This is a genomic window from Pseudomonas sp. Pseusp97, from assembly GCF_047304025.1.
GTDB lineage: Bacteria > Pseudomonadota > Gammaproteobacteria > Pseudomonadales > Pseudomonadaceae > Pseudomonas.
This window is the reverse complement of the sequence record NZ_JBGLYK010000014.1, coordinates 1-55,728: the sequence shown is the minus strand read 5'-3', so window position 1 is coordinate 55,728 and position 55,728 is coordinate 1. Positions and strand designations below refer to the sequence as shown.

The 55,728-nt window shown below is 65.3% G+C and carries 48 protein-coding genes; 32 read left to right on the top strand and 16 right to left on the bottom strand.

What is annotated here, in order from left to right:
- Positions 1-82: 82 nt before the first annotated feature.
- From ACCC94_RS05095 to ACCC94_RS05065, 7 genes are all read right to left on the bottom strand, one after another.
- On the bottom strand, positions 83-832 hold the full coding sequence (locus ACCC94_RS05095) for a sulfite exporter TauE/SafE family protein (RefSeq protein ID WP_413348304.1): 750 nt from the start codon (positions 830-832) through the stop codon (positions 83-85).
- Between the two features lie 246 nt (positions 833-1,078).
- Positions 1,079-2,068: a sulfate/molybdate ABC transporter ATP-binding protein gene (locus ACCC94_RS05090; RefSeq protein WP_413348303.1), complete on the bottom strand. Its 990-nt coding sequence runs from the start codon at positions 2,066-2,068 to the stop codon at positions 1,079-1,081.
- A 14-nt stretch (positions 2,069-2,082) separates the two neighbouring features.
- A complete protein-coding gene (cysW, locus tag ACCC94_RS05085) occupies positions 2,083-2,955 on the bottom strand; it encodes a sulfate ABC transporter permease subunit CysW (protein ID WP_413348302.1) in 873 nt (290 codons plus the stop codon).
- 10 nt (positions 2,956-2,965) lie between these two features.
- The gene (gene cysT / locus ACCC94_RS05080) at positions 2,966-3,784 is read right to left on the bottom strand and encodes a sulfate ABC transporter permease subunit CysT (protein ID WP_017520777.1); all 819 of its coding nucleotides are present in this window, start codon (positions 3,782-3,784) and stop codon (positions 2,966-2,968) included.
- A 123-nt stretch (positions 3,785-3,907) separates the two neighbouring features.
- A complete protein-coding gene (locus ACCC94_RS05075) occupies positions 3,908-4,906 on the bottom strand; it encodes a sulfate ABC transporter substrate-binding protein (RefSeq protein ID WP_413348301.1) in 999 nt (332 codons plus the stop codon).
- 157 nt (positions 4,907-5,063) lie between these two features.
- On the bottom strand, positions 5,064-5,246 hold the full coding sequence (gene oscA, locus ACCC94_RS05070) for a sulfur starvation response protein OscA (RefSeq protein ID WP_017520779.1): 183 nt from the start codon (positions 5,244-5,246) through the stop codon (positions 5,064-5,066).
- Positions 5,247-5,386: 140 nt separating this feature from the next.
- Positions 5,387-7,660, bottom strand: a complete 2,274-nt coding sequence (locus ACCC94_RS05065; protein WP_413348300.1) for a putative bifunctional diguanylate cyclase/phosphodiesterase — start codon at positions 7,658-7,660, stop codon at positions 5,387-5,389.
- 179 nt (positions 7,661-7,839) lie between these two features.
- On the opposite strand from ACCC94_RS05065, the gene desA reads away from it, so the two are divergent.
- The 19 genes from desA (at position 7,840) to ACCC94_RS04970 (ending at position 31,666) form a co-directional block, all read left to right on the top strand.
- Positions 7,840-9,021, top strand: a complete 1,182-nt coding sequence (gene desA / locus ACCC94_RS05060) for a delta-9 fatty acid desaturase DesA (RefSeq protein ID WP_413348299.1) — start codon at positions 7,840-7,842, stop codon at positions 9,019-9,021.
- A 137-nt stretch (positions 9,022-9,158) separates the two neighbouring features.
- Positions 9,159-10,127 (top strand): GGDEF domain-containing protein, encoded by a 969-nt coding sequence (locus ACCC94_RS05055; RefSeq protein ID WP_413348298.1) that lies wholly within the window; start codon positions 9,159-9,161, stop codon positions 10,125-10,127.
- Positions 10,128-10,700: 573 nt separating this feature from the next.
- The gene (locus ACCC94_RS05050; RefSeq protein WP_413348297.1) at positions 10,701-11,180 is read left to right on the top strand and encodes a hypothetical protein; all 480 of its coding nucleotides are present in this window, start codon (positions 10,701-10,703) and stop codon (positions 11,178-11,180) included.
- Positions 11,180-12,589, top strand: coding sequence for a hypothetical protein (locus ACCC94_RS05045; RefSeq protein WP_413348296.1), 1,410 nt, complete (start codon positions 11,180-11,182; stop codon positions 12,587-12,589). The genes ACCC94_RS05050 and ACCC94_RS05045 overlap by 1 nt, the downstream gene beginning before the upstream one ends.
- A 62-nt stretch (positions 12,590-12,651) precedes the next feature.
- Entirely contained in the window at positions 12,652-13,746 is a 1,095-nt protein-coding gene (locus ACCC94_RS05040; RefSeq protein WP_413348295.1) for a DegT/DnrJ/EryC1/StrS family aminotransferase, read from the top strand.
- A 10-nt stretch (positions 13,747-13,756) separates the two neighbouring features.
- A complete protein-coding gene (locus tag ACCC94_RS05035) occupies positions 13,757-15,277 on the top strand; it encodes a lipopolysaccharide biosynthesis protein (RefSeq protein ID WP_413348294.1) in 1,521 nt (506 codons plus the stop codon).
- A 2-nt stretch (positions 15,278-15,279) separates the two neighbouring features.
- Positions 15,280-16,209, top strand: a complete 930-nt coding sequence (locus tag ACCC94_RS05030) for a glycosyltransferase family 2 protein (protein WP_413348293.1) — start codon at positions 15,280-15,282, stop codon at positions 16,207-16,209.
- A gap of 31 nt (positions 16,210-16,240) precedes the next feature.
- The gene (locus ACCC94_RS05025) at positions 16,241-18,454 is read left to right on the top strand and encodes a polysaccharide biosynthesis tyrosine autokinase (RefSeq protein ID WP_413348292.1); all 2,214 of its coding nucleotides are present in this window, start codon (positions 16,241-16,243) and stop codon (positions 18,452-18,454) included.
- A gap of 27 nt (positions 18,455-18,481) precedes the next feature.
- Positions 18,482-19,231, top strand: coding sequence for a WbqC family protein (locus ACCC94_RS05020; RefSeq protein WP_413348291.1), 750 nt, complete (start codon positions 18,482-18,484; stop codon positions 19,229-19,231).
- Entirely contained in the window at positions 19,228-19,749 is a 522-nt protein-coding gene (gene rfaH, locus ACCC94_RS05015) for a transcription/translation regulatory transformer protein RfaH (RefSeq protein WP_413348290.1), read from the top strand. Before ACCC94_RS05020 ends, rfaH begins: the two co-directional genes overlap by 4 nt.
- A gap of 44 nt (positions 19,750-19,793) precedes the next feature.
- Positions 19,794-20,792: a glycosyltransferase gene (locus ACCC94_RS05010; RefSeq protein ID WP_413348289.1), complete on the top strand. Its 999-nt coding sequence runs from the start codon at positions 19,794-19,796 to the stop codon at positions 20,790-20,792.
- The gene (locus tag ACCC94_RS05005) at positions 20,789-22,021 is read left to right on the top strand and encodes a glycosyltransferase family 4 protein (RefSeq protein WP_413348288.1); all 1,233 of its coding nucleotides are present in this window, start codon (positions 20,789-20,791) and stop codon (positions 22,019-22,021) included. Before ACCC94_RS05010 ends, ACCC94_RS05005 begins: the two co-directional genes overlap by 4 nt.
- Positions 21,990-24,605, top strand: a complete 2,616-nt coding sequence (locus ACCC94_RS05000) for a GH39 family glycosyl hydrolase (RefSeq protein ID WP_413348287.1) — start codon at positions 21,990-21,992, stop codon at positions 24,603-24,605. Before ACCC94_RS05005 ends, ACCC94_RS05000 begins: the two co-directional genes overlap by 32 nt.
- Positions 24,606-24,625: 20 nt before the next feature.
- Positions 24,626-25,744, top strand: coding sequence for a glycosyltransferase family 4 protein (locus ACCC94_RS04995; protein WP_413348286.1), 1,119 nt, complete (start codon positions 24,626-24,628; stop codon positions 25,742-25,744).
- Entirely contained in the window at positions 25,741-26,616 is an 876-nt protein-coding gene (gene rfbA / locus ACCC94_RS04990) for a glucose-1-phosphate thymidylyltransferase RfbA (protein WP_413348285.1), read from the top strand. The genes ACCC94_RS04995 and rfbA overlap by 4 nt, the downstream gene beginning before the upstream one ends.
- A 102-nt stretch (positions 26,617-26,718) precedes the next feature.
- Positions 26,719-28,119 (top strand): undecaprenyl-phosphate glucose phosphotransferase, encoded by a 1,401-nt coding sequence (locus tag ACCC94_RS04985; protein ID WP_413348284.1) that lies wholly within the window; start codon positions 26,719-26,721, stop codon positions 28,117-28,119.
- A gap of 31 nt (positions 28,120-28,150) precedes the next feature.
- Positions 28,151-29,272 (top strand): polysaccharide biosynthesis/export family protein, encoded by a 1,122-nt coding sequence (locus ACCC94_RS04980; RefSeq protein ID WP_413348283.1) that lies wholly within the window; start codon positions 28,151-28,153, stop codon positions 29,270-29,272.
- 834 nt (positions 29,273-30,106) lie between these two features.
- The gene (locus tag ACCC94_RS04975) at positions 30,107-31,465 is read left to right on the top strand and encodes an OprD family porin (RefSeq protein WP_413348282.1); all 1,359 of its coding nucleotides are present in this window, start codon (positions 30,107-30,109) and stop codon (positions 31,463-31,465) included.
- A 54-nt stretch (positions 31,466-31,519) separates the two neighbouring features.
- Complete coding sequence (locus tag ACCC94_RS04970; protein WP_413348281.1) at positions 31,520-31,666, top strand: hypothetical protein; 147 nt, start codon at positions 31,520-31,522, stop codon at positions 31,664-31,666.
- 7 nt (positions 31,667-31,673) lie between these two features.
- Here the strand turns inward: ACCC94_RS04970 and aguA are convergent, their stop codons facing one another.
- The 4 genes from aguA to ACCC94_RS04950 form a co-directional block, all read right to left on the bottom strand.
- Positions 31,674-32,783: an agmatine deiminase gene (gene aguA / locus ACCC94_RS04965; protein ID WP_413348306.1), complete on the bottom strand. Its 1,110-nt coding sequence runs from the start codon at positions 32,781-32,783 to the stop codon at positions 31,674-31,676.
- Positions 32,784-33,053: 270 nt separating this feature from the next.
- Positions 33,054-33,695, bottom strand: a complete 642-nt coding sequence (locus ACCC94_RS04960; protein WP_413348280.1) for a TetR/AcrR family transcriptional regulator — start codon at positions 33,693-33,695, stop codon at positions 33,054-33,056.
- A 55-nt stretch (positions 33,696-33,750) separates the two neighbouring features.
- Positions 33,751-34,812: a polyamine ABC transporter substrate-binding protein gene (locus ACCC94_RS04955; protein ID WP_413348279.1), complete on the bottom strand. Its 1,062-nt coding sequence runs from the start codon at positions 34,810-34,812 to the stop codon at positions 33,751-33,753.
- A gap of 245 nt (positions 34,813-35,057) precedes the next feature.
- Positions 35,058-36,437, bottom strand: a complete 1,380-nt coding sequence (locus tag ACCC94_RS04950) for a glutamine synthetase family protein (protein WP_413348278.1) — start codon at positions 36,435-36,437, stop codon at positions 35,058-35,060.
- Positions 36,438-36,715: 278 nt separating this feature from the next.
- Between ACCC94_RS04950 and ACCC94_RS04945 the strand changes: the two genes are divergently transcribed.
- From ACCC94_RS04945 to ACCC94_RS04910, 8 genes are all read left to right on the top strand, one after another.
- Entirely contained in the window at positions 36,716-37,465 is a 750-nt protein-coding gene (locus tag ACCC94_RS04945; RefSeq protein ID WP_413348277.1) for a gamma-glutamyl-gamma-aminobutyrate hydrolase family protein, read from the top strand.
- 40 nt (positions 37,466-37,505) lie between these two features.
- Positions 37,506-38,864, top strand: coding sequence for a glutamine synthetase family protein (locus ACCC94_RS04940; protein ID WP_259757994.1), 1,359 nt, complete (start codon positions 37,506-37,508; stop codon positions 38,862-38,864).
- 61 nt (positions 38,865-38,925) lie between these two features.
- A complete protein-coding gene (locus tag ACCC94_RS04935) occupies positions 38,926-40,293 on the top strand; it encodes an aspartate aminotransferase family protein (RefSeq protein ID WP_413348276.1) in 1,368 nt (455 codons plus the stop codon).
- A 117-nt stretch (positions 40,294-40,410) separates the two neighbouring features.
- The gene (locus ACCC94_RS04930) at positions 40,411-41,511 is read left to right on the top strand and encodes a polyamine ABC transporter substrate-binding protein (RefSeq protein WP_413348275.1); all 1,101 of its coding nucleotides are present in this window, start codon (positions 40,411-40,413) and stop codon (positions 41,509-41,511) included.
- Positions 41,512-41,764: 253 nt separating this feature from the next.
- Positions 41,765-42,835 carry a polyamine ABC transporter substrate-binding protein gene (locus ACCC94_RS04925; RefSeq protein WP_413348305.1) on the top strand — a complete coding sequence of 357 codons (1,071 nt, stop codon included), beginning with the start codon at positions 41,765-41,767 and terminating at the stop codon, positions 42,833-42,835.
- A gap of 149 nt (positions 42,836-42,984) precedes the next feature.
- Positions 42,985-44,139: an ABC transporter ATP-binding protein gene (locus ACCC94_RS04920; RefSeq protein WP_413348274.1), complete on the top strand. Its 1,155-nt coding sequence runs from the start codon at positions 42,985-42,987 to the stop codon at positions 44,137-44,139.
- Between the two features lie 26 nt (positions 44,140-44,165).
- Positions 44,166-45,047 (top strand): ABC transporter permease subunit, encoded by an 882-nt coding sequence (locus tag ACCC94_RS04915; RefSeq protein ID WP_085988864.1) that lies wholly within the window; start codon positions 44,166-44,168, stop codon positions 45,045-45,047.
- Positions 45,044-45,916 (top strand): ABC transporter permease subunit, encoded by an 873-nt coding sequence (locus tag ACCC94_RS04910; RefSeq protein WP_081515243.1) that lies wholly within the window; start codon positions 45,044-45,046, stop codon positions 45,914-45,916. Before ACCC94_RS04915 ends, ACCC94_RS04910 begins: the two co-directional genes overlap by 4 nt.
- Before the next feature lie 423 nt (positions 45,917-46,339).
- On the opposite strand, the gene ACCC94_RS04905 is transcribed toward ACCC94_RS04910, so the two are convergent.
- Positions 46,340-48,727, bottom strand: a complete 2,388-nt coding sequence (locus tag ACCC94_RS04905) for a penicillin acylase family protein (protein ID WP_413348273.1) — start codon at positions 48,725-48,727, stop codon at positions 46,340-46,342.
- 107 nt (positions 48,728-48,834) lie between these two features.
- Here ACCC94_RS04905 and ACCC94_RS04900 point away from each other — a divergent pair, with 107 nt between their 5' ends.
- Complete coding sequence (locus ACCC94_RS04900; RefSeq protein WP_413348272.1) at positions 48,835-49,884, top strand: AraC family transcriptional regulator ligand-binding domain-containing protein; 1,050 nt, start codon at positions 48,835-48,837, stop codon at positions 49,882-49,884.
- 3 nt (positions 49,885-49,887) lie between these two features.
- Here the strand turns inward: ACCC94_RS04900 and ACCC94_RS04895 are convergent, their stop codons facing one another.
- Together ACCC94_RS04895 and ACCC94_RS04890 are read right to left on the bottom strand one after the other, a co-directional pair.
- Positions 49,888-50,400: a transcriptional regulator gene (locus tag ACCC94_RS04895; RefSeq protein WP_413348271.1), complete on the bottom strand. Its 513-nt coding sequence runs from the start codon at positions 50,398-50,400 to the stop codon at positions 49,888-49,890.
- A gap of 88 nt (positions 50,401-50,488) precedes the next feature.
- Positions 50,489-51,064 carry a DUF6436 domain-containing protein gene (locus ACCC94_RS04890; protein WP_413348270.1) on the bottom strand — a complete coding sequence of 192 codons (576 nt, stop codon included), beginning with the start codon at positions 51,062-51,064 and terminating at the stop codon, positions 50,489-50,491.
- 123 nt (positions 51,065-51,187) lie between these two features.
- Between ACCC94_RS04890 and ACCC94_RS04885 the strand changes: the two genes are divergently transcribed.
- A complete protein-coding gene (locus ACCC94_RS04885; RefSeq protein WP_413348269.1) occupies positions 51,188-52,126 on the top strand; it encodes an alpha/beta hydrolase in 939 nt (312 codons plus the stop codon).
- Positions 52,127-52,279: 153 nt separating this feature from the next.
- Here the strand turns inward: ACCC94_RS04885 and ACCC94_RS04880 are convergent, their stop codons facing one another.
- On the bottom strand, positions 52,280-53,020 hold the full coding sequence (locus tag ACCC94_RS04880; protein ID WP_413348268.1) for a hypothetical protein: 741 nt from the start codon (positions 53,018-53,020) through the stop codon (positions 52,280-52,282).
- A gap of 127 nt (positions 53,021-53,147) precedes the next feature.
- Here ACCC94_RS04880 and ACCC94_RS04875 point away from each other — a divergent pair, with 127 nt between their 5' ends.
- On the top strand, positions 53,148-53,759 hold the full coding sequence (locus tag ACCC94_RS04875; RefSeq protein ID WP_413348267.1) for a 2OG-Fe(II) oxygenase: 612 nt from the start codon (positions 53,148-53,150) through the stop codon (positions 53,757-53,759).
- Between the two features lie 4 nt (positions 53,760-53,763).
- On the opposite strand, the gene ACCC94_RS04870 is transcribed toward ACCC94_RS04875, so the two are convergent.
- A complete protein-coding gene (locus ACCC94_RS04870; RefSeq protein ID WP_413348266.1) occupies positions 53,764-54,312 on the bottom strand; it encodes a DUF6160 family protein in 549 nt (182 codons plus the stop codon).
- A 255-nt stretch (positions 54,313-54,567) separates the two neighbouring features.
- Here ACCC94_RS04870 and ACCC94_RS04865 point away from each other — a divergent pair, with 255 nt between their 5' ends.
- Positions 54,568-55,062 carry a DUF523 domain-containing protein gene (locus tag ACCC94_RS04865; protein WP_045215561.1) on the top strand — a complete coding sequence of 165 codons (495 nt, stop codon included), beginning with the start codon at positions 54,568-54,570 and terminating at the stop codon, positions 55,060-55,062.
- 142 nt (positions 55,063-55,204) lie between these two features.
- Complete coding sequence (locus ACCC94_RS04860) at positions 55,205-55,636, top strand: DUF4399 domain-containing protein (RefSeq protein ID WP_413348265.1); 432 nt, start codon at positions 55,205-55,207, stop codon at positions 55,634-55,636.
- Positions 55,637-55,728 lie beyond the last annotated feature (92 nt).

Sequence of the window (55,728 nt, the reverse complement as noted above, 5' to 3'; positions counted from 1 at the left end):
GAGCTTGCTCGCGAACCAGTCTTCGCTGCGGAGTCCGGGTTCGCGAGCAAGCTCGCTCCTACGAAAAGCCCATCAGGGCGGGTCAGAGACCGCGGATCGCCAGGTCCGCGCCGAGCAATAGCAAGCCACCGAAGAAGCAGCGGCGGAACGCCAGCGGGCTGATCCGCGAGCGCAGCCAGGTGCCCAGGTACATGCCTGCCAACGCGGGCAGCAGGGCCAGCAGCGACAGGCCGAGCACATCCGCCTGCAACAGCGAGCCGTGCTGGCTGAGGGTGACTGCCAGGGCCAGCGTCGAGACGGTGAACGACAAGCCCAGCGCCTGCACCAGGTCATCCTTTTCCAGGCCCAGGGCCTGCAGGAAAGGCACGGCGGGAATCACGAAGACGCCGGTGACGGCGGTGACGCCTCCGGTGATCACGCCGATCAGCGGCGACAGCCAGCGCTCATGCCGGGGCGCCACGCTGAAGCGCTGGTTCGACAGCCCCAGCAGTGCATAGAGCATCAGGGCGACGCCCAGCAGCGGCGTGGCCGCCGGCCAGTTCCGTCCCGCCAGCAGCCAGCCTACCAGCAGGGTCCCGACAACAATGCCGACAAGCATCCCCCACAGGCGCTTGAGCAGCCCGAGGAAGCGCGGGCCGGCAGCGAGTTGCCAGACATTGGTGACGGTGGAGGGCACGACGAGAATGGCAGCCGCCTGCATCGGTGGCATCACCAGCCCGAGCAGCCCGACGGCCACCGTGGGCAGGCCGAGCCCCACCACGCCCTTCACCAGGCCGGCGAGGAGGAAGGTGAGGACGATGAGTTCGAGGTGCTGGGGGAGGGCGTCGAACATGGCCGGGGCCTTGTTGAAAAGCAAGGCTGGCAGGATACGAGGGTTTGGGAGTCAGGGGAAAGCGCGGTCCCTCTCCCCAGCCCTCTCCCTGAAGGGAGAGGGAGCCGTACGGCATGCTCGTCAGGCGCCGAGTCAGCCGGAGACGCTGGGGGACCGCTTGGCACGAATATCCCCTCTCCCTTCAGGGAGAGGGTTAGGGAGAGGGCAATCCCCCGCGCAGGAGCAGAGTGCCGTGGCGGCGCCCGATCAGATATTCGCCACCGGCTGGTAGGCCTTCGGCTTGAAGTACAGCGTCTCGCCGCGGGCGAGGCCGGTCAGGCTGTCGTGGTCCTTCACCACTTCGGCCTCGATCAGCTCGTCCTGGCCGTCGACCTTGAGGGTCACCCGGGTGATCGCGCCCAGCGGACGGATATCGCGGACCTCGGCGGCGCGGTGCTCGGCGACTTCCGAACGCGACAGCGACACCTCGTGCGGACGGAACAGCACGTGCTCGTCGCCGCCCAGGTGCAGGCGGTTGGAGTCGCCGAGGAAGTGGTAGACGAAGTCGCTGGCCGGGTTCTCGTAGACCTCGCCGGGGGAGCCGATCTGCTCGATCACGCCCTTGTTCATCACCACGATGCGGTCCGCGACCTCCATCGCTTCTTCCTGGTCGTGGGTGACGAATACGGAGGTCAGGTTGATCTCCTCGTGCAGGCGCGCCAGCCAGCGGCGCAGCTCCTTGCGCACCTTGGCGTCGAGGGCGCCGAAGGGTTCGTCGAGCAGCAGGATCTTCGGCTCCACCGCCAGTGCGCGGGCCAGGGCGATACGCTGGCGCTGGCCGCCGGAGAGTTGCTCCGGATAACGGTCGGACAGCCAGTCCAGCTGCACCATGTTCAGCAGCTCGTGGACCTTCTCGGCGATGCGCGCTTCGCTCGGGCGCTCCTTCTTCGGCTTCATGCGCAGGCCGAAGGCGACGTTGTCGAACACCGTCATGTGGCGGAACAGCGCGTAGTGCTGGAACACGAAGCCGACGTTGCGATCGCGCACGTCGTGCTGCGAGACATCCTCGCCGTGGAACACGATGTTGCCGGCGTCCGGGGTTTCCAGGCCGGCGATGATGCGCAGCAGGGTGGTCTTGCCGCAGCCGGACGGGCCGAGCAGGGCAACCAGTTCGCCGCTGTGGATGTCGAGGTTGATGTCGTTCAGCGCCTTGAAGGCGTTGAAGTTCTTGCTGACGTTACGGATCTCGATGCTCATGGCGTGGCTCTCACTTATTCATCGTCAGCTTTGACTTTGGCGCGGGTCAGGCGGGACTCGCTCCACTGCTTGAGCAGCAGGATGACCAGGGCCATCAGCAGCAGCAGGGTGGCGACGCTGAAAGCGGCGACGTGGTTGTATTCGTTGTAGAGGATTTCGACGTGCAGCGGCAGGGTGTTGGTGACGCCGCGGATGTGCCCGGAAACCACCGACACCGCGCCGAACTCGCCCATGGCCCGCGCGGTGCACAGCACCACGCCGTAGATCAGGCCCCATTTGATGTTCGGCAGGGTCACGTGCCAGAACATCTGCCAGCCATTGGCGCCGAGCAGGCGCGCGGCCTCTTCCTCCTGCGTGCCCTGTTCCTGCATCAGCGGGATCAGTTCGCGGGCGACGAAGGGGAAGGTGACGAAGATGGTTGCCAGGACGATGCCGGGCACGGCGAACACGATCTGGATGTCGCGGTCCGACAGCCACTGGCCGAAGTAGCCCTGGGCGCCGAACAGCAGCACGTAGATCAGGCCGGCGATCACCGGGGAGACCGAGAACGGCAGGTCGATCAGGGTGACCAGGATGCTCTTGCCGGGGAACTCGAACTTGGTCACGCACCAGGCGGCGGCGACGCCGAATACCAGGTTCAGCGGCACCGAGATGCCCACGGCGATCAGCGTCAGTTTCAGCGCGGCGAGCGCGTCGGGTTCCAGGATGGCCTCGAAGAAGGTGCCGAAGCCCTGCTTCAGCGCCTCGCTCAGCACCACGAACAGCGGCAGCAGCAGGAACACGGCGAAGGCCAGCCAGGCCAGCGCGATCAGGGCGCGGCGGCCCCACACATTACCCCGGCGAGCAGCATTGGCAGCGGCCGCGGCGGAAAGGCTTGCGGTACTCATGGCGCGCTCCTCAAGGCGTTTCGATGCGGCGTTGCAGCAGGTTGATCAGCAGCAGCAGGACGAAGGCGACGACCAGCATCAGCACGCCGATGGCGGTGGCGCCGGTGTAGTCGTACTGGTCCAGCTTGACCATGATCAGCAGCGGCAGGATCTCGGTCTTCATCGGCATGTTGCCGGCGATGAAGATCACCGAGCCGTACTCGCCGACGCCGCGGGCGAAGGCCAGGGCGAAGCCGGTCAGCCAGGCCGGCAGCAGCGCCGGCAGGAGCACGTGGCGGAACACCTGCAACGGCTTGGCGCCCAGGCAGGCGGCGGCTTCTTCCACTTCACGCGGGATGTCCGCCAGCACCGGCTGTACCGTGCGCACCACGAAGGGCAGGACCACGAAGGTCAGTGCCAGGGTGATGCCCAGCGGGGTATAGGCGATCTTCAGGCCGATTTCGGTGGCGAAGCGGCCGACCAGACCGTTGGGCGCGTACAGCGCGGTGAGCGCGATACCGGCCACGGCGGTTGGGAGGGCGAAGGGCAGGTCGATCATCGCGTCGATGATCTTGCGTCCCGGGAAGCGGTAGCGCACCAGCACCCAGGCCAGCAGGGTGCCGATCACGCCGTTGATCAGGGCGGCGATCAGCGCGGTGCCGAAGCTCAGCTTGAGCGCGGCGATGACGCGCGGCGCGGTGATGATGGTCCAGAACTGATCCCAGGAGAGCTGGGTCGTCTTGAGGAACATGGCCCCCAGCGGAATCAGCACCAACAGGCTGAGATACACCAGGGTGTAGCCCAGAGTCAGCCCGAAGCCGGGTATGACCGGGGAGATGCGTCGCGACATTGTCTGTCCTTTCTCATGAACGCGTTGAGCCCCCGCCATGGGGCGGGGGTTTTCGTTCCGCGTGGGCTGTGCACCGGCCCGCGCGGATCGTTTCGCCCGGCGCAGGGCCGGGCGGGTGGCACATCACTGCGCCTGGTAGATCTTGTCGAAGATGCCGCCGTCGTTGAAGAACTTGGGCTGCGCGACTTTCCAGCCGCCGAAGTCCTTGTCGATGGTCACCAGGTTGAGTTTCGGGAACTGGTTGGCGAACTCGGCAGCGACCTTGGCGTTACGCGGGCGGTAGAAGTTCTGCGCGGCGATGCGCTGGCCTTCTTCGCTGTACAGGTACTTCAGGTATTCCTCGGCGACCTTGCGGGTGCCTTTCTTGTCGACGGTCTTGTCGACCACGGCCACCGGCGGCTCGGCCAGGATGGACACGGACGGAACGACGATCTCGAAGTTCTCGCCGCCCTGCTCCTTCTTGGCCAGGAAGGCTTCGTTTTCCCAGGCCAGCAGCACGTCGCCGATGTTGTTGTTGACGAAGGTGATGGTCGAACCGCGGGCGCCAGTGTCCAGAACCGGGACGTGCTTGTACAGGTCCTGCACGTAGGCTTGCGCCTTCTCGTCGCTACCGTACTGCTTCTTCGCCCAGGCCCAGGCGGCGAGGAAGTTCCAGCGGGCGCCGCCGGAGGTCTTCGGGTTCGGGGTGATGACTTCCACGCCCTGCTTGGTCAGGTCGCCCCAGTCCTTGATGCCCTTGGGGTTGCCCTTGCGCACCAGGAACACGATGGTCGAGGTATAGGGAGTGCTGTTGTCGGGCAGGCGGGCCTGCCAGTCGGCGGGCAGCAGCTTGCCCAGCTTGTTCAGTTCGTCGATGTCGCCGGCCAGGGCCAGGGTCACCACGTCGGCCTTCAGGCCGTCGATCACGGCGCGGGCCTGCTTGCCCGAGCCACCGTGGGATTGCTGCACGGTCAGGTCGTCGCCGCCCTGGGCCTTCCAGTGCTTGATGAAGGCGGCGTTGTAGGCCTGGTACAGCTCGCGGGTCGGATCGTAGGAAACGTTCAGCAGTTGGGTGGCGGCGGAAACCGGGCCGGCAATCAATGCGCTGGCCAGTGCGGCCAGGGCGAAACGGCGGATGGACATGTGCAGCTCCTGAAAAAATGCAGTTCTTTATGTTTGTTGGGCAGGGTCTTTCGGGGGAGGGGCGTTGTCAGCCACGCATTCGTGGCTGACAGCTGCAATACCGGTGGGGCAGTTCGGTCATGGCGACGCTCCGGGTGTCCAGTCGGTCCGCACGGGCTCAGGCAGGTTTGCCGGGGCTCTGTTGCAGGCGGAATTTTTCCTTGCGCTCGATCTGCACGACCTGGCCGTTGTGCACGGTGATCTCGACGGCGCCGAAACGCAGGCCACGCAGGGCGCTCTGCACTTCGCGCAGGATGTTGGCTTCGTCCTGGCCGTCCAGGCTACGGAGGGTTGCGCTCATGGGTATCTGCTCCTAATGGGTTGACCACCGGCCGATTCACCAACGGCGCGTGCGGTGTGAGCGCATCTTAGGCAGGAGCTGGATATTCTTAAAAATACTGTTTAAGAATTTTTATATATCCGAAAGTTTTTAGAGCGATTTCAAGCGGTGCCGCGCGGCAATTGTGCCAGCAGAACCTCGGCCGGCTGCGGTGCGCCATACCAGTATCCCTGGCCGAAATTGCACGCGTGGGTGAGGAGGAAGGCCGCCTGGTCGGGCCGTTCGATGCCCTCGGCGACCACCTGCAGGCCCATGCTCTGGCCCAGCGCGATCACCGCACAGGCGATGGCGGCGTCGTCGGATTCATCCGGCAGGCCGGCGACGAAGCCCTGGTCGATCTTCAGCTTGTGCACCGGCATGCGCTTGAGGCGCATCAGCGAGGAATAGCCGGTACCGAAATCGTCGATAGCCAGCTGCACGCCCAGCAGGCGCAGCTGGCAGAGCAGTTCCAGGGCCTGGTCGAAGTTCTCCATCACCGCGCTTTCGGTGACTTCCAGCTCCAGGTGGTGGGGTTCCAGGCCGCTCTGTTCCAGGGCCAGGGCCACGCGCTCCTCCAGGCCGCCGCGGCCGAACAGCCGGCTGGAGACGTTGACCGCGATGAAGTCCAGGCCGATGCCGGCATCCAGCCACTGGCGCATCTGCCGGCAGGCCTGCTCCAGCACCCAGGCGTCGATGGCGGTGATCAGGCCGCTTTCCTCGGCCACCGGGATGAACTTGGCGGGTGCGATCAGCCCCTGTCGCGGATGCTGCCAGCGCACCAGCGATTCGACGCCGACCATGCGCCCGCTCGCCAGGTCGTGCACCGGTTGGAAGTACAGGCGCAGCTCGTCGTGGTCCAGCGCGTGGCGCAGCGCCGATTCCACCTGCACGTGGGAGCGTGCGCGGGCGGTCAGCTCGGGGGTATAGAAGGCATAGAGGTTGCGCCCGCTGGCCTTGGCCTGGAACAGCGCGGCGTCGGCGTGCTGCATCAGGTGGTCGACGTTGCGCGCATCCTCGGGGAACAGGCTGACCCCCAGGCTTACCGACATGTAGATGAGCTGTTCGTTGACCTCGAAGGGCGCCTTCATGGCTTCCAGCAGGCGCTGGGCGAGGCTGCTGGCGTGGTGCGGTTGATGGCTTTCGAGGATCACGGCGAACTCGTCGCCGCCCAGTCGCGCCAGGGAGCAGCGTTCGTCCAGGCAGCCCTCCAGGCGTTCGGCCACGGCGCGGATCAGCAGGTCGCCGATGGTGTGCCCGAGACTGTCGTTGATGTGCTTGAAGTGGTCGAGGTCGATGCTCAGCAATGCGCCGCCGCCCTGTTCGCGCTCGGCGCGGGCCAGCGCCTGCTCGATGCGCTCGCGCAGCAGCAGGCGGTTGGGCAGGCCGGTGAGCGGGTCGTGGTGGGCGAGGAAGTCCAGTTCATGCTGCGAGCGCTTGACGCTGCTGAGGTCGGAGAACACCGCGACGTAGTGGGTCAGTTCGCCTTCGTCGTTGCGCACGGCGCGGATGTGCTGCCACTGCGGATACACCTCGCCGCTCTTGCGGCGGTTCCAGATCTCGCCGCTCCACACGCCGTTCTCGTGCAGGGCGGTCCACATGTGCTGGTAGAACGCGGCATCCTGGCGGCCGGATTTGAGCAGCGAGGGCTGCCCGCCCAGCACGTCTTCGGCGCTGTAGCCGGTGATGCGCGAGAAGGAGGGGTTGGTGTGCACTATCACCCCACGCGCATCGGTCACCAGCAGGCCTTCCTGGGTGGCCTCGAACACCGCGGCCGCCTGGCGCAGGTGGTCTTCGTTGCTGCGCTGGTGGGTGATGTCGCGGTTCACCCCGGTCAGGCGCAACGGTTGGCCGTCTTCGGCGCGGGTCAGTCGGCCGCTGCTGCGCACCCAGCGGTAGCTGCCGTCGCTGTGGCGAATGCGATAGACGCATTCCAGGCGCGTGCGCAGGCCCTGGATGCAGTCCTGGTGGAGGGCGAGTACGCGCTCGCGGTCTTCCGGGTGCAGGCGGGTTTCCCACAGCAGCAGGTCATCGCTCAGGTGCTCCACCGGCAGGCCGATCAGGTTGGCGTAGCCGGGGGAATAATGGACGCGCTGGGTTTCCAGGTCCCAGTCCCAGATGCCGTCCTCGACCACCGCGAAGGCACGGCTCAGGCGCTGCTCCTTGTCGGCCAGCGCGGCGAGGACGGCATGCTGCTGGCGCAGGTGCCGCCACAGCAGGAAGAACAGCAGGAGGAAGGTGACGGCGAGGAAACCGTACTGCTGCAGCACCCTGGCCCGCGCCAGCGAGGCGGGGTCGTGCAGGACATTTTGTAACCATTGGTCACCCAGCCAGATCCAGAGAGTGGCGGCGACCAGGTAGACAAGACTGATGCGCAGGGCGCTGAGGCGTGGATTCATGCGGTGGTGAATTGTATTTATTGGCTGCGCTGTATAAAAAATGGCCAGGTGGCCCCGTTCGTATCTAAAAGACCGGATGGTAATCCGGACCCGCATGGTGATAATGCGGCAGTCCTTTCCCGGTAAAGCACGCCCAGCCGGGCGTAGTCCCACATCCCTTCCGAGGTACAGTATCGCCTATGTGGTACAACGGTTTCCTTGACCTGTCGCCCTGGCAATTGGTGGCGGTCACCCTGGTCCTGACCCATATCACCATCGTCAGCGTCACCGTCTATCTGCACCGCTACTCGGCGCACCGGGCACTCGACCTGCATCCCGCGCTGCAGCATTTCTTCCGCTTCTGGCTGTGGATGACCACCGCCATGAACACCCGCGAGTGGACCGCCATCCACCGCAAGCACCACGCCAAGTGCGAGACCGCCGAAGACCCGCACAGCCCGGTGTTCAAGGGCCTGGGCACCGTACTGCGCACCGGCGCCGAGCTGTATCGCAAGGAGGCGGAGAACCCCGACACCCTGCGCATCTATGGCAAGAACTGCCCGGAAGACTGGATCGAGCGCAACGTCTATTCGCGCTACCCAATCGGCGGCATCGTGCTGATGGCGATCATCGACCTCGCCCTGTTCGGCGTGCTCGGCATGACCGTCTGGGCCGTGCAGATGATGTGGATTCCCGTGTGGGCCGCCGGCGTCATCAACGGCCTGGGCCATGCGGTCGGCTACCGCAACTTCGAGTGCCGCGATGCCGCCACCAATCTCGTGCCCTGGGGCATCCTGATCGGCGGTGAGGAGCTGCACAACAACCACCACACCTACCCGAACTCGGCGAAGCTGTCGGTGAAGAAGTGGGAATTCGACCTGGGCTGGGCCTGGATCAAGCTGTTCAGTTTCCTGCGTCTGGCCAAGGTCGCCCGCGTCGCGCCCATTGCGCACCGCGTGGAGGGCAAGGGCAGCCTGGACATGGATACCGCCATGGCCATCCTCAACAACCGTTTCCAGATCATGGCGCAGTACCGCAAGCTGGTGATCGGCCCGCTGGTGAAGCAGGAGCTGGCCAAGGCCGACGAGTCGGTGCGCCACCTGTTCCGCCGCGCCAAGCGTCTGCTCTCGCGTGAAACCAGCCTGCTGGAAGAACGCCACCACGCGCGCATCCAGGACCTGCTCGCACAGAGCCAGTCGCTGCAGGTGATCTATGAAAAGCGCCTGGCCCTGCAGCAGATCTGGGTAAAAACCAGCGCCAACGGCCACGACATGCTCGCCGCGATCAAGCAGTGGGTGCACGAGGCGGAAGCCAGCGGCATCCAGTCGCTGCGCGAGTTTGCCGAGCAGCTGAAGACCTACTCCCTGCGTCCGGCCGTCTGAATGACGGAAACGTCCTAGGACGTTGAGAGATGCGTCTCAGAAAAGCCCGCCGTTCGGCGGGCTTTTCGTTTAATTTGCAGCAGGCAGGCGTAGTTTGCGGTCATAGCCCCGGTCAATGAGCGGGAGGACGCTGATACATGGATGAGAATAAATTGCCGGCCGATCAGGAAGAGGCCTTGCTGGCGCTGCTGCACAGTCGCGCCGAAGTGACGCGCCTGAAGGAGCGCGAACAGCTTTTCAGCGCGCTGCTGGCCAGCGTGAACTCGGTGCTCTGGGCCTTCGACTGGCAGTCCCAGCGCATGGTCTACGTCAGCCCCGCGTACGAGCGCATCTTCGGCCGCTCCGCCGCGCTGCTGCTGGCGGACTACAACGAGTGGCGCAACTGCATCTATCCCGATGACCTGGATTACGCCCAGAGCACCCTGCAGGAAGTGCTCGAGCGCGGCGCCATCGAGCAGCGCGAATACCGCATCCTGCGGGCCGACGGCGAAGTGCGCTGGCTCAGCGACAAGTGTTTCGTCAGCCAGCACAGCGACGCCGGCCTGCCACTGATGATCGTCGGCATCGCCGAAGACATCACCGACAAGAAGCACCTGGAAACCGAGCTGCATCGCCTGGCCACCACCGACGTGCTAACCCAGAGCAGCAACCGGCGCTACTTCTTCGACAGCGCCGAGCAGGCCTTCCGCGACTGCAAGGCGACTTCCACGCCGTTGGCCTTCCTGCTGCTGGATGTGGACGATTTCAAGAAGATCAACGACCTCTACGGCCACCAGGTCGGCGACGTGGTCCTACAGCGCATCGCCCAGAGCGGAGCCGGCGCCCTGCGGCGTGGCGATCTGTTCGGCCGGATCGGCGGCGAGGAGTTCGCCGTGCTGCTGCCCGGCTGCGACGAGAACATGGCGCGGCAGATCGGCGAGCGCCTGCAGCGGGAAGTGCAGCGCCTGCGCTTCAACGAGGCCGAGCATTTCTTCAGCGTCACCATCAGCCAGGGGCTGACGCTGCTGCAGCCGGACGACCAGAATCTTTCCGCGCTCTACAGCCGGGCCGACGCGGCGCTGTACCAGGCGAAACGCACCGGCAAGGACCGCATTGTTCAGGGATGAAACACCCGGTCGTGCGTCAGCGGCGTCATTAATACTTTCTGATTAATACCTTCAGCACAGATGTGCGGCCGTGTGTTTCTGCTGTCAAAAGGCTTGTGTCGGGTTTATGACGCGTTAAAAATCAATGACTTAAAACAAGCGTTTTGCCTTCTGTCGGAATCCTGACGTAGGATCGCTTCCTACATTGACATGCCTTTGTCCCCCCCACTATTACTATCCACATAGCAATATCGTGTGGTGTCTGGATGAGACACCTCAGGGAGCAGTCGCACGAGCAGTGTGTCATGGAAGATTCTGCCACCTCTTCTTCCTGTCACTTCCTATCGCTGCCTGACAACTTCCGTCAGCACCTCGCTGCGGGAGCGCGATGGATTTTTGCTTTTTGTTTTTCCAGATTTTCGGAACCTGGCCGAAGGGCGGTAGCTTTGCCCGGAAATAAGTAGCGGCCACTCCAGGGACGAACAGTTGATTGTCGTTAATTGAATCGGGTCATTCGAACTCGGGCGGTAGCCTTGTCTTCGAAATTTACCAAAGGCCCGGTACAGAGCATCTCCTGGACTGGAGTGAGTGACGATGGCTGCTGAATTGATGGAAAACGGCGGAACTTCGCGTGCCGCCCGAACAAGCATGAAGAACAGCGCTCGCCGGCCGGAAAGTGTTTCGCCGGTGAAACTGTTTAAGAGTGACGCCGATTCCCGAGGCGCTAATAAAAAGCTTAGTCGAGTTGCCGTTGTTAGTTCGAAAGTTTGTTATGCCGGTGTTTCAAGTTATAGCCCGGTGTGTAACAAAACTGAACTTTTCAGCGAATCCAGCGCGTGCCAGACGCTATTCGTTTCATCGCTGAAACAGCAACTTCCGGCCACTGCCGAAGTTTATCTGCAGGCGTTCGCCATCTCTTCCGAACTGACTCCCGCGACCTTCCCGAAGAAGGCCCGTGCGAGGGCGGCTGCGCCGCGAGTGACGGAATCCCGGCGCGAACGCCGCCACCCTGCCGGCCGACAGCGCCGGCATCACCCGAGCCGCGCGCCTCGCCGCGCTGGGAGTCAAGGCTGATGGCCGAGCAATCGCTTCGTTCGAACTATGCCTGTGTGGTCGGCGGCGCCGGCCCCGCGGGCATGGGCTTCCTGTTCAACGCCTACAAGACCGGCGCGCTGGCGGACCTCGCGCGCGATGGCCTGCTGGTCGTGGACGCTGCACTGGCGGTCGGCCGTGGCCGGCTGGGGGATTACCACATCACCGCCAACTCGGTGGGCGATGTGTTCCTCGATTGCCTGCGCGATCCGGCGTTGCTGCCGATCTTCGCGCCGCTGGCGCATTCCCCGGCATTCCGTGCCTTGCAGAACGACCCTCATGGTGCGCCGATGCTCACGCAGGTGGGCGAGCTGCTGGCGCATGCCTCGACGCTGTTCATGCGCTACGTCACCGAGCACCTGGGCGTCGAAGTGGCGCTGGGGACGCGTATCGAAAAGATCACCGCGCAGGACGACGGCAGCTTCCAGCTGGCGTTGCGCAGCGGCTCCCATGGCGTGCAGGTCGACGCCGGGTCGCTGGTGATGAACCTGGGCGGCCGGCAGAACCGCGAATACCTCAACTGGAGCCTGGCCGAGCAGGACCTGCACCTGTCCCACGACGGCCCCACGGTGTACTCCTCCGACGCGCTGCTGAGCCTGAATCCCGCCGAGCTGGTGGAGCTGTTCGGCGACCGGGTGACCCCGGGCTGTCGCTTCACCGTGGTCGGCGGTTCCCACAGCGCCTTCTCGATCCTCGACAACCTCGCCTGCGCCCTGGATTGCCTGGGGCTGGAACAGATCACCCTGCTGCACCGCGCGCCGATCCGCCTGTTCTTCGAGAGCGTCGAGGAAGCCCGCGCGGCCGGTTACGGGGTGGACGAGGGCATGGATGTCTGCCCGGTTTCCGGCCGGGTGAACCGCTCCGGCGGCCTGCGCTACCGCGCCCACCAGGTCGGCACCGACGTGTTGTCCAGAGGGGTCGTCAGCGGTACGCGAGTGAAGGTCGAGCTGCTCTGCCTGGAGGATCGCTCGCCCGCGGTGCGCGAGCGCCTGGAGCAGTGCTGCAGCGAGGATGGCGTGATGGTCCAGGCCATCGGCTACCAGCCGTGCCTGCCGGCGCTGCGCCGCTCCAATGGCGAGCCCTTGCAGGTGCGCGAGAGCAAGGGCGGGCTGGATTCCGATGCGGCCGGCTGCCTGCGCGACCACTGCGGGCGGCCGATTCCCGGCCTCTACAGCTTCGGCCTGGGTTCGGGCCTTGCGGCCAACCCGATGCTGGGCAGCGAGCGCTCCTTCGACAGCCGCATCTATGGCGTCTGGCAGTTCCATAACGATGCCAGCGGCCGGGTCATCGAGGCCCTGCAGGAACACCTCGCCAGCCGCCTGCCGCAGCCAGCGCAACCCATGGACAGCCGTATCGACGACGCGCCCTTCGTGCTGTCGGCGCTGGGCTGAGCGGCGCCTGCGCCGCACCTGAATCCATAGACGGACTTTCCATCCAACAGAGGGATGCGACCGTGATCAATGTGACCAAGACCTACCTGGGCAACCTGGACAAGTTCAAGGCCTACGTGGAACAGATCTATGCCTCCGGCTGGATCACCAACCACGGCCCCTTCGTCACGGAGTTGGAAGAACGCCTGCAGGACTATTTCGGCGTTCGCCATGTGATTCTCACCAACAACGGCACCATCGCCCTGCAGGTGGCCTATCGGGCCCTGGGCGTCACCGGCAGTGCCGTCACCACCCCCTTCAGCTTCGTTGCCACCAGCAGCACGCTGCAGTGGGAGAGCATCCGCCCGCGCTTCGCCGACATCGATGCGCGGACCTGGAACCTCGACCCTGCGCGCATCGAAGCCAGCCTTGCGCCGGATACCACCGCCATCGTCGCCACCCACGTGTTCGGTAATCCCTGTGCGGTGGAGGAGATTCAGGCGGTGGCCCAGCGCAACCGGTTGAAAGTGATCTACGACGGCGCCCACGCCTTCGGTTCGCGCTACCGCGACCGTTCGGTGCTGGCCTGGGGGGATGCCACCACTCTGAGCTTCCACGCCACCAAGCTGTTCCACACCATCGAGGGCGGCGCCATCGTCACCTCCGATGACGAGCTGGCGAAGCAGATCCGCCTGATGTGCAACTTCGGCATTGCCGACGTCGACAAGATCGTTGGCCTGGGCATCAACGCCAAGCTCAACGAGTTCTCCGCCGCCATGGGCCTGTGCGTGCTCGACGAGATCGACAGCATCCTCGCCCAGCGCGAGGAGATCGCCGCCCGCTACACCGCCGCGCTCAGTGGCTACTACGACCTGCAGGCCAGCGAGAGCTACGCGCGGCTGAACAACAGCTACTACCCCATCGGCCTGCGCGACGAAGCCCAGGTGCTGCGCGTGCGCACCGCGCTGAACGAGATCGGGGTCAACCCGCGGCGCTATTTCTACCCGTCGCTGGACACCCTCGACTACCTCGCCCCGCAGGTGCCGCAGGTGCAGTCCCGCGAGCTGAGCCAGCGCATCCTCTGCCTGCCGCTGTATCCGGGCCTGCCCCAGGAGATCCAGCGCGCGGTGATCGAAGTGCTGCTGCTGGAAAGCGGCCGCGTCGCCGTCGCGGTGTAAGGGGACGATCATGCGCACCGCACGCTCGCTGTCGATGGTCCGCAACACCCTGATCAATTATGCAGGGCAGGCGTACGCCATCGTCATCGGCATCCTGATCCAGCCGTTCTACCTCGGCCACCTCGGGGCCGAGGCCTATGGCCTGATCGGCTTCTTCGCGGTGCTGCAGAGCTGGCTGCTGCTGCTGGATGTCGGCCTGTCGCCAGCGCTGGTGCGCCAGGTCGCCCATGGCCGCGGTGTCAACGGTGAAGGCCAGGACCAGGCGCGCCTGCTGCGCTCCTTCGAACTGATCCTGCTGCCGCTGACCTTCCTCAGCAGCCTAGCGGTCTGGGGCGGCAGCGGCTGGATCGCCGGGCAGTGGCTCAACGTGCAGCAACTCTCGCCCGAGCTGGTAGCGCAGTGCATCAGCCTGATGGGCCTGCTGGTGGCGCTGCGGCTGTACGCCACCCTGTACCGCAGCGCGCTGCAGGGCCAGGAGCTGCACGGCTTCATCAATGCGGTGAACGTGTTCATCACCACCCTGCGCTATTTCGGCGGGCTGCTGCTGGTGGCGCAGGTCAGCCAGGACCCGCTGGTGTTCTTCCAGTTCCAGGTCGCGGTGTCGCTGATCGAGGCGCTGCTGCTGGGCGGCAAGGCCTACCTGTGGATGGACGTGCGCGTGCTGACCCGCTTCTGCTGGGACACCGTGCGCCCGGTGCTGCCCTTCGCCCTGGGCATGTCCTTCACCTCGTGCCTGTGGATCGTGCTCACCCAGCTGGACAAGGTCCTGCTGTCGAACCTGCTGCCGCTTGAGCAGTACGGCTACTTCTCCCTGGTGGCGCTGATTTCCGGCGGCGTCCTCACGCTGGTCAACCCGCTGGCGCAGTCGCTGCTGCCGCGCATGACCATGCTGGTCGCCGAACAACGCCACGAAGACATGCAGCAGCTCTACCTGAAGGCGAACCGCTTCGTCTGTGTGCTGCTGTTCCCGATGGTCGCGGTAATCGCCGCTCATGGTCACGACCTGGTTCTGGCCTGGAGCGGCGATGCCGGGGCCGCCAGCTGGTGCCGGCCGATCCTGGCCTGGTACGTACTCGGCTCAGGCCTGCTGGCGGTGGCCAGCTTCCAGTTCTACCTGCAGTACGCCCACGGCCAGCTGCGCATGCACGTCTGGTACAGCGTCATTTCCACCCTGGTGACCGTGCCGCTGGTGATCGCCAGTGCCTACCTGCAGGGCGTGCTCGGCGTGGCGATCTGCTGGTTCGGCCTGCGCCTGGCGTCGTTCCTGATCTGGCCGGCGATCGTGCACCACGCGTTCGCTCCCGGCCTGCACGGCATCTGGTTGCGCGACACCCTGCAGATCGCCGCGCTCAGTGCTGCCGGACTGCTGCTCAGCGAACCCTTCTATGCGCTGCTGGCCCGTTCCGGCGAGCGCCTGTGGCTGCTGGCGGCGCTGGCCGTATGCGGCCTGATCACCCTGTTCCTCGTGGGCGCGGGCTCTGCCCCGGCTTTGCTGCGCCTGTTCAAACCGTCCCACAAGCCGAGTGTCTAGACATGGATATCCGCTCCGAGCTGCAGATCCTTTCCAACTGGCCGGAAGACCCGAAGCCCCTCCTGAGCATTGTCTGCCTGGCTTACAACCAGGTGAACTACATCGGCCGCACGCTGGACAGCTTCCTCGAGCAGGTCACCGATTTCCGCTTCGAAGTGCTGGTCAACGACGACGCCTCCAACGACGGCACCAGCGAGCTGATCGCCGACTACGCCGCGCGCTACCCGCACATCATCAAGCCGATCTTCCACAAGGAAAACCAGTACTCCAAGGGCGTCTCCCATGGCCTGCCGGTGTTCCGCAAGTGCCGGGGACGCTACATCGCCTACTGCGAGGGCGACGACTTCTGGACCGACCCGCGCAAGCTTCAGATCCAGGTCGACTTCCTGGAGAACAACCCGGACTACGTGATCACCTACCACGACGCCTACACCTACAACGAGGACGGCGTGATCAGGCCCCGGCAGCTCACCGGCAAGTACCGCCGCGACGCCAGCCGCCTGGACCTGCAGAAGGCCCGGCCGATCTCCACGCTGACCACCTGCTTCCGCAACGTCCTCACCGAAATGCCCGAGGAGCTGCGCACCACGCGCATGGTCGACCTGTGCTGGTGGTCGCTGCTCGGTGCCTTCGGCAAGGGCAAGTTCATCGAGGAAATCCGCCCCGCCGCCTACCGCGTGCACAAGGGCGGGATCTTCTCCATGCAGGCCGATCGCGTGCAGCAGCAGATGACCCTGCACACTTACTACTGCCTGTCGCGCTACTACCAGCGCCTGGGTAATCAGGAGCTCAACGAGTACTTCCTGATGCAGGTCTGCCGGCTGTCCATGGCGGCCGTCTCGCCCATGCGCAAGGTGCAGGCCTTCCTGCTGTTGATCGGCAACCACGGCGCCAACCTGCTCAAGCGGCTGAACCCGATTCAGGCGCGCTGAGCCGCGCCACCTCAATGGAGGATGGAAGTCCATGAGTGTCATGCCCCGCTCGTCCCTGGAAACGCTCCAGGACACCCGCATCGACGTCGCCGGCCTGCTGCGCCTGCTGTTCGATCACAAGAAGATGATCATCGCCGTCACCGGCCTGTTCGCGGCGCTCGGACTCTTCTACGCGGTGGTCGCCACGCCGATCTACGTCTCCGGCGCGATGATCCAGATCGAGCAGAAGAAGAACGGCCTGAACGGCACGCCGGAGGTGATCAACCGTCCCGACTCGGTATCGATCGCCTCCACCGAGATCGAGCTGCTGAAATCCCGCGCCGTGCTGGGCAGGGCGGTCGAGCTGCTGAAGCTGGACATCATCGCCAGGCCCAGGCGCATGCCGCTGATCGGCGACTACATGGCGCGGCACTACAAGCCGGAGGCCGGGCAGACGCTGGCTGCGCCCTGGCTGGGCCTGGGCGCCTACGGCTGGGGCGGCGAGCAGATCAAGGTGTTTTCCCTCGACGTGCCGGAGGAATACCTGGGCGAGCCGCTGACCCTGGTGGCCGATGGCGGTGACGCCTATCACCTGCTCAACGCCGACGACCAGCTGATCCTGCGTGGCGAGCTGAAGAAACCGGTGATGGAGAAGGGCTTCAGCATCGAAGTCGACGAACTGGTGGCGCGCCCCGGCACCGAGTTCATCGTGGCGAAGAACCGTCTGCTGACCACCACCCTGAACTACCAGAAGCTGCTCAAGGTGGCTGAGGCCGGCAAGGACTCCGGGATCATCTACATGACCCTGGAAGACCCCAACCCGCAGCAGGCCGATCGTATCCTCGACAAGATCAGCCACCTCTACGTGCTGCAGAACGTCGAGCGCAGTTCCGCCGAAGCCTCGCAGCGCCTGCAGTTCCTGCGTTCGCAGCTGCCGGTGGTACGCCTGGACCTGGAAAAAGCCGAAGCCGCCTACAACGCCTACCAGACCACCGCCAAGTCCGCCGACATCAGCGTCGAGACGCGCGGCGTGCTGGACCAGGTGGTGGGCATCGACAACCAGCTCTCCGAGCTCCGGCTCAAGCGCGCCGAGTACGACCGCCTCTACACGCCGTCGCACCCGCTGTACCAGGCGCTGAACAAGCAGATGGGCAGCCTGGAGGACCGCAAGGCGCAACTGCAGAAACGCATCCAGACCCTGCCGGCGACCCAGCAGGAACTGCTGCGCCTGTCGCGTGACATGCAGGTCACCCGGCAGACCTACACCAGCCTGCTGAACAAGGCCCAGGAGCAGGACATCATCCGCGCCGGCACCATCGGCAACGTGCGGGTGATCGACACCGCCCAGGCCAACGTCGAGCAACCGGCCAAGCCCATGCGCAAGGTCATCGTGCTGCTCGCCACCCTGCTGGGCTTCTGCGTGGCCCTCGGCATCCTGTTCCTGCGCCAGGCCTTCTACCGTGGCGTGGAAAATCCCGAAGCGATCGAACAGCTCGGCCTCTCGGTGCTCGCCGCGATTCCGTACTCGCGGCAGCAGGAGCGCCTGGAGAAGGAGCGCAAGGGCGACATCCTCGGGCACACGCCCAAGCTGCTCGCCGCGTCCGCCCCGGGCGACCTGGCCAACGAGGCGATCCGCAGCCTGCGCACCAACCTGCATTTCGCCCTGCTCGAAGCGCGCAACAACGTGGTGATGCTCACCAGCCCGGCGCCGGGCGCCGGCAAGTCGTTCGTCTCCAGCAACCTGGCGGCCATCGTCGCGCAATCGGGCCTGCGCACCCTGCTGATCGACGCCGACATGCGCAAGGGCTACCTGCACCGGGTGTTCGGCCTGACCCCGCGTCACGGCCTGTCCGACGCGCTGAGTTCGCATCGCCCGCTCAGCGAAGTGATCCTGCCCACCGAGGTGCCGGAGCTGGACTTCATTTCCTGCGGCTTCGCCGCTCCCAACCCGTCCGAGCTGCTGATGCACGACAACTTCGCCCAGCTGCTGCGCGACGCGTCGGCGATGTACGACCTGGTGATAGTCGATACCCCGCCCGTGCTGGCGGTGACCGACGCCGCCCTGGTCGGCCGGCTGTGCGGCATCAGCCTGCTGGTGACGCGCTTCGGGCAGAGCCCGGCGAGCGAGATCGACACCGCCCGCCGGCGCCTGGGGCAGAGCGGCATCCACCTGCAGGGAGCGATCCTCAACGGCGTGAAGCGCAAGGCCTCGACCGCGGCGTACGACTACGGCGCGTACGCCTATCGCTACGACGCCAAGGACTGAACAGGGAAATCACCGAAGGGATGCGCCATGGTCCATATCGTCAGCCTCATGCAGCCGTACCTGTTCCCCTACCTGGGGTACTTCCAGCTGATCGCCGCGAGCAGCCTGTTCATTCTCGGCGACAGCCTGCAGTACACCCGGCGCGGCTGGATCAATCGCAACCGCCTGCTGGTCGGCGGGAAGATCTGGCAGTTCAGCTTCCCGCTGGAACAGGGCTCGCAGACCCAGGCGATCAACGAACGACGGCTGAGCGCGGAGTTGCGCCGCAGCAACCAGCGCCTGCTGCACACCATCCGCCATGCGTACCACCGCGCGCCCTGCTACGAGCAGGTGATGCCGCTGCTGGAGGAGATCCTCGAACACCCCGAGCGCAACCTGTCGCACTTCGCCGAGCATTCGATCCGCCGCATCTGCCACTACCTGGGCATCGACACGCCCATGGCGCGGGTCTCCGAGCTGGAGCTGGCCGAGGACATCGGCCGCGACCAGCGCCTGATCGAAGCGGTGAAGCAGGCGGGCGGCGATGTCTACCTCAACCCCGAAGGCGGCCGTCACCTGTATTCGCCCGAGGTGTTCCAGGCCCACGGGCTGGACCTGCAGTTCCTGCGCATGGACGAGCTGAGCTACCCGCAGTTCAGCCCGGATTTCGTCCCCAGCCTGTCGATCATCGACGTGCTGATGTTCAACCCACCGGACGAGATGCAGCGGCTGCTGGGCCGCTACACCCTGGAGCGGCCCGCTCCCTCGCCGGACCTGCTTGGGGAGTACGAATCATGAGTGGCGTTTCCGCCGTCGATGCCGCGCAGTACCGCTGGTACCTGATCCAGACCAAGCCGCACCAGGAACTGCGCGCCGAGGAGAACCTCGGCCGCCAGGGCTTCTCCTGCTACCGGCCGGTGGTGAAGCAGGGCAGCCGGGCGCAGCCGCTGTTCCCCGGCTACCTGTTCATCCGCCTCGATCAGCAGCACGACAACTGGTTCCCGATCCGCTCCACCCGCGGCGTGGCGCGCATCGTCAGCTTCGGCGCGCAGCCGCTGGCGGTGGCCGACGAGCTGGTGGAGGGCATCCGCCTGCGCCTGGCGGCCATGCCCGAGCGGCCGTCCAGTGGCTTCCACCAGGGCCAGGTGGTGCGTGTGAAATGCGCCGGCGAGTGCGAGGTGGAGGCCATCTTCCTCTGCGACGACGGCGGCGAGCGCGCGCTGATCCTGCTCAACCTGCTGCAGCGTGAACAACGCATCCGTGTCCCGCTCAGCCAGCTCTCGGCGCTGGGCGGCAATGACGGCTGCCGCGCCTGAGGCACAAGGCGTTTTCAGGGCCAAGTACAAGGAGGAGTAGCGAAATGAATGGATCGACCGTGCTGGTGACGCTGACCTATGGCGACCGCCTGCAATACCTGGAGGAACTGCTGGCCCGCGCCTTCCGCGAGCCGGAGATCAGCCGCGCCATCGTCGTCAGCAATGCCTCGGTGGCGGAGCTGGACCAGTTGTTCATGCTCTGGCCCAATCGCGTCCAGGTCATCGAGCTGGACAGCAACACCGGCTCGGCCAACGGCTACGCCGTGGGCATCGAGGCTGCGCTGAATACCGGCTGCGACTTCATCTGGCTGATGGATGACGACAACGCGCCGACGCCGGGGTCCTTCCCGCTGCTCAAGCAGCGCCTGATCGATTGCGCCTTGCGCCATGGCGCCGACAACACCGCCGTGCTGGGCTTTCGCCCGACCCACCAGGCCGACGTCGCTTCCGGCGTACCGACCCGCTTCATCGCGCCGCCGCGCTCCAGCTACTTCGGTTTCCACGTCCGCCAGCTGCCCTACAAGCTCTGGCGCCGCACGCCCTGGGGCAAGCCGAAGCCGCGCCCGGCGCAGCCGCTGCTGGAGCTGCCGTTCGCCTACTACGGCGGGCTGCTCGGCCACGCCGACCTGTTCCGCCGCATCGGCCTGCCGCGCCGCGACCTGGTGCTCTACGCCGACGACACCGAATACACCTTCCGCATCGGCGCCCTGGGCGGCCATCTCTACCTGGTGCCCGAGGCCGGCCTGGACGACCTGGAGAACTCCTGGAACATCAAGGCGCGCACTTCCAACATCTACGAGACCTACCTGCTCGGCAGCTCCGACCTGCGCGCCTACTACGCCGCGCGCAACCAGGCCTGGTTCGACAAGAACCTTTGGGTCACCTCGCCGCTGATGTACCGCTTCAACCGCTGGGTGTTCATCCGCCTGCTGCACTTCTTCGCCCGCCGCCACGGTCGCTCCAGCCGCCTGGCCCTGCTGCTGCAGGCGATCCGTGACGGCGAGGCCGGCGCCCTGGGCATGAACCGGGCCTACCCGCTATGAGAGTGCTGCTGCTCAACACCCTCTACGCCCCGCACATCGGTGGCGGGGCGGAAGTCATGCTGCAGCACATGGCCGAGGGCCTGCGCGCTCGCGGCCATGAGGTGCGGGTGCTCTGCACCGGTCCGGACTCGGGCCTGCGGCGCGAGACGCTGAACGCTGTGCCGGTGCTGCGCGCTGGGGTGCGCAACCTTTACTGGCCGTTCGACGACAGGAGCTACGGCCCGCTGACGCGCCTCGCCTGGCACGCGCTGGACCGCTACAACCCCGGCATGCGCAATGTGCTGGCGAAGGTGCTGCGCGAAGTCGAACCGGACGTGGTGGTCTGCCACAACCTGTCGGGCTGGTCGATCTCCGCGTGGGATGCGATCCGCGCCGCCGGCCTGCCCATCGTGCAGATCCTCCATGACCAGTACCTGACCTGCCCGCGCGGGGTGCGCTTCCACAAGGGCCGCCACTGCGAGCGGCAATGTGCGCCTTGCGCGCTGCTGCGTCGCTCCCATGCCGCGGCTTCGCGCGAGGTCGATGCGGTGGTCGGCGTCAGCCGCTACCAGCTCAATGCGCTGCTCGACGCCGGCTACTTCGCCGGCAGCCAGGGCCACGTGGTCTACAACGGCACGCCGGTGGCGGAGGTGGCCCCTGCGGGAGCGGCCGGAGTGCGTCGTCCGCTGCGTTTCGGCTTCATCGGCGCGCTGACGCCGAACAAGGGCGTGGAGTGGCTGATCGAGCAGTTCCAGGCGCGCGCCGGGGATGCCTCGCTGCTGATCGCCGGCCGTGGCGAGCCTGACTACGTGAACCAGCTCAAGAGCCTCGCCGACCCCCAGCGCGTGCACTTCGTCGGCTACCGCAAGGCGGCCGAGTTCTTCGGCGAGATCGATGTCGCCGTGGTGCCCAGCCTGTCGCCGGAATCCTTCGGCCTGGTGGCGCTGGAGGCCTGCGCCCACCACTTGCCGGTGATCGCTTCGGGCCTGGGCGGCCTGAGTGAAATCGTCCAGGACGGAGTCAACGGCCTGCTCTGCTCGCCCGGCCAGCCAGCCTCGCTGGGCGATGCCATCGCCCGCCTGGTGCAGGACCCGGCGCTGCGCCAGCGCCTGGCCGGGCGCGCCCGTGAAGCCGTGGCGCCAATGCTCAGCGTGGAGCGGATGCTCGACGAGTACGAAGCCATCCTTCGCCACACCCTTCTCACCCGTGGAGTCCAGCATGGAACTGCAATCCCCGTATCCACGCTTTGAGCTCGACCGCCGGGTGACCTTCGATCGCTCCCTGCTGGCGCTCGGGGTGCTGGTGGCCTTGCTGCTGGTGGAAACCTTCAACGGCGCGCTGCGCTTCTATACCGACCAGGCCGGGCTGTCGGCCATCGTCTATCTGCCCAAGGTTGCCTGTGTGGTCGCGGTGGCCTGGGAGCTGTTCACCCGGCCGCAGCAGCGCGGCCTGTGGCTGTTGCTGATCCTCGCGGCGGCCTCCCTGCTGCTCGGCCGGCTGCATGGTGCCGAGTTCAAGAGCGGCTTCTTCTCGGTGTTCATCTACGCGCCACTGCTGTTCGGCCTGCTCTGCGGCCCCTACCTGGAAATGCACCGCAAGGCACTGGGCTGGTTCATTTTCTTCTGCCTGATCGCGTCCCTGCTGGGCATTGCCCTGGACCTCACCATCAACGTGCCGTGGAAGGGTTACACCTACTCCATGGGCGGCGTCGAGATCAGCGGCAACCGCTCCTGGAGCGCCTACGGCCTGGACCGCATCGCCGGCTTCTCGCGGATGTCCTCGAGCCTGGCGATGATGCTGGCGATCTTCAGCCTGTACCTCGGTTCGTTCCGCCTGGCGCTGCCGGTGCGCGGGCTGATCTACCTGATTGCGCTGGTGGGCATAGTGCTGACCACCAACAAGTCTTCCGCCGGCGCCTTCTTCTTCGCCCTGATGGTGATGAGCATCAGCCGCCAGCGCCTGCTGTTCCTGCTCGCCGCGCTGCTGGTGGTGCTCGGTGCGCTGCTGCTGCCGCTGTACGGCATCTACTCGCACGTCGATCCGTACCTGGCCAGCGCCACCGGCGACAACCTGATGGGCTCGATGATCGATCGCCTGGTCAACACCTGGCCGAACCTGATCAAGGTGATGGACTACAACGGCTGGATCTACACCGGCGCCGGGCTGGGCATGACCGGCAGCGCCTACGCGGCCTTCCCGATCTTCGGCGTCGAGCAACTGGCGGTGGCGGACAACTCGCTGCTCTACCTCTGGTGCCTGTTCGGCGTCGCCGGGGTCGCGCTGTACCTGCTGGCCGTGCCGATGCTGATGCGCCTGCAGCGCCAACCCGGCCGTGAGGCCCGCGCGCTGCTCGGCATCGCCTACTGCATCCTGCTCATCGGCTGGACCAGCGACGTGCTCGAATCGCCGATCCCCAGCCTGTTCCTCGGCCTGGCCATCGGCCGCGCCCTGCGCCTGCCGGGAGAGACCGCGCCGCAACCGGCGCCACGTACCCTGCGCCTGCAGGGCGGCATGCTCAGCCTGCTGGCCTGCGCGCTGCTGCTCGGCGGCCTGTTGCAATCGCCGCCCGGCATGGCCAAGGAAGCGCCGGTGGAAAACCTCGGCCCGGCGGAATTCATCGTCGGCGCCAGCACCCACCAGAACATCCGCGCCGGCAACCGCGACGGCATCAACCGCCTGGCCCGCGAGGCCGGCATCCTGTCGTTCCGCGACGATGCCTACTGGTCCAGCGTCGAGCGCGAGCGCGGCGTTCTGTCCATCGACGCCGCTTGGCGCGCGCAGCTGCGCAGCACCCGCAGCCTGGGGATAGATACGCTGCTGATCCTGGGCAACGAGAACCAGTTCTACGGCAACGCCAAGCCGCGCGACGACGCCTCCCGCGAGGGCTATTTGCGCTACGTGCGCTACGTGGTGCGCAGCTTCAAGGGGCAGGTCGCGTTCTACGAAGTGTGGAACGAGTGGGACTCGGAAAACGCCACCGACAAGGACTTCAGCGACGACTACCTGACCCTGGTGCGCGCGGCCGCCAAGGTGATCCGCGAGGAAGACCCGCAAGCCCGGGTGCTCGCCGGCGCCGTCACCCTCAAGGGCATCCGCCAGGGCTTCGCCGAGCGCATCGCCGGGGGCGGCGTGCTGGATGTCGTCGACGGAATCTCGCTGCATCCTTCGGTGTATTGCGAGGGCGAAATGTCCACCCCCGAAGCCTGGCTGGGCTGGTTCCAGGGCGTGAACCAGAAGCTGGAAAAGGCTGCCGGCAAGCCGGTGCCGCTGTACTTCACCGAGTTCAGCTGGCCGGCCCACGAGGGCGATTGCGGCATCAGCCGCGAGCGCCAGGCCGCCTACCTGGCCCGCGCCTACGTGCTGCTGCGCAGCCTGCCGAACGTGAAGGGCGCCTGGTGGTACGACCTGGTGGACGACGGCATCGACCGCACGGACATGGAGCACAACTTCGGCCTGCTCACCGCCAGCGGCCAGCCCAAGCCCGCCTACCACGCCATGGCCAGCATCGCCGACATCATCGGCCGCTACCGCTTCGTCGGCCGCGTGCAGAACCAGGACCCGAACGTCTACCTGCTGCGCTTCGCCAAGGCCAGCGAGGAAATCCTGGTGGCCTGGACCCTGGGCCACGAGCAGACCCTGAACATCACCAGCAAGCCCGGCAGCAGCGACACCCTCTGGCGCCTCGACGCCGTCGAGGGAATCGCCCGCCGCGACGGCCGGCCGGTGCCCTGGCAGTGCCCCGAAGGCGGTGGCGACTGCCAGGCCAGCATCCGCATCGACGCCTCGCCCACCCTGGTGCGCAGTGCGTCGACCCCGCAACTGTCGTTGCGCTGACCCCCTCGCGGAGAACCCTCATGATCGTGATCAACGCGCGTTTCCTCACCCAGCAGGTGAGCGGTGTGCAGCGCTTCGCCGAGCAGATCTCGCTGTCGCTGGCGCGGCTGCGCAGCGACCTGCATTTCGTCGCGCCGCCCGGTGAAATCCTCCGCCCGGACATCGCCCGCCAGCTGAACGTCGAGCAGATCGGCCAGCGCAGCGGGCACTTCTGGGAGCAGGTCGACCTGCCGCTGTGGCTGGCCCGTCACGGCCGGCCGCTGCTGGTCTCGCTGTGCAGCACGGCGCCGCTGGCCTATTCGAGGCAGGTGGTGACGCACCACGACATCACCTACGTGCGCCACCCGCAGAGCTTCTCTTGGAAGTTCCGCGCGCTGTACAGCCTGATGATCCCGCTGATGCTGCGCCGCTCGCTGGCGCAGGTCACGGTCAGCGAGTTCTCCCGCCGGGAAATCGCCACGCACTACGGCGTCGATCCCCAGGGCATCCATGTGATCGCCAATGCGGTGTCCGCCGAGTTCTGCACCGGCCTGGAGCCGACGTTGCTGGAGCGCCCCTATGTGCTGGCGGTGTCCTCGCCGGCCGCGCACAAGAACTTCGCCCGGCTGATCGAAGCCTTCCGCCTGCTCGGCGACCTTGACGTGGAACTGCGCATCGTCGGCGCCGCCAATCGCAGCTTCGTCGATGCGCAACTGCAGCAGAGCGGGCAGGGCGACCGCGTGCGCTGGCTGGGCCGGCTGGACGATGACCAGCTGATCGAGCAGTACCGCAACGCCGCCGTCTTCGCCTTCCCGTCGCTGTACGAAGGCTTCGGCATCCCACCGCTGGAAGCGCAGGCCTGCGGTTGCCCGGTGGTGGCCGCGCGCAGCGCCTCGATCCCCGAGGTGCTGGGCAACTCGGTGCTGTATTTCGACCCGCTCGATCCGCCGGGCATGGCCAAGGCCCTGCGCCGCGTGCTGCTCGACCACAAGCTGCGCGCCGACCTGCGCCGCCTGGGGCAGGAGAACGTGCTGCGCTACTCCTGGGATATCTCCGCGCTGAGGCTTTCCAGCCTGATCGACACCTTTCTGATGGAGCGCTCGGACTACCCGGCGCGCTTCGACGCCAAACAGATCGCCAAGCAAGGAGGCAGATCATGAAGGGCATCATCCTCGCCGGCGGCTCCGGCACCCGCCTGCATCCCATCACCCTGGGCGTGTCCAAGCAGCTGCTGCCGATCTACGACAAGCCGATGGTCTACTACCCGCTGTCGGTGCTGATGCTTGCCGGCATCGATGACATCCTGCTGATCTGCACGCCGACCGACCTTCCGAACTTCCGTGCCCTGCTGGGCGACGGCGAGCAGTTCGGGGTGCGCCTGCAATACGCCGTGCAGCCCTCGCCGGACGGCCTGGCACAGGCCTTCCTGATCGGCGCCGGGTTCATCGGTGACGACTCGGTGTGCCTGGTCCTGGGCGACAACATCTTCTATGGCCAGGGCTTCACTGAAACCCTGCGCGAAGCCGCCGCGCGCACCCGCGGGGCCACGGTGTTCGGCTATCAGGTGGCCGACCCGGCACGCTTCGGCGTGGTGGAGTTCGATGCCGATGGCCGCGTGCTTTCCATCGAGGAAAAGCCCCGCGTCCCGCGCTCCAACTACGCGGTCACCGGCCTGTATTTCTACGACAACCGCGTGGTGGAGATGGCCCGGCAGATCCGCCCCTCGGCCCGTGGCGAGCTGGAAATCACCGACATCAACAACCTCTACCTGGAGCTGGGCGAGCTGCACGTGAGCCTGCTCGGTCGCGGGTTCGCCTGGCTGGACACCGGCACCCACGAGTCGCTGATGGAAGCCGGCCATTTCGTGCAGACCATCGAGGAGCGCCAGGGACTGAAGGTCGCCTGCCTGGAGGAGATCGCCTTCCAGCAGGGCTGGCTCAGCGAGACGCTGCTGGCGCTGCAGGCCGAGCGCCTGAGCAAGACCGGCTATGGCCGCTACCTGCAGCAACTGCTGCTGGACAAGCGACAGTGAACCCGCACCCGGCGAGCCCGCGGAGGGCTGGCCGGCACTGCGCCCGATAACGGACTGCGATGCAGCGGCGCCAGGAGCGACGCCGGCAGTCGAGAGGTCATCATGCCCAACAAGACGAAAGGAATCCTGCGTGCGCACCAGTCGCTGATCTCCCTGGCGCACCGCCTGAGCGACATCCTGGTGATCGTCCTCACCGGGGTCGTGCTGCTCGGCGCCGGCAATGGCGTGCTGGATGCACAGATCTGGGTCTCGGTGCTGCTCTGCGTGATGCTGTTCCACTGGCTCGGCGAGCTGAACCAGCTCTACGGCTCCTGGCGCGGCGAGTCGCTGCTGCGCGAATCGCTGAGCGTCACCCTCTACTGGTCGCTGGCATTCTTCGCCGTGCTGCTGCTGGACATCTCCCTGCGCCACGTCGAGCTGGAAGAACCCCGGCGCCTGGGCTGGTTTGCCGCTGCGCTGCTGATCATGTGCGGCTATCGCCTGGCGATCCGCATGCTCCTGCGGGTCGCCCGCCGCCACGGCTTCAACAGCCGCAACGTGGCGATCTACGGTACCGGCGAAGTCGGCGCCAGGCTGGCCGAGACCATCCTCGCCGCACCCTGGATGGGCCTGCGCCTGATCGGCTTCTACGACGACCGCCCGCAGCAGATGGAGCTGGGCGAGCGGGTGCCGGTGAAAGGCGACCGCCTGGCGCTGATCGAGGCCGCCCGTTCGGGGCAGATCGACAAGGTCTACCTGACGCTGCCGCTGTCCCGCGAGCCGCTGCTCAACGAGCTGATCCGCGAGTTGTCGGACACCACGGTATCGGTCTACCTGATCCCCGACCTGTTCATGTTCGACCTGCTGCACGCGCGCAGCGAAAGCATCAACGGGCTGGCCACCATCAGCATCTTCGACACGCCCATGGACGGCCCCAACGCCGTGCTCAAGCGCATCGAGGACGTGGTGCTGGCTTCGCTGATCCTGCTGCTGATCGCCGTGCCCATGCTGCTCATCGCGATTGCCGTGAAGCTCACCTCGCGCGGCCCGGTGCTGTTCCGCCAGACCCGCTACGGCATGGATGGCCGGCCCATCCGCGTCTGGAAATTCCGCAGCATGACGGTCATGGAGGACGGCGCCGCCGTCACCCAGGCCTCGCGCAACGATTGCCGCATCACCCCGCTGGGCGCCTTCCTGCGGCGCACCTCGCTGGATGAATTGCCACAGTTCTTCAACGTCTTGCTCGGCGACATGTCCGTGGTCGGCCCCCGCCCCCACGCCGTGGCGCACAACGAGCAATACCGGCGTCAGGTCAGCCGATACATGCTGCGTCACAAGGTCAAGCCGGGGATCACCGGCTGGGCCCAGGTGAACGGCTGGCGTGGCGAAACAGACACCCTGGAGAAGATGCAGAAGCGCATCGAGTTCGACCTGGACTACATCGAGAACTGGTCCGTCTGGTGGGACCTGAAGATCGTCCTGCTGACCCTGTTCAAGGGTTTCGTACACCGCAATGCCTATTGAGTTTCCACACAAGCTTCAAGGAAGGATTGCCATGAAAAACCTGCTCGCTTTCAGCTTTGTAGTCGGCAGTCTGGCGCTACAAGGCTGCGTGTTCTCTCCCGGTCAGCACATGACGGATTCCGATATCCAACGCGAGGCACGCAAGGAGGGAATGAACATCACCCTCGTGCCGATCACGCCCCAGGTGCTGCAACGCCAGGAGGCCGCGTTCGCCGCCAAACCCGGTGTACCTGCGGAGTTGCTCAACTACCGTCCTCCCCAGGAGGACTACGTGATCGGCGGCGGCGACGTGCTGCTGGTGACCGTCTGGGACCACCCCGAACTGACCAGCCCCGGCTCTACCCAGCAGATGGAAGCCAACGGCCGCGTGGTCGGCGCCGACGGCAACATCTTCTTCCCCTATGCCGGCGTCGTGCGCGCCGAAGGGCAGACCCCGGCGCAATTGCGTTCGAGCCTGGCCCGGCGGCTGGCGAACAAGGGCATAGTCGATCCGCAGGTGGACGTTACCGTGTTGCGCTACGCGAGCCAGTTCGTGGTGCTCTCGGGGGCCTTCCAGAACGGCGGCCAGGTCGAGCTGAACAACACACCCACCACCCTGGTGCAGGCGGTCAGCAAGGCCGGTGTGATCGCCGGCGAGGCCGACCTGTCCGGGTTGACCTTCAAGCGCGACGGCCGCGAGTACGTGATCGACGTCGATGCGCTGAACCGCAGCGGGTCGACCCTGAGTGGCATCTACCTGAAGAAGGGTGACCAGATCCACCTGCCCTACAACGACCGCAAGAAAGTCTACGTGGTGGGCGAGGTTGAACGTCCGCAAGTGGTCACCTACCGCACCACCGGGCTGTCGCTGCTCGAGGTGCTCGGCAACGCCGGCGGCCTCGCCCCGGAAACCTCCGACGGCGATTCGGTCTACGTGATCCGGGGCAACCCGGAACCGGTCGCCGGCACTGCGCCGGGCACCTTCCAGGCGCAGGTCTTCCACCTGGAAGCCAAGCGCCCGACGGCCTATGCCCTGGCCAAGGAATTCGCCATGCAGCCGCAGGACGTGGTGTTCATCGGCCCGGCCAACATCACCCGCTGGAACCGCTTCATCAGCCAGCTGCTGCCGTCGGCCAACATCGTCAGCACCAGCGCCGCGATTGGCGGCAACTGACCGCTACCCGTACTCCCGGCACTGCCCGCTGTGTTGGGGAAATTTCCCACTACAGCGGGTGGATCGCTGGAATCGACTCCGCACCGGGTGATGGCCATTATCGGCCGTCATCGGGTGCAGGGACGCACCACTCCTAGGCGGACCCGCTCCGCCGCTCTCCTTGGGGGCCTTCCCCTAGCACAAGGCCCCAAACCCGCCCGCGTTGCAGCGCCGGCGGGTTTTTTTTGCCTGGCGTTCCGGCGGCGGATTTCCGCAGCCCGAATGCCGTTGGAGGTACCTCCAGCGGTGGACTGCGTCGCGCTGGCGAGAGGTGTATCATATATTCCATAAAGAAATTACATATTAATAATTAATTCTTTTTGGATTTATCGCCGTTCTTTTATCGTTGCCCTGCGTTGCCGCGAGCTGTCTCGGACGGAGCGGAAGAGGTTGGCGGTTAACCGCCAGCCTGGGGTGATGGTGTGGCGGTTTTCCGCTGATCCGGCCTGGGGTAAGGCTCGTCGAACGAGTTGGAGGCCGGAAAAACGGGGGTGTTCGACAGGGCTGGCCGGTTGGCCTGGGGATTGCCTTGTCAGCTGGCGAATGCCTGAAGGCATCGCCACAACAACAAGACACGAGAATCGATTCATGCCCTTCCCATCTTCTGCCGTCTCCCTGTCCGCCTGCCTGCGCTTCGTTCCCGCCTAGCGGGGCGTCGAAACAACCAACGAATCCTGCATGCCCGTCGTGCCAGCCACGCCGCGGCCGCTGCCTGCCATTCGGTCGGACTCCCGGGGGAGCCAGTCGTTGTCGCGAATGGCGTGTTTCCAAGATCAATAAAATGGGGAAATTCCAATGAAAAGCCGCACTCTCACGCAATCGGGTCTCGCGCTCGCCATCGCCGCCGCCGGCCTCGCGCAATCCGCCGTCGCTGCCGGGTTCATCGAAGACAGCAAGGCCAACCTGACGCTGCGCAACTTCTACATCAACACCGACAACCGCAACGGCACCGCCGAGCCGAGCAAGCAGGAAGAGTGGGGCCAGGGCTTCCTGCTCAACTACACCTCCGGCTTCACCGAAGGCACCGTGGGCTTCGGCGTCGATGCCCTGGGCCTGCTGGGCGTGCGCCTGGACAGCGGCAAGGGCACCCATTACAACCCGACCAGTTCGGCCTTCTCCGGTACCGTCTTCCCCACCGACAGCGACGGCCGCGCAGTGGATGATTTCGCTCACCTGGGCGCCACCGGCAAGGTGAAGGTCTCCAACACCCTCCTGCAATACGGCACCCTGCTGCCCAAGCTGCCGGTCGTGACCTACAACGACGGCCGCCTGCTGCCGCAGACCTTCGAAGGTGGCCAGGTCACCTCGAACGAGTTCAAGGACCTGACCCTGCTCGGTGGTCAGCTGGAACACATGAAGGGCCGTAGCTCCAGCAACAACGAAGGCCTGTCGATCGCCGGCGCCAACAACGCCCAGACCGGCCAGTTCGTCAACAAGTTCTACTACGGCGGCGCCGACTACAAGCTGACCAAGGACCTGACGCTGCAGTACTACTACGGCAACCTGCAGGACTTCTACAAACAGCACTTCCTCGGCCTGCAACACAACTGGGCGATCGGCCCGGGCGTCTTGAAATCCGACCTGCGCTACTTCCACAGCAGCGACGACGGCAAGAACGGCCACGACAAGACCTACTACACCAACGGCTACTACGGTAACGGCGTAACCAAGGGTGAAGTCGACAACCGCGCCTGGAGCGGCCTCTTCACCTACACCGTCAGCGGCCACAGCTTCGGCGCCGGCTACCAGCAGCTCAGCGGCGACAGCGACTTCCCGTTCATCAACAACGGCGATGGCGCTACTGCCTACCTGATCACCGACGTGCAGATCGGCAAGTTCCTGCGCGCCGGCGAGCGTACCTGGCAGGTCCGCTACGGCTACGACTTCGCCCAGGCCGGCCTGCCGGGTCTGACCTTCCAGACCCTGTACCTGCACGGCGACAACATCGACACCAAGTACGGCGACAAGAGCGAGTGGGAGCGTGACATTTCCCTGGCCTACGTGATCCCGGACGGCACCTTCAAGGGCCTGGGCTTCACCTGGAAGAACGCCGCCCTGCGCAGCGGTCTGCCGACCACCGGCTCGGGCACCGCGACCCAGCGCGACCAGGACGAGAACCGCCTGATCGTCAGCTACACCATCCCGCTGCTGTAATTCCTGCGGGCTGGAAAAAGCCGCCGACCTCGCAAGAGGCGGCGGCTTTTTCACATGCGTTTGCTGCTCTTTGTAGGAGCGAGCTTGCTCGCGAACGGCTCCATGCCGGGGCTGTTCGCGAGCAAGCTCGCTCCTACAGGGATTGCCCTCTGCACCATGAAAAAGGCCGTCGCCCTTGCAGGCGACGGCCTTTTTTCATGACAGCGAATCAGCGCTTCTGCGGCGCCGGTTGCTGCTGGGTGATGCAGTGGATGTTGCCGCCGCCCAGGAGGATCTCGCGGCCCGGCACCATGACGATCTCGTGCTCGGGGAAGATGCGTTTCAGGGTCGCCTCGGCTTCGGCGTCCGCCGGGTCGTCGAAGCGCGGGGCGATGATGCCGCCGTTGACGATCAGGAAGTTGACGTAGGAGCCGGCCAGGCGGATCGACGGATCGCGCGGCTGGGTGCCGATCACCAGGTCGATGCCTTCGCACTCGGCTTCGGTGGCGTGGATCGGGCCGGGGATGACGATCTTGTGCACGGTCAGCTGGCGGCCCTTGGCGTCACGGGCGGTCTCCAGCACGCGCATGGCGGCCTGGCAGCGTTCGTAGTTCAGGTCGTTGACGTCATCGGTCCAGGCCAGCAGCACTTCGCCCGGGCGCACGTAGCAGCAGAAGTTGTCGACGTGGCCATCGGTCTCGTCGTTGAACAGGCCGTCCGGCAGCCAGATCACCGTGTCGATGGCCAGGTGTTCGCGCAGCACGTCCTCGATTTCCTCGCGGCTCATGTGCGGGTTGCGGTTGTGGTTGAGCAGGCATTCCTCGGTGGTGATCAGGGTGCCTTCGCCGTCCACGTGGATGGAGCCGCCTTCGAGCACGAAGCCTTCGGTGCGGTAGCCGTCGCAGCGCTCGATGCCGAGGATCTTGCTCGCCACCTGGTCGTCGCGGTGCCACGGGAAGTACAGGCCGCCTTCCAGGCCGCCCCAGGCGTTGAAGGTCCAGTCCACGCCGCGCACGTCGCCCTTGTCGTTGATGACGAAGGTCGGGCCGGTGTCACGCACCCAGGCATCGTCGTTGCTGATTTCCACCACGCGGATGTTGGCCGCGTCGGCCAGCTGGGCGCGGGCGTTCTCGTACTGGCCGGCGGAGACGCCGATGGTTACCGGTTCGAAGCGGGCGATGGCGCGGGCCACGGCGCTGAAGGCGGCCTGCGCGGGCTTGCCGCCCAGGCGCCAGTTGTCCGGGCGCTCGGGCCAGACCATCCAGGTCTGGGTCTGGGGTTCCCATTCCGCCGGCATGCGGAAGCCATCGGCGCGGGGAGTGCTGGTCAGCGTGGTCATGGGGCGGTCCTTGAAGGTTGCTTCGCGGAAGGTAAGGCGGATATCCATCGATGGGTATCGCTGCGCTCCACCCATCCTACGAGGTGGGTCATGTCATTCAGGAGGTCGTCGCCGTCGAGCGTTGCAGGAAGGCCAGTATAGGTTGCCCGCCAGGGCTACGCGGCGAAGCGTTTCCGGATGGGGAATTTATATCCGATAAAAATCGGTTTATGAAGGGCGATATTGAAATATTTCGCCCGTCTATCCGGATATCTATCGGATAAAAATCGACTATTTCAGAGGCGACGGTCGTTTTGGCAGGCAGGGCGGCAGGTACAGCGAGAGGTAGGCGTCGATGACCCGCATGCCCTCTTCGGCGAGGCGCTCGGTGATCTGCCCGTGGCGCTGCACGGCGAGGGCGTAGACGCGGTCGCCCAGCTCGATGGCCAGGCTGAAGACTTCGATGTCCTGCGGCAGCGGCGGCAGCTCGAAGTGGCGTTCGAATAGCTCGCGCATGGCCTGGCCGAGCTGCACGTCGTGCTGGCTGTCGGCCTGGGTGACTTCGGCGAGGCCGTGGCTGGCAAGGATCAGCTGGCGCGCGGCGGCGTCCTCGGCATACACGGCCAGCGTGCGCTGTTCGACCAGCCGCGCGAGGTCGCGCCAGTCGCGCAGGGCGGCGTGGTCGACAGGCTGCTCCAGGCAGGCGCGGAAGGCGGCGTGCACGTCGCTGGTCAGCCCTTGCAACAGGGCCGGCACGCTGGGAAAGAAGTGATAGACGGAGGAGGGCGGGATGTCCGCGCGCTCGGCCACGGCATAGATCGACAGGCCCGCCGCTCCACTCTCGGCCAGCAGGGCGCGGGCAGCCTGGAGGATCACGGCGATGCGTGCCTGGCTGCTGGCGCGGGGCTTGCGAGTGGGAGAGGGAGCGGGCATGACGACCTCCGGAGCTGGGCGGCTATTGGACGCCAGCTCCGGGGTGCTCGGCAAGTCAGCTGCCGCCGTCGCGCAGCTTGCCCCAGACCTCGGTGATCACCGGGGCGGTCTTCTCCGGCGCGGTTTCCAGGGCGAACAGGCGGCGCTTGGTCTCCTGGTCCGGGTAGAGGCCGGGCTGGTCGCGCAGGGCGGCGTCGAGGAACTGCGCCGAATCCTTGTTGCCGTTGGGGTACAGGGTGGCGGCGGTGATCTGTGCGGCGACCTTGGGTTGCATCAGGTAGTCGATGAACTTCAGCGCCAGGTCCGGGTGTTCGGCGGTGCTGGGGATCACCAGGTTGTCGATGAACAGCACCGAGCCTTCCTGCGGCACCACGAAGCGCACCGGCTGGCCGGCGTTGGCCGCGCCCAGCGCGTCGCCGACCCAGGCCATGGCGACGCACAGCTTGCCGGCGTTGAGGTCCTGGATATAGCGCTCGCTGTCGATGTAACGCAGGTTCGGGCGCAGCTGCGCGAGGACCTCGCCGGCGCGGCGGATCTGCGACGGGGCGCTGCGGGCGAAGTTGCGGCCCTGGTAGTTCATCAGCACGGAGAAGGCTTCGTCCGGCGCATCCAGCAGGCTCATGCCGCAGCTTTTCAGGCGCTGGCTCTGCTGCGGGTCGAAGAGGATGCTCCAGCTATCGGGCAGCTTGCCGCCGTAGGCCTTCTCCGCTTCGGGTTCGTTGATCGCCAGGCCCACGGCGCCCCAGAGGTAGGGTACGGCGTGCTGGTTGTTGGGATCGACGGCGGCCAGCTTGCTCAGCAACTGGGTATCGAGGTGGCTGCGGTTGGGCAGCTTGCTGAAGTCCAGCGCCTGGATGCGCTTGTCGCGGATCAGCGCCGGCAGGTCGTTGTGCGAGGGCACGGCGACGTCGAACTTCTCACCGCTCTCCAGGGCCTTCTTGACCTCTTCGGCGGTGCTGTAGGTCGTGTATTCGACCCGGATGCCGGTGTCCTTCTCGAAGTCCTTGAGCACTTGCGGAGCGATGTAGTCGTTCCAGTTGTGGACGCGGATGACCGGGTCGGCCCAGGCGGACAGCGGACACAGCAGCATCAGAATCAAGGCGTACAGGCGTGGCATTGGCGTTCTCCCTGAATGAACCACGTAATCAGCGGACGCGGCACTCACTCGCCGCTCGAAAGCACAACAGCTGGAACACGACAGACGCGACGGCGCCCGGGCGGGCGGATGGAGACATCGCGGGCAGGAGGAGAGGCGGGCATGGATCGCAGCGGCGCCCCTCCTCGCCGTCACGATGCCGCTGTCCCCGGAAGTGCCAGAGGCACAAGGAAACGCCGGCACGGGGCCGGCGTTTCGTTTACCACTTATACGGTGTGCAAGTACCAGTTGTACTCAAGGTCGGAGATCGAGTACTCGAACTCCTGCATCTCATGCTCCTTGCACGCGACGAAGATGTCGATGTACTCGGGACTGATGTACTTGTTCATCACGTCGCTGTCGTCCAGCTCGCGCAGGGCATCGCGCAGGTTGTTCGGCAGGCTCTGTTCCAGTTGCTCGTAGGCGTTGCCTTCGATCGGCGCGCCCGGCTCGACCTTGTTGGTCAGGCCGTGGTGGACGCCGGCCAGTACTGCCGAGAGCAGCAGGTACGGGTTGGCGTCGGCACCGGCGACGCGGTGTTCCAGGCGCACCGCTTCCGGAGTGCCGGTGGGCACGCGCAGGGCGACGGTACGGTTGTCCAGGCCCCAGCTCGGCGCGTTCGGCACGAAGAAGGCCGAACCGAAACGGCGGTACGAGTTGACGTTCGGGCAGAGGAACGCCATCGACGCCGGCAGGGTCTCGAGCACACCGCCGATCGCGTGGCGCAACGCGGCGTTCTGCTCGGGATCCTCGCTGGTGAAGATGTTCTTGCCGTCCTTGTCGAGCAGCGAGACGTGGACGTGCAGACCGTTGCCAGCCTGACCCGGGTAGGGCTTGGCCATGAAGGTCGAGTCCATCTCGTGGTCGTAGGCGACGTTCTTGATCAGGCGCTTGAGCAGGACCGCGTAGTCGCAGGCCTTCAGGGCGTCGTCGACGTGGTGCATGTTGACTTCGAACTGGGCCGGGGCGCTTTCCTTGACGATGGCGTCGGCCGGAATGCCCTGGGCGCGCGCGCCGTCGATGATGTCCTGCAGGCAGTCGGCGTACTCGTCGAGGTCGTCGATGGAGTAGACCTGGACCGATTGCGGGCGCTTGCCGGAGATCGGCGAACGCGGCGGCTGCGGACGGCCGTTCACGTTCTCCTGGTCGATCAGGTAGAACTCCAGCTCGAAGGCCGCGACGATGGTCAGGCCGATGTCGGTGAACTTCTGTACGACCTGACGCAGCACTTCACGCGGGTCGGCGAAGAATGGCTGGCGCTCGTCCATCTCGTGCATGGTCATCAGCAGCTGCGCGGTCGGGCGCTTCTGCCAGGGCTCCATGGAGAGGGTGTTGGGGATGGGGAAGCAGACGCGATCCGCGTCGCCAATGTCCAGGCCGAGGCCGGTGCTTTCTACCGTGGAGCCGGTGATGTCGAGAGCGAAGAGAGAGGCGGGGAGGTTGATGCCTTTCTCATAGACTTTGGGCAGGTTGGTGCGTTCGATGCGCTTGCCGCGGACCACACCATTCATGTCTGCAATAAGGAGGTCGACGAATTGGACCTCGGGGTGTTCCTTCAGGAACTCACTCGCTTCATCGAGCGACACGGCACTCTGGGGTACCGACATGATGTAACACCTTTATTGTTAAAAATTTCAATCATTCGAAAGCTGAGGTGTGAGTCAATCCGAATTGGCAAGGGTTGTCAATGTCGCACCAAAATGGGGCGAGTCAGTCCTGACAGGCCGTTTTTGGGGCGTTTCGAGCGGCTTTTGTTAAGCGGAGAGCCTTTGGCGGCGGGCTGTTCAGTGGGGCGTGTTTGATTTTTTACATGGCTATTGTGTAAAAAAATGAACAAGGCTAAGCTCGGCCTCAAGCCCATAACACTTACAAACACGGGTGTCCCATGTCTCGCCTGCCGTTAATCGGCGTGTCCGCCTGCCTCAAGCAGATCGGTTCCAAACCCTACCATGTTGCTGGCGACAAATACCTCAGAGCTGTGATCTCAGGGGCCTCGGGCATTCCGTTGATCATTCCCTCCCTGGGCGATGCAATCGACCAGGAAGACATGCTGGCCGCGTTCGACGGCCTGCTCTTCACAGGCTCGGCGTCGAACGTCGAGCCCCATCATTATAGTGGCTCCGCAAGCGAAGCCGGCACTGCTCATGATTCCGCACGCGACAGCACGACGCTGCCGCTGATCCGCCGCGCCGTCGCGGCCGGGATTCCGCTGCTGGGCATCTGCCGCGGCTTCCAGGAAATGAACGTCGCCTTCGGCGGTTCGCTGCATCAGAAGGTGCACGAAGTCGAGGGCTTCATGGACCACCGCGAACCCGCCGGTGAGCCGATCGAAATCCAGTATGGGCTGCGGCACGTCGTCGACGTGCAGCCGGGCGGCGTTTTCGCCGGTATCGGGCTACCCTCGCAGTTCCAGGTCAACTCCATTCACGGCCAGGGCGTTGATCGTCTGGCGCCCGGCCTTCGTGTAGAAGCTCTGGCGCCTGACGGGTTGGTTGAAGCCTTCTCCGTCGAAGGTGCGGCCTTTGCCGTCGGGGTGCAGTGGCATCCGGAGTGGCAGGTCGAAACGAACCCCAACTATCTCGCTATCTTCCAGGCATTCGGCAAAGCCTGCGGCAAGAGGGCGGGGAACCGCTGAGTCCGGCGTTGGGGCCGGACTCTCAAACCCTGAGGTCTTTATGACTAGCACGTTAGACCAGCTGAGCGGCTGGTTGAAGGAACGCAAGATCACCGAAGTGGAATGCATGATCGCCGACCTGACCGGGATTGCCCGGGGCAAGATCGCGCCGACTGCAAAATTCCTCAACGAGAAGGGCATGCGCCTGCCGGAGAGCGTCCTCCTGCAGACCGTGACCGGTGACTACGTCGAGGACGACATCTATTACGACCTGCTGGACCCGGCCGACATCGATATGGTCTGCCGCCCGGACGAGAATGCCGTGTTCCTCGTCCCCTGGGCCATCGAGCCGACCGCGATGGTCATCCACGATACCTACGACAAGCTGGGCAACCCCATCGAGCTGTCGCCGCGCAACGTCCTCAAGCGCGTGCTGAAGCTCTACGCCGACAAGGGCTGGCGGCCCATCGTGGCGCCGGAGATGGAGTTCTACCTGACCAAGCGCAGCGACGACCCCGACTACCCGCTGCAGGCCCCCATCGGCCGTTCCGGCCGCCAGGAAACCGGTCGCCAATCCTTCTCCATTGACGCGGCGAACGAATTCGACCCGCTGTTCGAGGACATGTACGACTGGTGCGAACTGCAGGGCCTGGATCTGGACACGCTGATCCATGAAGAAGGCACCGCGCAGATGGAAATCAACTTCCGTCACGGCGATGCCCTGGACCTGGCCGACCAGATCGTGGTGTTCAAGCGCACCATGCGCGAGGCCGCACTCAAGCACAACGTCGCCGCCACCTTCATGGCCAAGCCGATGACCGGCGAGCCGGGCAGCGCGATGCACCTGCACCAGAGCATCGTCGACATCCAGACCGGCAAGAACATCTTCTCCAACGCCGATGGCAGCATGAGCGAGCTGTTCCTGCACCACATCGGCGGCCTGCAGAAGCTGATCCCCGAGGCGTTGCCGCTGTTCGCCCCGAACGTCAACTCGTTCCGCCGCTTCCTGCCCGACACCTCGGCGCCGGTAAACGTGGAGTGGGGCGAGGAGAACCGCACCGTGGGCCTGCGCGTGCCGGACTCCACCCCGGACAACCGCCGCGTGGAAAACCGCCTGGCCGGCGCCGACGCCAACCCCTACCTGGCCCTGGCAGCCAGCCTGCTGTGCGGCTACATCGGCATGGTCGAAGGCCTCAAACCCAGTGCCCAGGTCAAGGGCCGCGGCTATGAACGGCGTAACCTGCGCCTGCCGCTGACCATCGAGGCCGCACTGGAGTGCATGGAAGGCAGCAAGACCCTGGAGAAATACCTGGGTGACAAGTTCATTCGGGGCTACGTCGCGGTGAAGCGCGCCGAGCACGAGAACTTCAAGCGAGTAATCAGTTCCTGGGAGCGCGAGTTCCTCCTGCTTTCCGTCTGATCGGCGTGGGGTCCGGCGCGTGGCCGGGCCCCGTGTTTCTTAGAGAAGAGGTTTTATCAAGATGACTAACCAGACCAGCGCCAACACCCAATACTGGCAGGCGCTCAGCCGCGAACACCACCTGGCTCCGTTCACCGACTACAAGCAGCTGAACGAGAAGGGTGCGCGCATCATCACCAAGGCCGAAGGCGTGTACCTGTGGGACAGCGAGGGCAACAAGATCCTCGACGGCATGGCTGGCCTGTGGTGCGTGAACGTCGGCTACGGTCGCAAGGAACTTGCTGAAGCCGCCTACAAGCAGATGCAGGAACTGCCCTACTACAACCTGTTCTTCCAGACCGCCCACCCGCCGGTGCTGGAGCTGGCCAAGGCCATCGCCGACATCGCCCCCGAAGGCATGAACCACGTGTTCTTCACCGGCTCGGGTTCCGAATCCAACGACACCGTGCTGCGCATGGTCCGCCATTACTGGAGCATCAAGGGCCAGCCGCAGAAGAAAGTCGTCATCGGCCGCTGGAACGGCTACCACGGCTCCACCGTCGCCGGCGTCAGCCTGGGCGGCATGAAGGCGCTGCACGAGCAGGGCGACCTGCCGATCCCGGGTATCGAGCACATCGCCCAGCCCTACTGGTTCGGCGAAGGCGGCGACATGGACCCGGAAGAGTTCGGCGTCTGGGCGGCCGAGCAACTGGAGAAGAAGATTCTCGAAGTCGGCGAAGACAAGGTCGCCGCCTTCATCGCCGAGCCCCTGCAGGGCGCGGGCGGCGTGATCGTTCCGCCGAAGTCCTACTGGCCGAAGATCCGCGAGATCCTCGCCAAGTACGACATCCTGTTCATCGCCGACGAAGTCATCTGCGGCTTCGGCCGTACCGGCGAATGGTTCGGCAGCCAGTACTTCGGCAACGCCCCGGACCTGATGCCGATCGCCAAGGGTCTGACCAGCGGCTACATCCCCATGGGCGGCGTGATCGTTCGCGACGAGATCGTCCATACCCTGAATGAGGGTGGGGAGTTCTACCACGGCTTCACTTACTCTGGTCACCCGGTAGCCGCCGCGGTGGCACTGGAAAACATCCGCATCCTGCGCGAAGAGAAGATCGTCGAACGTGTGAAGAACGAAACGGCACCGTATTTGCAGCAGCGCTGGCAAGAGCTGGCCGACCATCCCCTGGTAGGCGAAGCCCGTGGGGTAGGCCTGGTGGCAGCACTGGAGCTGGTGAAGAACAAGAAGACCCGCGAGCGCTTCGAAGGCAAGGGTGTCGGGATGCTGTGCCGCGAGCACTGCTTCCGCAACGGTCTGATCATGCGCGCGGTGGGAGACACTATGATTATCTCGCCGCCGCTGGTGATCGAGAAATCGCAGATCGATGACCTGATCACCCTGGCGCGCAAGTGCCTCGATCAAACCGCCGCAGCCGTTCTGTCTTGAGTCTTTCACCGGACCTTTGACAGACTGCGCCTGTGCGTTGGCCAGGCTCACCGGGTGGTGACGGAAGGAGATGTCCACGCCACCCGGAACATCAAAAAAACAAACGGAGCTACCCGCATGTTCAAGACCTTCGGCAAAACCCTGCTCGCCGTGACGCTGGCAGGTGCTGTGGCTGGTATGGCGCAGGCAGATGACAAGGTGCTGCACGTCTACAACTGGTCGGACTACATCGCGCCGGGCACGGTCGATCAGTTCACCAAGGAAACCGGAATCAAGGTCGTCTACGACGTCTACGACAGCAACGAAGTGCTGGAAGCCAAGCTGCTGGCCGGCAAGTCGGGCTACGACATCGTGGTGCCGTCCAACTCCTTCCTGGCCAAGCAGATCAAGGCTGGCGTCTACCAGCCGCTGGACAAGTCCAAGCTGCCGAACTGGAAGAACCTCAACCCCGACCTGATGAAGACCCTGGAGATCAGCGACCCGGGCAACCAGTACGCGATCCCGTACCTGTGGGGCACCATTGGCATCGGCTACAACCCGGATAAGGTCAAGGCTGCGCTGGGCGACAACGCCCCGGTGGACTCCTGGGACCTGGTGTTCAAGCCGGAAAACATCCAGAAGCTGAAGGCCTGCGGCGTGAGCTTCCTCGACTCGCCGACCGAAATGCTCCCGGCCGCCCTGCACTACCTGGGCTACAAGCCCGATAGCCAGGACCCGAAAGAGCTGAAGGAAGCCGAAGCGCTGTTCCTGAAGATTCGTCCGTACATCTCCTACTTCCACTCGTCCAAGTACATCTCCGACATCGCCAACGGCAACATCTGCGTGGCCATCGGTTACTCGGGTGACGTCTACCAGGCCAAGTCCCGCGCTGAAGAAGCCAAGAACAAGGTCACCGTGAAATACAACATTCCGAAGGAAGGTGCCGGCGCGTTCTTCGACACCGTCGCCATTCCGAAGGATGCCGAGAACCAGGAAGCCGCGCTGAAGTGGATCAACTTCCTGCTCGAGCCGAAGGTCATCGCCGAGATCAGCGATACCGTTTCCTATCCGAACGGCAACTCCGCCGCCACTCCGCTGGTGAGCGAGGCCATTCGCAAGGACCCGGGCATCTACCCGACCGACGAGGTGATGAAGAAGCTCTACGCCTTCCCGGACCTGCCGGCGAAGACCCAGCGTCTGATGACCCGCAGCTGGACCACCATCAAGTCCGGCAAGTGATCGGGTAATCGCTGCCGCCTGGCGCGGCAGCGGATGTTCCGGGCAAGCGGCGGGGGAGTGCGCTCCCTCGCCCGCTACCGGCAGCAACAAACAGCTTCCATCGGTGGAATGGCTGCGCAAGCCCCGGCGCTCTCGTGCTGATGATGGGTTCGGCGCTATCCACGGACCGGCCGTCGAAACCCCGGCAGCAACCGACTGAAGTAGTTAAAGACAACGAGAGGACTCACGTGTGCGCATTCCCTTCCGCAGAACCCTGATCGCTGCAGTCTCCGTCTTCGGCCTGACTTCGCTGGCACAGGCGCAGCAGACCGTCCACATCTACAACTGGTCGGACTACATCGGCGAAACCACCCTCGCCGATTTCGAGAAGGAAACCGGCATCAAGCCGGTCTACGACGTCTTCGACTCCAACGAAACCCTGGAAGGCAAGCTGCTGGCCGGTCGCACCGGCTACGACGTGGTCGTGCCGTCCAACCACTTCCTCGGTCGCCAGATCAAGGCCGGCGCGTTCCAGAAGCTGGACAGGAGCCAGCTGCCGAACTGGTCGAACCTCGATGCGCACCTGATGAAGCAGCTCGAGGCCAACGACCCGGGCAACCTGTACGGCGTGCCGTACCTGTGGGGCACCAACGGCATCGGCTACAACGTCGAGAAGGTCAAGGCCGTTCTGGGTGTCGAGAAGATCGATTCATGGGCCGTCCTCTTCGAGCCCGAGAACATGAAGAAGCTCAGCCAGTGCGGCGTCGCCTTCCTCGATTCGGGCGACGAGATGATGCCGGCCGTGCTCAAGTACCTGGGGCTGGACCCCAACAGCACCAACCCGGACGACTACAAGAAAGTCGAAGAGAAGCTGATGGCGGTGCGTCCGTACGTCACCTACTTCCACTCCTCCAAGTACATCTCCGACCTTGCCAACGGCAACATCTGCGTCGCCGCCGGCTTCTCCGGAGACGTGTTCCAGGCCGCCAACCGCGCCAAGGAAGCCGGCAAGGGCGTGAACATCGCCTACGCCATTCCCAAGGAAGGCGCCAACCTGTGGTTCGACATCCTCGCCGTGCCCAAGGATGCCTCCAACCCGAAGGCGGCCCATGCGTTCATCAACTACCTGCTCAAACCCGAGGTGATCGCCAAGGTCAGCGATTACGTCGGTTACGCCAACCCGAACCCCAAGGCTGGCGAGTTCATGGATGAGTCCGTGCGCAACAATCCTGAGGTGTACCCCTCCCAGGAGGTTCTCGACAAACTCTTCGTGCAGCATGAGCTGCCGCCGAAGACCCTGCGCCTCATGACCCGTTCCTGGACCAAGATCAAGTCGGGCAAGTAAGACGGTTTTCCCCAAATCCGTCCGCGCGGGCACGGAGCGTCGCAGGGCCCCTCGAAAGGCCGTGCGGCGCACGTAAACTGCGCCAGCCCTGTAATACCAAGCATGCCCGGCCGCGGGGGCCGGGCCTCTATGATTTGGGAGTTGTGGTAATGGCAATAGCCTCCGGTGCCTACAAGAAAGCCTTGAGTGGCGACCAGAAGCCTAAAGAGGTTCTGGTAAAAATCGACCGGGTCAGCAAGCAGTTCGACGAAACGCTGGCTGTGGACAGCGTGTCCCTGGACATCAAGAAAGGCGAGATCTTCGCCCTGCTGGGTGGTTCGGGTTCGGGCAAGTCGACCCTGCTTCGCATGCTGGCTGGTTTCGAGCGTCCCACTGAAGGTCGCATCTTCCTCGATGGCCAGGACATTACCGACCTGCCGCCCTACGAGCGGCCGATCAACATGATGTTCCAGTCCTACGCCCTGTTCCCCCACATGAGCGTGGCGCAGAACATCGCCTTCGGCCTCAAGCAGGACGGCCTGCCCAAGGCCGAGATCGACAAGATCGTCGACGAGATGCTCAAGCTCGTGCAGATGACCCAGTACGCCAAGCGCAAGCCGCACCAGCTCTCCGGTGGCCAGCGCCAGCGCGTGGCCCTGGCCCGCTCCCTGGCCAAGCGTCCGAAGCTGCTGCTGCTCGACGAGCCGATGGGCGCACTGGACAAGAAACTGCGTTCGCAGATGCAGCTGGAACTGGTGGAGATCATCGAGCGCGTGGGCGTGACCTGCGTGATGGTGACCCACGACCAGGAAGAGGCCATGACCATGGCCCAGCGCATCGCCATCATGCACCTGGGTTGCATCGAGCAGATCGGCAGCCCGATGGACATCTACGAGACGCCGGCCAGCCGCCTGATCTGCGAGTTCATCGGCAACGTCAACCTGTTCGACGGCGAGATCGTCGAGGACCTGCAGGACCACGCGGTCATTGCCTGCCCGCAGCTGGAAAACCCGATCTACATCGGCCACGGCATCAGTACCCGTGCCGAGAACAAGCGCATCACCTACGCGCTGCGTCCGGAAAAGGTCATGGTCAGCGCGCAGAAGCCGGAAAACCTCGAGCACGAAGGCTTCAACGTCGCCCAGGGCACCGTCCACGACATCGCCTACCTGGGCGGTCACTCGGTGTACTACATCAAGCTGGCTTCGGGCTTCATCGTCCAGGCCTTCATGGCCAACGCCGAGCGCCACGTCGCGCGCCCGACCTGGGACCAGCCGGTCTACATCAGCTGGTACGACGACAGCGGTGTGGTACTGCAATCATGAACATCAGCAAATCGCTCATGAAACGCCTGCCGAACGGCCGGCATGCCGTGATCGGTGTGCCGTTCTTCTGGCTGTTCCTGTTCTTCCTGCTGCCCTTCGCCATCGTGCTGAAGATCAGTCTGGCGGCAGCGGACGTGGCCATTCCGCCGTACACCGAAGTGTTCCAGTACGCCGACCAGACGCTCCAGGTCGTGATGAACCTGGGCAACTACCTGATGCTGACGGACGACCCGCTCTACATCGACGCCTACCTGGGCTCGCTGAAGATGGCGGCGATCAGCACCTTCCTGTGCCTGCTCATCGGATACCCGATGGCCTATGCCATCGCCCGCGCCAGCAAGGAAATGCAGACCGTCCTGCTGCTGCTGATCATGATGCCGACCTGGACGGCGATCCTGATCCGCGTGTACGCCTGGATGGGCATCCTGTCCAACAACGGCCTGCTCAACAGCTTCCTGATGTGGCTGGGCATCATCAACGAGCCGCTGACGATCCTGAACACCAACTTCGCGGTGTACATCGGCATCGTCTACTCGTACCTGCCCTTCATGGTCATGCCGCTCTACGCCAACCTGGTGAAGCACGACATGAGCCTGCTGGAAGCCGCGTCCGACCTCGGCGCGCGCAGCTTCACCAGCTTCTGGAAGATCACCGTGCCGCTGTCCAAGAACGGCATCATCGCCGGCTGCATGCTGGTGTTCATCCCGGCGGTGGGCGAGTTCGTGATCCCGGAACTGCTCGGCGGCCCCGAGACGCTGATGATCGGCAAGGTGCTGTGGCAGGAGTTCTTCAACAACCGTGACTGGCCGGTGGCTTCCGCCCTTGCCGTGGTGATGCTGCTGATCCTGATCGTGCCCATCATCCTCTTTAACAAGAACCAGGCTAAAGAGCTGGAGGGCAAGGTATGAACAAGCGCTGGTCGTTCTCCAACATCATGCTGGTGTTGGGCCTGCTCTTCATCTACGTGCCGATGCTCATCCTGGTCATCTACTCGTTCAACGGCTCCAAGCTGGTGACCGTGTGGGGCGGCTGGTCGGTGAAGTGGTACGTCGGCCTGCTGGATAACCAGCAGCTGGTCGGTTCGGTGTTCCGCTCGCTGGAGATCGCCTGCTACACCGCGATCTCCTCGGTGGCCCTGGGCACCCTGGCCGCCTTCGTGCTGACCCGCATCCCGCGCTTCCGTGGCCGTACGCTGTTCGGCGGCATGGTCACCGCGCCGCTGGTCATGCCCGAGGTGATCACCGGCCTGTCGCTGCTGCTGCTGTTCGTCGCCATGGCCCAGCTGATCGGCTGGCCGCAGGAGCGCGGCATCGTGACCATCTGGATCGCCCACACCAGCTTCTGCTCGTCCTACGTGGCGGTGGTGGTGTCGGCGCGCCTGCGCGAGCTGGACCTGTCCATCGAGGAAGCGGCCATGGACCTGGGCGCCAAGCCCTGGAAGGTGTTCATGCTGATCACCATCCCGATGATCGCGCCGTCGCTGGCGGCGGGCGGCATGATGTCCTTCGCGCTGTCGCTGGATGACCTGGTGCTGGCCAGCTTCGTGTCCGGTCCGGGCTCCACCACCCTGCCGATGGAAGTGTTCTCCGCGGTGCGCCTAGGCGTGAAGCCGGAGATCAACGCCGTCGCCAGCCTGATCCTGCTGACCGTCTCGCTGTTCACCTTCTTCGCCTGGTACTTCACCCGTCAGGCCGAGGAACGTCGCAAGCGCGCGATCCAGGAAGCCATGGAGTCCAACGCGACCGACTGGCAGAAGGGTTCGACAGCCACCGCCTGACGCCGTCTTGTCGGCCGGTAGTATCCGGCGCTTGTCGAACCACGGGCCACCTTCGGGTGGCCCGTGTTTTTTTTCTCACGCGTTATTCCGAAGTGCTTGGAAATTCGGGGTTTATCGGAAAAATCCGTGGGTCGCAAAGGCTCGCTCCCGGCCGATTGCCAACTACGCTTGAAGTGTTCGGATGCGTTGTCCGGTCACCCCCCGAACCAGGACCGGGCCGCGCAGCCGGCAAACTTCCAGTGACGCCTTTTGGCACTCCGTGCGGGAGACGGCGCCCAATACAACACCCCGATCGTTATCCCTTGGGGAAATAACGCGCCAGGGAGCTTCGGCATCTCCCGCAACACTCTCTACAACGCACCAATGAAAAACCCCGCAGGAGCGGGGTTTTTCATTTCAGGGGCGGCTCTGGTCGAGCGGGCTTCAGCGACGCACGGGGATGAGCCGCAGGATGCCCTTGGTGTTGGCCTTCACCTCATTGTCGTCATAGTGCTGCGGCAGGTACTGACCTTCGATGTAGGCCTCGGCCTGGTCGTCGTAGTGCTTGTCGAAGGGCACGCCGCTCTGGCCTACCGGGTTGATGCCCAGGCTGTGGGCCGGGTCGGCGAAGTCGATCAGGCGGCGGGTGGACGGGCCGTAGACCACCTGCCAGGGCGCCGGGCCGACGCGGTGCGACAGGTTGTTGGGTACCTCGTGACCGCCGGGGGCAGCGAACGGGCCGACGTTGAAGATCCGGTCCAGCGGCTTCTGCTGGCCCAGCGGATGGCCGTGGGTGAGCGTGTGCGCCGTGCCCCACTGCCACTGCTTCGAGTCCTGGCCGAGCTTGGCGCGCAGGTGCGCCAGGCTGTCCTTCCAGGCGGCCTTGACGATATCCGCGCGGGTCTCCTTCTGCGGCGTCTTGCGGTTGTCCCACCAGGGTGAGCTTTCGTCGGCTGCCAGGCGCGGCAGGGCCACGTCGAGCACGCGGGTGGACAGCAGGTTGTCGAAGAAGGCGTCGCCCATCTCGTCGCGCATGGCGCCGTCGGCTACCTGATAGAGCAACTGGTTGAACACCGTGGCGGTCACCGAGTCCAGCGGATGGTCGCCCTGCCAGTTGGCCAGGTTCTCCACCAGCGCCTTCTCTTCGTCGGTTGCCGCGGCCTCACGCAGGATCGGCAGCAGCGGCTTGAGGAAGCGCGGGCCGTAGCCGGTGGAGGTATCCAGCTGCAGCGCCTGGCTGTTCTGCAGGTCCCACTTCACCGACGGGTCGGACAGGCGCTTGTTCAACTGCTGGCCGCGATCGGGCAGGTTGTAGTACCCCGGGATCGGCCGGCCATTGGCCGGCACCGGCTGGAAGTTGGCGGAGACGATGTAGCCGCGCGCCGGGTTCTCTTCCTGCGGGTTCTCGCTGAAGGGATAGAAGCCGTTCTTGTCGGCCTGGCCGCTGGCGCCATCAAGGAGGAAGTTCGGGTTGACCCCGTCCGGGCGCACTGGCAATTGCGCCGAGGCCCACCAGCCGATGTCGCCACGGGCATTGGCCCAGACCACGTTGAGGCCCGGCGACTGGATCTTCGAGGCCGCCGCGCGGGCCTTGTCCAGCGTGTCGGCGCGGTTCAGCTCGTAGAAGGCGTCGAGGATCGGATTCCGGGTTTCCAGGAAGGCCCACCACATGGATACCGGCGTCCTGCCCGCGGCAGTGCCCAGCGCGTCGTTGACCAGCGGGCCGTGGGGCGAGCTGCGCAGGGTGATCTTCACCGGCGCCTCGCCCTTTACCGCGATGCTCTGCTCCTCGCTTTTCAGGTCGACCCACTGGCCGTGGTACCAGACCTGGTTGGGGTTGTCCGGGTTGACCTTCTCGGCGACCAGATCGACGTCGTCGTTCTGGAACATGGTCAGGCTCCAGCCGAACTGCAGGTTGTGGCCGAGCGAGGCGAAGGGGTTGAGCGCCTGGTAGTGACCGTACAGCTCGAAGCCCGGCGCGCTGGCCTGCATCTCGTACCACACCGCCGGCACGGCGAAGCGGATGTGCGGGTCGCCCGCCAGCAGCGGCTTGCCGCTTTTGGTGCGGCTGCCGGAAACGGCCCAGGCGTTGCTGCCCTCGAACTGCGGCAGGCCGGCCTTCTCCAGCGCGGCGTGGCTCAGGCGGGCGATGGCGCTCAGGTCCTGCCAGTCGGCGGCGGCCAGCGCCTTGGGCGTCATCACGCCTTCGGGATGCCATTCGAGGTCGAAGACCTTCAGGTAGTCCGCGCCCAGTTCGTCGCGCACGTAGGTCAGCACGGGCTCGGTGCGGAAGGCGGCGGCAAAGCTGTAGGCCATGTAGCCGGCGACGCTGACGGTGTCCTCGGGCGTGAAGGGGCGCTTGGCAATGCCGAGGATGTCGAATTCCACCGGACGCGGATGGCTGTCCTGGAACTGGTTGACGCCATCGAGGTAGGCGACCAACGCCTTCCAGGCCGGGGAATTCTTGTCCTGCCTGGCCACGTATTCGGCGGCGTGGTCGCGGATGCGCAGGCTGCGGAACATGCGGTCAGTGTCCACCAGCTTGGGCCCGAGCACCTCGGCCAGCTCGCCACGGGACAGGCGACGGAGGATTTCCATTTGGAACAGGCGGTCCTGGGCGTGGACATAGCCGATCGCCCGGTACATGTCCTCCTCGCTGCCGGCCTTGATGTGCGGCACGCCGCGCTCGTCATAGCGAACCGTGACTTCGCTGGCAAGGCCGGCCAGGGGCAATTGTCCGTCGCGTACCGGCTGCTTGCCGTGCAGGTACCAGCCGGCGCCTGCCGCGGCGGCGGCGACCACGACAGCGAGGACAGTCAAAGTGCGTTTCATGCGGCAACTCCTTGTAGTTATGCGGCGATTCTGCAGTGGATAGCGCTCATCGCTCATTGACCAAAGGTCTCGCTGCTGGAATTCTCTGGTCAATTCCAGGAGTGACCATGGCCGCCCCCGAACTGAACTTCCCCGCCGCCCCGGCGCTGACCCAGTCCGCCACCCTGCGCCGCCAGTTGTACGAGGCGCTTTCGGTGCTGGGCTTCGACCCCACCGATATCTACCGCCAGGCCCTGCAGAAGGTGCGCCTGCCGCCGCCGGCGCAGAGCGGCCGCCTGGTGCATGACGATGCGCCCTTGTTCTGGACGACGCTCGACGAGATTACCGGTGACGCCGATATCGGCCTGCACCTGGGCGAGGCGATGAAGCCGCGCCTGCTGGACGTGGTCGGCTACCTGCTGATGGCCAGCGGCGACCTGCGCGAGGCGCTGCACAGCTTCCTGCGCTTCCAGCACATCCTTTCCGGCGGTTTTGCCGCGCAAATGCGCGAGGAGGGCGAGCAGGTCCGACTGATCCTCGACCTCAACTACCTGGGCAGCAGCAACCTGCGCCAGCAGATGGAGTGCCTGATGCTGCTGTTCCTCAAGCTGCTGGCACTGATCACCGACGATGAGTTCCGCGTCCAGGCCATCGAATTCCGTCATCCGCAGCCGCGCCGGCTGAGCGAGCACCGGCGGCTGTTCGGCCTGACGCCGAGCTTTGGCAAGCCCAATGACGCCTTGCTGTTCGACCGTGCATTGCTGGCCCGACCCTCACGCACCGGCAATCCGGTGCTGCATCGGTTGCTCACCGAGCACGCGCGGGAACAGTTGGGGACGCTGGACGAGAACGACCTGCTCAACCGTCTGCGCTACCTGATCGCCATACGGCTGGGGGAGGAGGAGTGCACCCTGCGAAGTTGCGCCCGTGAGCTGGGTGTGCGGCCTGGGCTGCTGCAGCGCAACCTGGCGGGCCGGGCGCAAACCTTCAGGGAGGTGCGGGAGGAGGTGCGCCGGCAGCGTGCGGTGCAGCTGCTGGAGCAGGGCGAGGCGATTCGCGAGGTGGCGCGAGCCTGTGGCTTCGCCGAGCTGTCGCCGTTCTATCGCGCGTTCAAGCGTTGGTATTCGGTGCCGCCCGAGCGCTATCGCCAGCGCCTGCAGGGCGGCACCGAAGGCTGAGGATTACTCGGCCAGCGGGATTTCGCGGCTGACTTCCAGCAGCGCCATGGCGTCGAGCTGGTCCTCGACCTGCAGGAAGCGCAGGGCGCGCTGCGGCGAGACTTCCTTGGCGATGCGCTTGAGGTACTTCTCCTTCAGCTCCTGACGATCGTCCTGAAGCTCCAGTACCTGCTTCTGCAGCTTCGCCGCGTCGTCGTTGCTGACCGAGCCGGTGTTATAGCTGTTGGCGTAGTCGATGATGATCGCCAGGGTCTGCTTGCTCAGCTTGTCCGCCTCGGTGCGGTAGCTGTTGTAGATCGGCCAGAACTTCTCGGTTTCCTGCGGGGTGAGCTTCATGTTGGCTTCGACGATGCGCTTGCGCTTGTAGTCGATGTCGGCAATGCGGTTGTTGATGGCCTGCTTGTGCTGCTCCATCACCTGTTTGCTGCTGGGGGCATCTTCGGCGTGGGCGGCCAGGGGCAGGACGGCCGCGGTGGAGAGGACGGCGCAGAAGGCGAGGGCGGAATGAAGACGCATACGTAAAGCTCCTTGGTGGCGATCGGCCCTTCATGGGCCGGCGAACCAAGTGTAGTCACGGATTGGCCATCGGCTTCGTTGATGCGGCTCAGTGCTTCGCGCCGTCCCAGGGGCAATAGCAGCCCACCGCCAGGGTGTGGGTCGCATTCACCTGGCGCCCCTGGACCAGGGCATTGAGGATCGGCTCGATGAAACTGTTGCCAGAGGTACACACCGCGCCTTCGCTGTACGGGCCGAAGTAGGCCAGCTTGCCCTGGGCGTCCCAGATCGCCACGGCGGGGCTGGCCGGCAGTTGCTCGGCCCCGGGCAGTGAGTCCAGCGCGCGCATGGCATTCAGCGTGTCGGGCAGGTGGCCGCGGCTGCCGGGCTTCTGCACGGCAAAGAACTCCACGCCCTGCGGGCCGAAGCGCTGGATCAGCTCGGCGAGGTGCTGCTGGTTGCCGACGTTGCACGGGCAGGCCGGGTCCCAGAAGTGCACCAGGCGAACCTTACCGGGGCCGGCCAGTTGTGCGGGCAGCATCAGGTGATCGCCGGAAAACAGCTGCGGCTGGTGGCTGAACGGGCGGATGAATCGATTCTCGTACCACCAGTAGGTGGCGAGCAGCGCGCCCAGGCAGAGCGCGGCGATCAGCCAGGTGAACAGCGATTTTCGGGGTGAGGACATGACGGCGACCAGTGACAGAGTCGGTAAGATAGCCGACAAGCTTGCCACGGGGGCGGGCGCGGCAGAATATCCCGCTGCCGCACGCGCTCCTTTCGTCACCCGCCTGCCAGAAGCGAAAAGCCCATGCCTGAAGCCTTCCAGCCCGATCTGCTGCGCACCCTGCTGCGACCTCTGACCGCAGAGGCGAACGAGGTCGGCATCGCGCTGTACCAGCATTTCTACGGCCTGGACCTGCACGCCCGTCATCCCGGCCTGCAGAGCCGGCTGGGCACCTTCGAGGCAGGCGGCTACCAGATTGCCGCGCAGTACTGGCGGCCGGTGCTGGCGCGCGGCACCGTCGTGCTGCTGCACGGCTACTACGACCACATGGGCCTGTACCGCCACGTCATCGACTGGGCGCTGGGCATGGGCTTCGCGGTGCTGGCCTGCGACCTGCCGGGGCACGGCCTGTCCGGCGGCGCGGCCGCCAGCATCGGCGACTTCGCCGAATACCAGGTGGTCCTCGGCGCACTCCTGGGCCAGGCGCAGGCACTGGACCTGCCGCAACCCTGGCACCTCTGCGGGCAGAGCACCGGCGGGGCGATCCTGCTGGACTACCTGCTCACCGGCGCACCGCGCCCGGAACTGGGTCGTACCATCCTGCTGGCGCCGCTGGTGCGGCCACGGGCCTGGGGCTGGTCGAAGTTCAGCTACCAGATGCTGCGGCCCTTCGTGGATTCGATCCCGCGACGCTTCAGCGAAAACTCCAGCGACACCGAATTCCTCGCCTTCCTGCGCGACCGCGATCCGCTGCAACCCAAGATCCTGCCCACGGCCTGGGTCGGTGCGCTGGCGCGCTGGATTCCGCGCATCGAAGCGGCCGGCCACGGCGCGCAGAGCCTGCTGGTGGTGCAGGGCGACGCCGACGAGACGGTGGACTGGCGTTACAACCTGAAGGTGCTGGAGGAGAAATTCGAGAAGATCGAATGCCTGCTGCTCACTGGCGCGCGGCATCACCTGGCGAACGAGAGCGAGACGCTGCGCAGGCGTTACTTCGATTTTCTCAGTGAGCGGATGGCGTAGCGGGGATGGCGCGGGGACGGTTGCCGCTGTAGTGGAGGGTGTGTCCTTCACTCCTTGCGCCATGATCCTCAGGCGCCACCCTCTGTACAGCGGGTGCCATTCTAGGAGGTGCGCGCCTCGGAGTGGTCCTCAAGCGCGGTAGGTCTATTCCGATCACTGCCCGTTGGACGAGACCGCCAGGCCCGCCTTGAGGGCCGCCAGGGCGGCGCGGTAGTAGTCGCGGCCGGCCGGCGACTCGCTGAAGTCGGCGAACTGGCTCAGCTCGGCATCGCTCAGGCCGCGATAGACATATAGCAGGGTGTTGTCGAGATCGGCGCCGATCTGGCTCATCAGCTTCTGCCGCTGGCCTTCGAGCATGCCCTGGGCGCTGCCACCACCGAGCAGGCCCGGGAGCATCTGGCTGAGGCTGTCGGCGGCGACGCTGGCCAGGGCCAGGCTGACTTCGGCGCCGGCTTCGCGGGCCGGCAGGATCTGGCTCAGGCGATGGACGATCTGCTTGCGCGCCTCGCTGGCCTGTTGGCGCGGCAGGCCATTGGCGTATTTCTGCAATTGGTCGCTGCGCGTGGCCAGGGTCTCGGCACCGGCCACCTTGCGGCCCAGCGGGGATTCGAAGAAGTTCACCGCCGCGGTGCTGTCCGGCAGGTTCTGGCGCAGGCCGTTCAAGGCGCGCTGGTCAATGTCGGCGGGAGCGAAGCGCTGGTTGCTGTTGTCGACCAGCGTCTGGTACAGCGCCGGCGGCAGGTTGCCCTGGTAGCGCTTCTGCGCCGCGTGCAGGGCGTCATTGAAGTGCGCTCGCTGTTCCGGCCAGCCGGCGGCCTGGTACAGGCGCTGGTAGTTGTCGGCCAGGGCAGGCATGCCCAGTACAAGAAGGGTGAGGGCCAGCAGTACGCGCATTGCAACTCCTTTTGGGCGGCAGGGTTCGCTCGCCGGGGGCTATTGTCGGCAAGGCTTGCCCTGCTTGTCGAGACACTGGCGCCGGACGTTACAATGCGCGATGTATTTCGACGCCCCTTCTCCATTCATGCAAGGCCCCCTCCTGCAACGCATCGTTGACGACCTCGCCGACAAGGGCTGGTCGCAGCAGGACGCCTTCCTTCCCGATGCCCTGATCGCCCGGCTGGCAACGGAGTGCCGTGCCCGCGACGCGGCCGGCAAGCTGGCCGCCGCCGCTATCGGCCGGGGCGACGGGCAGGCCGTGCGCGAAGGTGTTCGCGGCGACCGCATCCAGTGGCTCGAGCCCGGCCAGTCCGAGGCCTGCGATCTCTACCTGAGGGCGCTGGATGCGCTGCGCCAAGAGATCAATCGCTCGCTGTACCTGGGCCTGGAAGACTTCGAGGGGCACTTCGCGCTCTACCCGCCGGGAGCGTTCTACCAGAAGCACCTGGACCGCTTCCGCGACGATGATCGCCGCGCCGTCTCGGCAGTCCTCTACCTCAACCGCGACTGGCCGGTGGCGCAGGGCGGCGAACTGCGCCTGTACTTCCCCGACGAACGGACGCTGGACCTGCCGCCTGTGGCCGGCCGGCTGGTGGTGTTCCTCTCCGCCGATTTCCCCCACGAGGTGCTGCCGGCCAGCCACGAGCGCCTGTCGCTGACCGGCTGGTTCCGTCGCCGCGGTGACGCCCCGCTCTGAGCTGTCAGTGCCCCCAGATCTTCAGCGTGCCGCTGATGTCCTGGATATCGCGCACTTCGATGCTTCCCAGTTTTCCGCCGCCCACGTAGAGATCACCGGCCACTCGCAGGCGGATGGTCTGTGACGGCAGCCCGCTGGCGTTGAGCTGCTGGTTGATGGTGGTCAGGTCGGGCAGGGTCAGCGCCAGTTGCTGCTGGCCGCCGGCGCCCTGTACCACGTCCACCTGCAGGGTCGGCTGTTCGATGCCGAAGATCGGCAGGCTCAGGCCCAGCTGCGCGGGGCCGTAGGGCAGGTTGCCACCACGGCCGTCAGGGCAATCGCCTGCGCTCACGCAACCGTTGTCGATGAACACATTGCGCAGCGAGACGCTGCCGCCGTCGTCCTTCCACGCCATGCTGTCCATGCGCGCCAGTACGTCAGCGCGGATGCTGATGCCGTCCTGGCCGGTGACGGCGCCCAGGCGTTCGTTGTCCAGTGGCTGGAGCTCGGCGAAGGCCAACGGCAGATAGGACAGCGCGACGAAGGCGGCGGTGCAGAGCGAGAGACGCGGCATGACGGAGACTCCATGGCGATTGGCCGATGCGCGAGTCTGGGTGGAGGCCCGCCGCGCAGCCAGTGCCGGACGGCTGTTCCCGTCGAAGGTTGTGCCCAGGCAGGCGCCGACGACCGGCGCGCCGCTCAAGGACCCGACTTTCGGCGGGCCGGAAACCTGTTGCGACAGACGCGCCGATGAAAGTTGCGTTACCCGGCGTGACCGGCAAACGGCGAGCGGCTAGTCTGTCCCCTTCCAAAAGGGAGTGATTCGCCCATGCAGAAGGTTCTCGTCAGCCGCTGCCTGCTTGGCCATCGCGTCCGCTACGACGGCGGCGCGCACGGGCCGTTCGACCTGCTGTCGCGCTGGCTGGACCAGGGGCGGGTAGTAGCGCTGTGCCCGGAAGTCGCCGGCGGCCTGCCGACGCCCCGCGCCCCGGCGGAGATCCCTGGTGGCCAGGGCATGGCCGTGCTGGAACGGGCGCGCCCGGTGATGACGGTGGAGGGCGAGGACGTCAGCGACGCCTTCCTGCTCGGCGCCGAGGAAGCCATGGCCCTGGTGCGCCGCCACGACATCCGCCTGGCGGTGCTCAAGGCGCGCAGCCCTTCCTGCGGCAACCGCGAGAACTATGACGGCAGCTTCAGTGGCCAGAAGGTCGCCGGAGAAGGCGTCACTGCCGCCGCCCTCAAGCGCATGGGCGTGCTGGTGTTCAGCGAGGAAGAACTGGATGCCGCCGCCGTCTGCCTGGCCGGGCTGGAAGCCGGAGGCTAGAGCGGCCGTCGACACTCGAAGACGCACTATTTTGCTTGAGCCTCGCGCCCTGGCGCCTATGCTTGTGCGTTCCATGCGGAACGGCGAGGCCGGCCTGAGCGGGTCCTTCGCCTTTTCGATTGTCGTGAAGAAGGAGAAGAACATGAGAACCCTGCTGCCTTGCCTCGGTCTTGCCGCCTTGCTCGCCGCCACTTCCGCCGTTGCCGCGGACATCCCGCGCACCCCGGCCCCGGAAGGCGCCAAGGTCTACTTCATCGAGCCGGCCGACGGCGCCACGGTGGACAAGACCTTCACCGTCAAATTCGGCCTCAAGGGCATGGGCGTCGCGCCAGCGGGCGTGGATTCGCCAGCCACCGGCCACCACCACCTGCTGATCGACCTCAAGGAGCAGCCGGCGATGAACCTGCCGCTGCCGATGACCGACCAGATCAAGCACTTCGGCAAGGGCCAGACCGAGACCCAGGTGACCCTGCCGCCGGGCAAGCACACCCTGCAACTGCTGGTGGGCGACAAGAACCACGTGCCCTTCGACCCGCCGGTGGAGTCGCAGCAGATCACCGTCAATGTGAAGTGAATCCGCAAGGCCGACGCTTTTCGCAGGAGCGGGCATTCTGGCCAAACCCCCCGGGGGGGGGTTTTTTGCGCGCAAACGAGGGGCCAAAAGGG

Bases quoted from the DNA above. Each gene is read 5' to 3' on its own strand.
- ACCC94_RS05095 (WP_413348304.1), bottom strand. From the start codon at position 832: ATGTTCGACGCCCTCCCCCAGCACCTCGAACTCATCGTCCTCACCTTC.
- ACCC94_RS05090 (WP_413348303.1), bottom strand. From the start codon at position 2,068: ATGAGCATCGAGATCCGTAACGTCAGCAAGAACTTCAACGCCTTCAAG.
- cysW (WP_413348302.1), bottom strand. From the start codon at position 2,955: ATGAGTACCGCAAGCCTTTCCGCCGCGGCCGCTGCCAATGCTGCTCGC.
- cysT (WP_017520777.1), bottom strand. From the start codon at position 3,784: ATGTCGCGACGCATCTCCCCGGTCATACCCGGCTTCGGGCTGACTCTG.
- ACCC94_RS05075 (WP_413348301.1), bottom strand. From the start codon at position 4,906: ATGTCCATCCGCCGTTTCGCCCTGGCCGCACTGGCCAGCGCATTGATT.
- oscA (WP_017520779.1), bottom strand. From the start codon at position 5,246: ATGAGCGCAACCCTCCGTAGCCTGGACGGCCAGGACGAAGCCAACATC.
- ACCC94_RS05065 (WP_413348300.1), bottom strand. From the start codon at position 7,660: ATGAATCCACGCCTCAGCGCCCTGCGCATCAGTCTTGTCTACCTGGTC.
- desA (WP_413348299.1), top strand. From the start codon at position 7,840: ATGTGGTACAACGGTTTCCTTGACCTGTCGCCCTGGCAATTGGTGGCG.
- ACCC94_RS05055 (WP_413348298.1), top strand. From the start codon at position 9,159: ATGGATGAGAATAAATTGCCGGCCGATCAGGAAGAGGCCTTGCTGGCG.
- ACCC94_RS05050 (WP_413348297.1), top strand. From the start codon at position 10,701: ATGGCTGCTGAATTGATGGAAAACGGCGGAACTTCGCGTGCCGCCCGA.
- ACCC94_RS05045 (WP_413348296.1), top strand. From the start codon at position 11,180: ATGGCCGAGCAATCGCTTCGTTCGAACTATGCCTGTGTGGTCGGCGGC.
- ACCC94_RS05035 (WP_413348294.1), top strand. From the start codon at position 13,757: ATGCGCACCGCACGCTCGCTGTCGATGGTCCGCAACACCCTGATCAAT.
- ACCC94_RS05030 (WP_413348293.1), top strand. From the start codon at position 15,280: ATGGATATCCGCTCCGAGCTGCAGATCCTTTCCAACTGGCCGGAAGAC.
- ACCC94_RS05025 (WP_413348292.1), top strand. From the start codon at position 16,241: ATGAGTGTCATGCCCCGCTCGTCCCTGGAAACGCTCCAGGACACCCGC.
- ACCC94_RS05020 (WP_413348291.1), top strand. From the start codon at position 18,482: ATGGTCCATATCGTCAGCCTCATGCAGCCGTACCTGTTCCCCTACCTG.
- rfaH (WP_413348290.1), top strand. From the start codon at position 19,228: ATGAGTGGCGTTTCCGCCGTCGATGCCGCGCAGTACCGCTGGTACCTG.
- ACCC94_RS05010 (WP_413348289.1), top strand. From the start codon at position 19,794: ATGAATGGATCGACCGTGCTGGTGACGCTGACCTATGGCGACCGCCTG.
- ACCC94_RS05005 (WP_413348288.1), top strand. From the start codon at position 20,789: ATGAGAGTGCTGCTGCTCAACACCCTCTACGCCCCGCACATCGGTGGC.
- ACCC94_RS05000 (WP_413348287.1), top strand. From the start codon at position 21,990: ATGGAACTGCAATCCCCGTATCCACGCTTTGAGCTCGACCGCCGGGTG.
- ACCC94_RS04995 (WP_413348286.1), top strand. From the start codon at position 24,626: ATGATCGTGATCAACGCGCGTTTCCTCACCCAGCAGGTGAGCGGTGTG.
- rfbA (WP_413348285.1), top strand. From the start codon at position 25,741: ATGAAGGGCATCATCCTCGCCGGCGGCTCCGGCACCCGCCTGCATCCC.
- ACCC94_RS04985 (WP_413348284.1), top strand. From the start codon at position 26,719: ATGCCCAACAAGACGAAAGGAATCCTGCGTGCGCACCAGTCGCTGATC.
- ACCC94_RS04980 (WP_413348283.1), top strand. From the start codon at position 28,151: ATGAAAAACCTGCTCGCTTTCAGCTTTGTAGTCGGCAGTCTGGCGCTA.
- ACCC94_RS04975 (WP_413348282.1), top strand. From the start codon at position 30,107: ATGAAAAGCCGCACTCTCACGCAATCGGGTCTCGCGCTCGCCATCGCC.
- ACCC94_RS04970 (WP_413348281.1), top strand. From the start codon at position 31,520: ATGCGTTTGCTGCTCTTTGTAGGAGCGAGCTTGCTCGCGAACGGCTCC.
- aguA (WP_413348306.1), bottom strand. From the start codon at position 32,783: ATGACCACGCTGACCAGCACTCCCCGCGCCGATGGCTTCCGCATGCCG.
- ACCC94_RS04960 (WP_413348280.1), bottom strand. From the start codon at position 33,695: ATGCCCGCTCCCTCTCCCACTCGCAAGCCCCGCGCCAGCAGCCAGGCA.
- ACCC94_RS04955 (WP_413348279.1), bottom strand. From the start codon at position 34,812: ATGCCACGCCTGTACGCCTTGATTCTGATGCTGCTGTGTCCGCTGTCC.
- ACCC94_RS04950 (WP_413348278.1), bottom strand. From the start codon at position 36,437: ATGTCGGTACCCCAGAGTGCCGTGTCGCTCGATGAAGCGAGTGAGTTC.
- ACCC94_RS04945 (WP_413348277.1), top strand. From the start codon at position 36,716: ATGTCTCGCCTGCCGTTAATCGGCGTGTCCGCCTGCCTCAAGCAGATC.
- ACCC94_RS04940 (WP_259757994.1), top strand. From the start codon at position 37,506: ATGACTAGCACGTTAGACCAGCTGAGCGGCTGGTTGAAGGAACGCAAG.
- ACCC94_RS04935 (WP_413348276.1), top strand. From the start codon at position 38,926: ATGACTAACCAGACCAGCGCCAACACCCAATACTGGCAGGCGCTCAGC.
- ACCC94_RS04930 (WP_413348275.1), top strand. From the start codon at position 40,411: ATGTTCAAGACCTTCGGCAAAACCCTGCTCGCCGTGACGCTGGCAGGT.
- ACCC94_RS04920 (WP_413348274.1), top strand. From the start codon at position 42,985: ATGGCAATAGCCTCCGGTGCCTACAAGAAAGCCTTGAGTGGCGACCAG.
- ACCC94_RS04910 (WP_081515243.1), top strand. From the start codon at position 45,044: ATGAACAAGCGCTGGTCGTTCTCCAACATCATGCTGGTGTTGGGCCTG.
- ACCC94_RS04905 (WP_413348273.1), bottom strand. From the start codon at position 48,727: ATGAAACGCACTTTGACTGTCCTCGCTGTCGTGGTCGCCGCCGCCGCG.
- ACCC94_RS04900 (WP_413348272.1), top strand. From the start codon at position 48,835: ATGGCCGCCCCCGAACTGAACTTCCCCGCCGCCCCGGCGCTGACCCAG.
- ACCC94_RS04895 (WP_413348271.1), bottom strand. From the start codon at position 50,400: ATGCGTCTTCATTCCGCCCTCGCCTTCTGCGCCGTCCTCTCCACCGCG.
- ACCC94_RS04890 (WP_413348270.1), bottom strand. From the start codon at position 51,064: ATGTCCTCACCCCGAAAATCGCTGTTCACCTGGCTGATCGCCGCGCTC.
- ACCC94_RS04885 (WP_413348269.1), top strand. From the start codon at position 51,188: ATGCCTGAAGCCTTCCAGCCCGATCTGCTGCGCACCCTGCTGCGACCT.
- ACCC94_RS04880 (WP_413348268.1), bottom strand. From the start codon at position 53,020: ATGCGCGTACTGCTGGCCCTCACCCTTCTTGTACTGGGCATGCCTGCC.
- ACCC94_RS04875 (WP_413348267.1), top strand. From the start codon at position 53,148: ATGCAAGGCCCCCTCCTGCAACGCATCGTTGACGACCTCGCCGACAAG.
- ACCC94_RS04870 (WP_413348266.1), bottom strand. From the start codon at position 54,312: ATGCCGCGTCTCTCGCTCTGCACCGCCGCCTTCGTCGCGCTGTCCTAT.
- ACCC94_RS04865 (WP_045215561.1), top strand. From the start codon at position 54,568: ATGCAGAAGGTTCTCGTCAGCCGCTGCCTGCTTGGCCATCGCGTCCGC.
- ACCC94_RS04860 (WP_413348265.1), top strand. From the start codon at position 55,205: ATGAGAACCCTGCTGCCTTGCCTCGGTCTTGCCGCCTTGCTCGCCGCC.